Source organism: Roseinatronobacter thiooxidans (genome assembly GCF_001870675.1).
Classification (GTDB): Bacteria; Pseudomonadota; Alphaproteobacteria; order Rhodobacterales; family Rhodobacteraceae; genus Roseinatronobacter; species Roseinatronobacter thiooxidans.
The window spans coordinates 115,343-171,236 of record NZ_MEHT01000005.1; the positions used below are offsets into that span (position 1 = coordinate 115,343).

Here is a 55,894-nt window from a genome sequence, read left to right on the forward strand (position 1 = left end):
CCAACCAGCCGCTTGGGGAATAAACTCTGCCAGCTGCGCAAAGCGTGAATGGACAATCGCGCGGGTTTTGCTAGGCTGTCGCGCAAGTAACGAAGGAATACGCTTATGGCACTTCCCCTAGCCCCTCTCGCGGTGGCGGCTGCGAAATACGGCGCAGTTGCATTTGCCGGCTACGCGATCCTGCGCCAGATCCAGCCCGGTGGCATAAACCAGCGCACCGAAGATGCGTTGGACGAAATTGAAGAAGGGCTGACAACGCATCGCCCGCGCGACCGCGACCAACTGAATGGGGCCGCGCGCTTTCGCCGTGTCATCCGGCTGGGCGTGAACGGGCCGGGCATAGAGATTGACGCAACCGCCCTTGGCCGCCTGCGGATGCGCCGCGTATGAGCGGGCTGACGCTGTATTTCAGCCACAGTTCCCCCTATGTGCGCAAGGTCATGGTGCTGGCGCATGAGGCGAAACTGGTCGAGAAACTGGAAATCGTCACAGGCTCTGGCACCCCGCTGGATGCAGGCAGTGCCCCGATCGAGGCGAACCCCCTTGGCAAAGTGCCGACACTGACGCGCGTGGATGGCGCGGCGCTATATGACAGCCGTGTGATCTGCCAATATCTGGATGCGCGCGCCAATGCGGGGCTGTATCCGGACGGTGCGCGGCGCTGGGATGCGCTGACGCTGGAGGCGACCGCCGATGGCATTCTCGATGCCGCGCTGCTGATGGTCTATGAGGCCCGCTTGCGCCCCGAAGAGATACGTTTTGCGCCCTTTGTTGAAGGGCAGTGGGACAAGATCGACCGCGCACTGGATGTGATCGAGGCGCGCTGGATGGCCTATCTTGCGGGGCCATTATGCATCGGGCAGATCGCCCTTGGCTGCGCGCTTGGCTATCTGGACCTGCGCCACACTGCGCGCGGCTGGCGTGCGACACGGCCTGCGCTGGCGCAATGGGACGCCCGTTTTGCCGCGCGCGACAGCATGCGCGCCACGCAGCCGCCCCCCGCCTAGCAAAGTTTTGCGCTAACGCTGCCAGAATCACGGCTTTTGACATGGAACAAAAGCCGTGAATCCGCACAACTGCGACACCTTAACCCGCTTTCGCGGCTAGACGGGATGGGGTTTCCCCGCTAAATACCGGCACTGAGAGGCTGCGGCATTCCCGTGGCCATATCGTAATTTACAGCCCCGAACCCATTGAAAAGGGAGAATGCTCGTGTCCCACGCTGATGACAACGACAGCACCCGCAGGGATTTCATCTATTACGCCACAGCCGGTGCAGGCGTGGTCACAGTTGGCGCGGCCGTGTGGCCACTTGTCAACCAGATGAACCCTTCGGCAGATGTTCAGGCGCTTTCATCGATTTTCGTCGATGTTGGCGGGCTGGAACCTGGTGGTCAGGTGACAGTCAATTTCCTTGGCAAGCCGGTCTTCATCCGTCGCCGTACTGCTGAAGAAATCGCAGATGGTCGCGCTGTTGCGCTGGATGATCTGGGCATCGACCGCCAGTCGCGCAACCCCAACAAACCCGGGACCGACGCATCGGACGAAAACCGCACAATGGATGACGACGGCGAATGGCTGGTCATGACCGGCGTTTGCACCCATCTGGGCTGCGTGCCACTGGGCAACGCTGCGGGCGATTTCGGCGGCTGGTTCTGCCCGTGCCACGGGTCGCATTACGATACGGCAGGCCGCATCCGCCGCGGCCCCGCGCCAGAGAACATGCATATTCCGGTGGCATCATTCGTTGATGAAACCACCATTCAGCTCGGCTAAGGGAGACGCAGAATATGGGTGGAATTCCACACGACCACTACGAGCCGAAGTCGAACGCTGAAAAATACATTCATCGTCGGCTTCCGATTGTCGGTTTGATCTATGACACGCTCATGCTTCCGACACCAAAAAACCTGAACTGGATGTGGATCTGGGGCATTGTCCTGATGCTATGTCTGGTGTTGCAGATTGTGACAGGCATTGTTCTGGCAATGCATTACACACCACATGTCGATCATGCCTTTGCCAGCGTTGAGCATATCATGCGCAATGTGAATGGCGGTCACATGATCCGCTACCTGCACCAGAACGGGTCTATGCTGTTCTTCTTTGCCGTCTATCTGCACATGTTCCGCAGCATGTATTACGGCAGCTACAAAGCCCCGCGTGAGATTACATGGATCATCGGTATCCTGATCTATCTGGCGATGATGGCAACGGCATTCATGGGCTATGTGCTGCCATGGGGCCAGATGTCCTTCTGGGGTGCAACTGTGATTACAGGTCTGTTCGGTGCCATTCCCGGCGTCGGTGATCTGTTGCAAACATGGCTGCTGGGCGGGCCTGCAGTGGATAACGCGGCACTGAACCGCTTTTTCTCGCTGCACTATCTGCTGCCCTTCGTCATTCTGGGCCTGAGCATCGTGCATATCTGGGCCTTCCACACCACGGGCAACAACAACCCCACAGGTGTTGAAGTGCGCCGCACCTCCAAGGAAGAAGCGGCCAAAGATACGCTGCCCTTCTGGCCCTATTTCGTCATCAAAGACCTGTTTGCGCTGGTCGTGATTCTGGCGATCTTCTGGGCGCTTGTGGGCTTCATGCCAAACTTCCTGGGCCATACCGACAACTACATCGAGGCAAACCCGCTGGTCACACCGCCGGAAATCGTGCCCGAATGGTACTTCCTGCCCTTCTACGCGATCCTGCGCGCCTTCACATCTGACGTTTGGATCGTGATGGCCGTGAACTGGCTGAGCTTTGGCATCATCGACGCAACCTTCTTTGGCGTGCTGGCGATGTTCGGCTCGATCTTTGTCTGGGCGCTGCTGCCTTGGGTGGACACATCCTCGGTGCGCTCTGGCCGGTATCGTCCGATGTTCAAGTGGTGGTTCTGGTTGTTCATCATCAACTTCGTGGTGCTAACATGGGCCGGGGCAATGCCTGCCGAAGGCATCTACACCACCATCTCGCTGATCGGCACAACCTATTGGTTCGCATATTTCCTTGTCATCCTGCCGCTGCTGGGTGTGTTGGAAAAGCCGCTGCCAGAGCCTGCCACCATCGAGGAAGATTTCAAGGCAAGCCTGAAATCCAAGTCGGATAACGACCCCAAAGGGCCATCGGCCGAGCCGATCCCTGCTGAGTAACGGCAAACCGAAAGGATTATACACATGAAACTGAGGAACCTTGCCGTTGCTGCCCTGTCCGCCTTGGTGCTGGCCCTGCCAGCCACCATGGCAGACGCCAAAAAGGTGAAAGGCGAAGTCACAAACTTCGACTTCTCCTTTCAGGGGTTGACCGGCACTTACGACCGCAACCAGCTACAGCGCGGCTTGCAGGTCTATCACGAGGTCTGCTCATCGTGCCACGGGCTGCAATATGTAGCCTTCCGCACGCTCAGCGACCGCAACGGCCCTGAACTGCCTGACGACCAGATGCGTGCCTTCGCGGACCTGTATGAAGTCTGGGACGATACGCTGCGTGACTGGCGCCCTGCAACAGGCCCCGACCACTTCCCCGAATCACAGTTCGAGGGGGCGCCGGACCTTAGCCTGATGACCAAAGCACGCGCAGGCTTCAGCGGCCCCTACGGCCTTGGCATCAACCAGTTGATGAAAGGTATCGGCGGGCCGGAATACATCGCATCTTTCCTGCTGGGCTATACCGGCGAGGAAGACTTTCAGGCCGGCTCGATGTTCTATGAGAACAAAGCCTATGGCGGCTGGGTGTCGATGAACCCCGTGCTGTTCGATGACATGCTGTTCTACGAAGACGGCACACCCGCCACCGAAGAGCAGATGGCCCTAGATGTCGCGGCTTTCCTGACATGGACCGCAGAGCCCAAACTGGTCGAGCGGAAGCATGCAGGCTTTGTCGGCGTGATCTTCCTGTCGGTTCTGGCAGTGCTGCTGTATCTGACCAACAAGCAGCTTTGGGCACCTGTCAAAAGAGCCGCCAAAAAAGACTGATCTGGCGCATAAGCGCAAGGTTGAAGCGTGCCCTTCGGGGCACGCTTTTTTGCTTTCCAAGGTTCGGGTTTCGGGGTAGCTCTCGCGTCCTTAACCTGTGAAGGAACACCCCATGTCCGACAATCTGCGCGGTGCGGTCCTGATGGCGCTGGCCATGGCCGGTTTCGCCTTGGAGGATATGTTTATTAAGCTGCTGGCCGATGCGCTGCCTGTGGGGCAGGTGCTGCTGTTTCTGGGGCTTGGCGGCGCGGTCCTGTTCGGGCTGATCGCACACCGGAAAGGCCAGCAAGTGCTGTCCCCTGCCCTGCTGACACGCGCCATATTGCTGCGCAACCTTGCAGAATTGATCGGCACTGTAGGCTTTGTTCTGGGCTTTGTGCTGGCCAGCCTTGCGACGGCTTCGGCCATTTTGCAGGCAGCACCCCTGTTCGTCACGCTGGGCGCTGTGGTGTTTCTGGGCGAAAAGGTTGGCTGGCGGCGCTGGACGGCCATTGTCGTGGGGTTTCTGGGGGTCTTGCTGATCGTGCGCCCCGGTATGGCCGGGTTCGAGCCTGCCTCGCTCTTCGCGGTGATCGGGGTAATCGGTCTGGCGGGCCGCGACCTTGCCACCCGTGTTGTGCCGCGCACTGTGTCCAGCTACCAGATTTCCAGTTGGGCTTTTGCGATGCTGGTGCCTGCGGGGCTTTTCCTGATGGTGGTTATGCAACAACCTCCCGTCCTGCCCGATGCCGCCCAAACGCTGAAACTCAGCGCGGCACTGGGAATCGGTGTTCTGGCCTATTACGCAATCGTGGCCGCCATGCGCGTGGGCGAATTGTCCTTCGTCACACCCTTTCGCTACACGCGGATGCTGTTTGCCCTGATCGTGGCAGTTCTGGTGTTTGGAGAGCGGCCAGACGCGCTGACCCTTGTAGGGGCCGCGATTATTGTGGCCGCTGGTCTGTTCACCCTGTGGCGGGAAACGAAAGTCACCTAGAAACTGTCCTGAACAGCGGGTATAGACTGCGCAACACCATTTCAGGCAGCAGGGACACCGCATGAGCACGATTATAGATATTATTGGCCGCGAAATTCTGGACAGCCGGGGCAACCCGACGGTCGAGGTTGATGTCATCCTTGAAGACGGCACCTTGGGCCGCGCGGCGGTTCCGTCCGGTGCCTCGACCGGCGCGCATGAAGCGGTCGAGCGGCGCGATGGCGACAAGACCCGCTATATGGGCAAGGGCGTGCTGGATGCGGTTGCCGCAGTCAACGGAGAGTTGGCCGAAGCGCTGGTAGGGTTCGACGCCACAGAACAAGTGGCCATCGACGCCACCATGCTGGAACTGGACGGCACCCCCAACAAGGGCCGGATCGGCGCGAATGCGATTCTGGGCGTCTCTCTGGCGGTGGCGAAGGCAGCAGCGGATTACACCGGCCAACACCTGTTTCGCTATGTTGGCGGTACCTCGGCGCGCACATTGCCAGTGCCGATGATGAATATCATCAACGGGGGCGAGCATGCCGACAACCCGATTGATATTCAGGAATTCATGATCATGCCCGTGGCCGCAACCAGCATCCGCGAGGCAGTACGCATGGGGGCCGAAGTGTTCCACACGCTGAAGAAAGAACTCTCTGCCGCGGGCCTGTCTACAGGTATTGGTGATGAGGGCGGCTTTGCGCCCAACCTGTCCAGCACCCGCGACGCGCTGGATTTCATCCTGAGATCCATCGAGAAGGCAGGCTACAAGCCGGGCGAAGACATCTATCTTGCGCTGGATTGTGCCGCGACAGAGTATTTCAAGGGCGGTAAATACGAGATGGTGGGCGAAGGCAAATCGCTGACACCGGCGGAGAATGTCGATTATCTGGCAGCCCTTGTGGCCGATTACCCGATTATCAGCATTGAAGATGGCTGTTCGGAAGATGACTGGGACGGCTGGAAACTGCTGACCGACCGTCTGGGCGACAAGATCCAGCTGGTGGGCGATGATCTGTTCGTCACCAACCCTGCGCGTCTGGCCGAAGGCATTGCCAAGGGCTGCGGCAACTCGCTGCTGGTCAAGGTCAACCAGATTGGCACGCTGACCGAAACGCTGGCCGCAGTGGACATGGCGCACCGCGCCCGCATGACCTGCGTCATGTCGCACCGCTCGGGCGAGACTGAGGATGCAACGATTGCCGATCTGGCAGTCGCCACGAATTGCGGGCAGATCAAAACCGGCTCTCTGGCGCGCTCTGACCGGCTGGCAAAATATAACCAGTTGATCCGCATCGAAGAAGCCTTGGGGGAAACGGCAGTCTACGCCGGACGCTCGATTCTGCGCTAAAGGCGGATCAATCGACACACAGGCCCGCAGCATTCTGCGGGCCTTTTTCATGCACTATGCCAGATTGCGCCCCTTCAAGCTAAAATTTTGCCCCCATCGCGGCCCAAAACAGAAAAAGCCCCGCGCTGGCGGGGCTTTTTTCTTGTTAAGTCTTTGTTTTGTTTGGTGGAGCCAAGCGGGATCGAACCGCTGACCTCTTGAATGCCATTCAAGCGCTCTCCCAACTGAGCTATGGCCCCACTGTTGCAACATCTCATCGCTGCGCTGCTGCCTCTTACGAGAGCGCGCAGACCAGTGCAACCAAAAAAACACTAGTCTGCGGCTCTGAGTTATTTAATCATCATCATCCGATGCGACATCGGCCAGATCGTCCAGCGCGACAGTATCTTCATCATCATCTTCCAGCAGTTCGTCATCGACTTCCACTGCGTCATCGTCATCGACCAGCAGATCATCGTCTTCCTTGACGGGGGCTGCTTTGGTCTTTGTCGCGGCAGCCGTCAGTTCTTCACGACGATCCGTGCTATCTATCGGGACCACCTTGCCTGTGTACGGGCTGATGATCGGTGTCTTGTTCAGGTCATAAAACCGTTTGCCGGTTTCAGGGCAGACCCGCTTAACGCCCCATTCTGGATTGGACATCGACATTTCCTTTGTTCGCGTGCCTTCCTTCAAGTGTGGTGCCGTGCCATAACTCGCCCATGCTGTAAAGGCCTGTGAGGGCGGCTTTGCCGCAAGCGGGGTCGATTTCCCGCGCAAGACAGGTAATATGGACGTATCAAACCCGAAGAGAGGGCGCATGCGGGTCGAAAACGGAATTGCTACCTTGCACGGAACGCCCGAAATTTCAGTAGTGCTGCGCCGCTCCGGCCAGGCGCGCAGGCTAAGTTTGCGCGTCTCGGGGCTGGACGGGCGCGTGACGCTGACAATGCCCAACACCCTGCACCTGAGAGAGGCGCTGGAATTCTTGCAAGAACGCGAAAGCTGGCTGCGCGCGGCCATGACCCGCCTGCCGGAACCCTGCCCCGTTGCGATTGGCGCGGACATCCTGCTGCGGGGCGAGATTTTGCGAATCACTGAAGGCACGGGTGCGCGGATCGCGGTGAAGGGCGGGCAGCTTCTGGTTCCGCCAGACCCGAGCGGCACACGCACAGCCCTGCGTGTGGAAACCTATCTGAAAGCCAGCGCGCGCGCGGCGCTGGTGGATGCGTCTGAAAGATATGCCGCAGCCCTTGGCCGCCCCTTCAGCGCAATCACGCTGCGCGACACGCGTTCGCGCTGGGGGTCATGCACGGCGCAGGGGCGGTTGATGTTCTCTTGGCGGCTGATCATGGCCCCCCCGCTAGTGCTGGACTATGTCGCGGCGCATGAAGTGGCGCATCTCAAACATATGGACCATTCGCGCGTCTTCTGGAATTGCGTGGCGCGGTTGATGCCCGACTACCAGACCCACCGCGACTGGTTAAGCAATAACGGCGCGGTGCTGCACACCTACAGCTTCACATCGCGCCCCGAGGCTGACAGGGGGTAGCGCTCCAACACATCATATTCCGCGCCATCCGCCCGCAAATGCGAGCGGAACAGGGCAATCTCGGACACGGCAAAGGGTTCACTGCGAAAGGCCGCATCGCGCACCACCGCCGCTTCCAGTTCGCCCTGATCGAAACTTCCCGCGCGCAGGTAGGACAGGGTGACATGCGGGCTGTAGCGCCGCGCCTCGGGGGTGAAGCCCGCGACACGCGCCAGCCGCATCAGCTTTTGATGCAGCGCCATCAGTTCCGGCGCGGGCGAGACACAGGCATGCAGGTTATGGGGCTTTGACTTGCCATAAAGGCCCAAGCCCTCAAGCCGCAAGGTAAACTCTGGCACTTGCAACCGCGACAGCCCTTCATCCAACGCCTCTAGCTGTGTATTCTCTGCCTCACCCAAGAAAACCAATGTTATATGGAAATTCTCGGGCGGCAGCTTGCGTTTGACGGGCAGCAAGAATTGCTGCAACACCAGCTGGCTGCGAATATGCGCGGGCAATTCAAGGCCCAGAAAAACGCGCATCCTGCCGCCTTATTCCGCCATATAGGTCGCGGCGACCTCATACATCACCGGCTCGAATCGCGCGCATTGCGCGGCAATGGCGCGGTTACGCTCGCGCATCTCGGGCGTGCGCAGCATGGCCTGAAAATCTGCCCGATCGCGCCAGCGCGAATAGGTGGAAATGCGGGTCTGGGCGTCGTTGACATGGATCGCGGCACCGCGAAACCCCGGCTGGTGGCGGATGACCTTGTCATAGGCATCTTGCAAGGCTTCAAGCACATCGGTGCAGGTGCCCGGTGTCATTTCGAATGTGGAAATGACTGTCTGCTCGTCATTGGTTGCGCTGATCTGCATCTCGCGGCCCTCCCTGAGCTGGTGCCATCGTGCCGCAATCTGATGCCAAGATCAATCATTCAGCATGGCCATCAGGCGCGCTTTCTCGCCGCGGTCGTTTGGGTCGGAAATCGCTTCGGCCAATGCCTCGATAGAGGCAATCGAATGGGCGGCGCGAAACGCATCGACATGGGGCAGCATGGCGCGCACACCGCGCGCACGCGGCGCGAAACTGTCCCAGCGCAGCAGCGGGTTCAGCCAGATCAGGCGCTTGGAGGACAGGTGCAGCCGTTCCATTTCGCGCGCAAGAAGGGCGGGGTCGTCGCGGTCCAGCCCGTCCGAGATCAGCAGCACCACAGCCCCCTGCCCCAACACACGGCGCGACCAGTCCACATTGAAGGTGCGTAGGCACCCGCCGATGCGCGTGCCGCCCTGCCAGTCCTGCGCTTCGCGTCCGGCGGCATTCAGTGCTGCATCGACATCGCGGGTGCGCAGGTGGCGGGTGATATTGGTCAGCCTTGTGCCAAAGGTGAAGGCATGAACCTTGGCCCAGCCCTGCCCTTGCCGGTTGGCAACCGCATGGACGAAATGCAGCACCATGCGCGAATATTGCGACATCGAGCCGGAGATGTCGCACAACACCACCAGCGCGGGCCAGCGGGTGGCAGGGCGGCGGTGATGCAACTTTGCAATCTCGCCCCCCTGCCGCAGCGAGGCGCGCAGCGTGCGCCGCCAATCGGGCTGGCGGCCGCGCAGATCGGGCTTCAGGCGGCGGGTGGCAAGGGGTTTGACCGGCAGCGACAGCCGCGCCAGCATGCGGCGGGCCTGCGCGGCCTCTTGCGTGGACATCTGCTCGAAATCGAGGCTGCGCAGGCGTTCATCGCTGGAGGCGGTTTGCGAGGCGTCGATCTGGATTTCGGTATTATCGGGGTCGTCGCGGGGCTGTGGCAGATCGGGGGCTTCAGCCCCGTCCAGCAGCGCTTCGGCGGCGCGTTTGGCAGCGGCCTCGGCGGCTTTTTCCTCGGAGACATTGCGGATGGCGGGCAGCATCAGCGACATCATATGTTCCAGATAGCGCGGGTCGCGCCAGTAGAGGCGGAAAATCTGGTTGAAGACCTGCCGCTCTTCCGGGCGGTTTACGAACACCGCATGCAGCACCCAGTAGAAATCGGGCTTGCGGTCAAACCCTGCCGCCGCCACAGCCTCGATAGCCGCTTGCACGCGCCCCGGCCCGATGGGCAGACCCGCACGGCGCAAGGCGCGCGCGAAATGGGTGATGTTATCGACCAGCTTGCCGGTGTCGGGGATCGCCAATTCCGTATAGCGCGCCATGTGTCAAACCCCGTTGAGGGGCGTTGCCCCTCTTGGCTGCGCCAATTCACCCCAGGATATTTGAACAAGGATGAAATTCATACGGGTTCAAGGGATTGGCGCGCGTCGTCCAGAATTTTCTTGGCCTCCATCCCCTGAAGGCGGGCGATATCGTCCTGATATTTCAGGATTGCGCCCAGAGTGTCGGAGATTACCTCGGGCGAGAGTTCCAGCACATCCAGCGCCAGAAGGCATTTCGCCCAATCGATGGTTTCGGCCACGCCCGGTTTCTTGAACAGGTCTTCCTGACGCAGGCGCTGCACGAAAGCCACCACTTCGCGCGACAGCGTGGCGGATGCTTCGGGGGCGCGGGCGGTCAGGATTTCCAACTCGCGCGCGAAGCTGGGGTAATCGACCCAATGATACAGGCAACGGCGCTTGAGCGCGTCATGCACTTCGCGCGTGCGGTTTGATGTCAGAATGACAATCGGCGGCTCTGCGGCCTTCACAGGCCCGAGTTCGGGGATAGTGACCTGATAATCGGATAATGCTTCGAGCAGGAACGCCTCAAAAGGTTCATCAGTGCGGTCGATCTCGTCGATCAGCAGCACCGGCGCGCCGCCCTGTTGGGGGCGCATGGCTTGCAAAAGCGGCCGCTCGATCAGGAATTCGGGGCCGAACAGGGAGTGGCGCAGATCCCCCTTGTCGCCCGATGCCTCTGCCGCGCGAATGGCGATCATCTGGGCGGCGAAATTCCATTCATAGACAGCGGCGGAGGTGTCCAGCCCCTCATAGCATTGCAGCCGGATCAGTTGCCGCCCCAGCCCTGCGGCGATGGCCTTGGCGATCTCGGTCTTGCCGGTGCCCGGCTCGCCCTCAAGGAAGATCGGGCGTTTGAGGGCGAGGGCAAGGAACACCACCGTCGAGAGCGCGCGATCTGCGACATAAGATTGCGCGGACAGCACCGCCTGCACGTTTTCAATGCTTGAGCACTCCTGCGCCATATCCACCCCCCGTTTGCCTGACTGGGGTGAAGCTGGCCTGCCCGTGCAAGACCGTCAACCCCGCATCGCAGGGCGTGCGACCAAAGAACAAGACAAAACTGACTTATCTGTGACCGAAGGCCGCGCCCGCGATGTATCAAGGGTATTTGCCACCCGCGCGCTTTGGGCTAGAAGCAAAGACATGATTATAGAGCTTGGACACTTCGCCCTGATTCTGGCCTTTGCTGTGGCACTGGCGCAAACCGTAATTCCGCTGGTCGGCGCCCATAAAGGGTGGCGCGACTGGATGGTCGTGGCCAACCCGATGGCCACGGTCCAGTTTCTGCTGGTGGCGTTCAGCTATGCTGCGCTGACCTACTCCTTCCTTGTGTCGGATTTCTCGGTCAAGCTGGTGGTGGACAATTCCCACACGCTCAAGCCCTTCATCTACAAGATTTCCGGCGTATGGGGGAATCATGAAGGGTCATTGCTGCTATGGGTGCTGATTCTGGCGCTGTTCGGGGCCTCGGCTGCGTGGTTCGGGGGCAATTTGCCCGCATCCCTGCAAGCGCGGGTGCTGGCGGTGCAATCGGGCATCACAGCGGCATTCATGGCGTTTACCATCTTCACCTCTAACCCGTTCACGCGGCTGGCCTTTCCGCCCTTTGACGGAACCGACCTGAACCCGCTGCTGCAAGACCCCGGCCTGGCATTCCACCCGCCATTTCTGTATCTGGGCTATGTGGGCCTGTCGATGGCGTTCAGCTTTGCCGTGGCTGCCCTGATTGAAGGGCGCGTGGATGCGGCATGGGGGCGCTGGGTGCGGCCCTGGACGCTGGCGGCATGGGTCTTTCTGACCATCGGTATCGCAACAGGGTCGTGGTGGGCGTATTACGAACTTGGCTGGGGCGGGTTCTGGTTCTGGGACCCTGTCGAGAATGCCAGCCTGATGCCATGGTTGTTCGCTGCCGCCTTGCTGCATTCGGCCATTGTGGTGGAAAAGCGCGAAACGCTGAAAAGCTGGACAATCCTACTGGCGATCCTTGGGTTCGGGTTTTCGCTGATGGGCACGTTCATCGTGCGCTCTGGCCTGCTGACCTCGGTGCATGCCTTTGCGATGGACCCTGAACGCGGCGTGTTCATCCTGATGATCCTTGCAGGCTTCATGGGGGGCGCGCTGACCTTGTTTGCCATCCGCGCCCCTGTGCTGGAGGCGAAGGGCGTCTTTGCGACCGTCAGCCGCGAGTCGGCACTGGTGGTGAATAATGTGCTGCTGGCCGTGTCGTCCTTCGTGATCTTCATTGGCACGATGTGGCCCTTGGTGGCGGAAATGCTGTTTGACAGGGTTCTGTCGGTCGGCCCGCCGTTTTTCAACATGGCGTTCACCCCGTTCATGGTGGCGCTGGCGATGGTGCTGCCGATTGGCGCCATGCTGCCGTGGAAGCGCGGCAACCTGTCACGCACCATGCGCCCGCTTTGGGGCTTGGCCGCGTTTTCTGTGGCGATGGGGGCGCTGACATGGGCCTTGCAGACCGGCAATTCGCCACTGGTGCCGGTTGGTCTGGCGCTGGGGCTGTGGGTTGTGCTGGGGTCAATGGCCGATGTCTGGGCCAGAACCGGGCGCGGCGCGATTGGCAACAGGGTCAAGCGGCTGGGCCGCCTGCCCCGCGCCGATTGGGGCAAGTTCACCGCGCATACAGGCCTTGGTGTCTCTGTCTTTGCAGTGGCAGCACTCGTCGGGTGGGAATCCGAGGATATTCGCGTGGTCCAGATTGGCGAGAGTTTCGAGAAAGGCGGCTATACGCTGACGCTGACCTCGGTCGATCGTGTGCAAGGGCCGAATTATGTCTCGACCATGGGCACGCTGGAGGCGCACCGCGATGGCCGCTTGATCACAACCTTGCAGCCGGAAAAACGCTTCTACCCAATTGCGGGCATGCCCACGACGGAAGCGGCCATCGACTACAAAATCCACCGCGACCTGTATATCACCCTTGGTGACCCGCAGGATAACGGGGGCTGGGCTGTGCGCACCTATATCAAACCCTTTGCCAACTGGCTGTGGTTCGGGTGTTTCCTGATGGCAATGGGCGGCATTTTCAGCTTGTCTGACCGGCGCTACCGGATAGCAGCAGGCGCGGAACGCACCCGCCCGGATGCGGTGCCGGCGGAATGAGAATGTTTCGCCTGTTCCTTGCTGCGCTTGCGCTGGCGCTGGCCAGCCCGTCTTGGGCTGTCCAACCCGATGAGATACTGGATGATCCGGTGCTGGAATCGCGGGCGCGCGACATCTCGGCGGGGTTGCGCTGTCTGGTGTGCCGCAACGAATCCATCGACGAATCCAACGCGGAACTGGCACGCGACATGCGGCTTTTGGTGCGCGAAAGGCTGGTCGAGGGGGATAGCAACACCGAGGTGATGTCCTTTATCGTCGAACGCTATGGCGAATATGTCCTGCTTCGGCCCACCACGGACGGGGCGAATATTATTCTGTGGGTCGCCGCGCCGGTTCTGTTTCTTATCTCGATCCTGTCAGCGGGGCTGTATCTGCGCCGCCGCGAAAATGCGCCGGAACCCTCCAAGGGGGGGCTGAGCGCGGAAGAAGAGAAGCGCCTGAAAGAACTTCTTGACGACTGACGCACCGTTCGGGGTTTTCCCGGCAGCGCTGCACAGTATGATGATGTAGCATAATGCCGGAGATCACGCATGGATTACGAGACACTGCTTGCCCGCCTTGAGGGCGGCGTTGGGGTTATCACCCTGAACCGCCCCGAGGTTATGAACGCGCTGAACAAACAGATGCGTGCTGAACTGACCCACGCACTGAAAGATATAGGCGCGCGTGCGCGCGTGCTGGTGCTGACCGGCAGCGGGCGGGCGTTTTGTTCAGGCCAAGATCTGGGCGATGGCGGCAATGCCGCGCAAATCGATCTGGAACGGACCCTGCGCGAAGAATACGAGCCGATGCTGCGCGCCATCTATGACGCGCCGGTGCCTGTGATCGCAGCCGTCAACGGGTCTGCCGCTGGTGCAGGGGCCAATCTGGCGCTGGCCGCTGATGTGGTGATCGCGGCGCAATCGGCCAGCTTCATTCAGGCTTTCAGCCGGATCGGGCTGATTCCCGATGCGGGCGGCACATGGTTTCTGCCCCGCCAGATCGGCTTTGCCCGCGCGATGGGGGCAATGCTGTTTGCCGAAAAGATCAGCGCGCAACAGGCCGCCGATTGGGGCATGATCTGGGAAGTGGCCGCAGATGATGATTTCGAGAACGCATGGATGGCACGCGCCCGCACTTTGGCCGACGGGCCGACAGTGGCCTATCGCAACATCAGAAAGGCGCTACGTACCAGCCTTGCCAACACGCTGGACGCGCAACTGGCGCTAGAGGCTAATTTGCAAGCCCAAGCAGGCAAGACCCGCGATTTTCAGGAAGGGGTGCTGGCCTTTCTGGAAAAGCGCCCCGCTGTGTTTGAAGGGCGCTGAGAACGTCTTGCACCGCAGTGCGCCAAGGGTAAGCTATGTGGGACTTGTCAGCAGTTGGCGCGGAGTCAAGGCGCGTAGCGCCGCCGCGCATCGCCGGGCCGTACCCCGGCACGGCGATTTGGCTTGGCTACGCGCAAAGCCATGATCATACGCGGATTTTCCCAGCATAAAGTGCTGTAGCAGGGCGCGAGGATCGCCGCACCACGGCCCGACTCTGCGCGGCTAGTCTCATCGCTCCAATGTCTGAAAAGCCCTCTTCCAGCCCCCCGACATACTGAAAGCCTGCGCCCGCTTGTCTGCCGAAATTACATGGCATGCACATCCCCCAAGGGGGCAGGAATGTCAGATTACAGCATCGGACACATGGTGCTTAACTTTGCGGCTCTGGCAGGCTTTGGGGGTCTGGGCCGCGCCATTCGCCCTGTTCGCGCAGGGCTTCCATCACTTCGCGGGGCATATATGTCTCGTCATGCTTGGCCAGAATTTCGCTGGCCTGAAACACGCCGTCAATCAGCCGCCCCGTGCCGACCATGCCCTCATTCTCGGAAAACAGGTCTGGCAGAATGCCGCGATAATGCACTTCGACCGAGGCGGGGCCATCCGTCACATGAAACCGGACTGTGTCGGACTGGCCGCGCACGATGGACCCGGGCACGACCAACCCGCCGATGCGAAACACCTCGGTCGGGGCGGGCGGCTCGGCTACCACCTGAGAGGGCGAGCGGAAAAAGTTGATCCCGTCGCGCATCGCATACCCGATCAGCAAGGTGGACAGCACCAGCGCCACAGCCGCAACCGAGATAACCTGAATTCGGCGTGTTTTCTTTAGGCTTTTCATCACATCCTCGTTTCACGGAAAGAGCGGCGCGCCCATCAGACCTGCCACTTCTTCCAATCCCAGCATCAGATTCGCGTTCTGGATGGCCTGCCCGCTGGACCCTTTGCACAGGTTATCCAACGCAGCTACCACCAGCGCCCGTCCGGGCACGCGATCCCCTGCAACGCCAATATGCACGAAATTGGAGCCGCGCACATCATGTGTCGAGGGTGTTGTGCCAAAAGGTAGCACGCAAATCATTGATTCAGCGCAATACCGGGCCTGCAAAACTTCGTGAATGCGCGCGGCATCACCATCCAGCCATGCTGTGGCCAGAATCCCGCGGTTCATCGGCAGCAGATGGGGGGTGAATTGTATCTGCACAGGCCGCCCCGCCGCGCGGGTGAATTCCTGATCAAACTCGCCCAAGTGGCGATGCGTGCCGCCCACGGCATAGGCTTGCGTGCCCTCGGACAATTCCGCATGCAGCAGGTTTTCCTTCAGCGCGCGCCCTGCCCCGCTGACCCCGCATTTGAGGTCCAGAATGATGCGGTCCAAATCGATCACGCCCGCCTCAATCAGCGGACGCAGGATATACTGGCCGGTTGCCGCATTGCAGCCTGTGCCCGCCACCAGACGGGCGGCGCGTATCTCGTCACGGTAGAATTCGGTCAGACCATACACAGCCTCGCGCTGCAATTCGGGGGCGGCATGGGGCTTGCCATACCATTTTTCATAATCGGCAGGGTCGCGCAGGCGGAAATCGGCAGAGAGATCGACGATTTTCAGATCGCGCGGCAAATCCTTGATCACAGCCTGAGAGGTCGCATGCGGCAGCGCGCAAAAGGCCAGATCAATGGTTGCGAAATCGACATCCTCGATCCGGCACAGGTCCGGCAAATCCAGATGGCGCAGGAAAGGGAAGACCTGCGCCATGGGCTGGCCTGCCTTACGCTCGCCCGTCAGGGCAGTGATCTGCATATCGGGATGGGTGGAGATCAGCCGGACAAGTTCGGCGCCCGTATAGCCAGAGGCACCGAGGATTGCGATTTTCTTGGTCATATGGGGGCATCCTATGGCAGTCGTTGCGCGGGGTGGCTGGTGTCGCATGCGCTCCGCGCGGGGAGTATTTAGGGCAAGAAAATGGGGTCAGGCGGCCTGAAAGGCGATCTGTCGTCGCAGGAATTGCGTGGCCTTGCGCGAGACATTGACCGGATCGCCACTTGTCAGGAACAGACTGTTCTGGCCAGCGCCCAACATCTCGGGGCGGCGCTTGAGGTAGTCGTCAAGACTGGCGGCAACCAGATCGGGCTGGGAATAGACATCGACAGATGGCCCAAGCGCTTCGCGGAAGGCGTGTTCCACCAGCGGGTAATGCGTACAGCCCAGAACAGCCGCTTGCGGGCGGGGCATGCGGCGTAAAAGCGCCTCGACATGGGAATGGACCAGCGCTTCGGCCAGTTGCATATCGCCCTGCTCGATCGCATCGACCACGCCGCCACAGGGTTGCGCTTCGACATCGACGCCAATGGCGCGGAAGGCCAGTTCGCGCTGGAACGCGCGGGAAGAGACAGTGGCGGGCGTGGCAAACAGCGCCACATGCTTGACGGCCACTTCGCGGGGGGGAGAATTGTCGCCCCATTGGCGTTCGGTCAGCGCCTCGATCAGGGGGACGAAGACGCCCAGAACGCGCTTGTCAGATGGTATCCAGGTTTCCTGCATCCGCTTGAGGGCCGCGGCAGAGGCGGTGTTGCAGGCAAGGATCACCAGATCGCACCCTTCAGCCCAGAGCCGTTCAACCCCTGCGGTGGTCAGGGTATAAATGTCTTCGGCATCGCGCACGCCGTAGGGCGTGTGAGCATTGTCGCCCAGATAGACGAAGGGCACATCTGGCAGGCGCGCAGCAAGCGCGCCCAGAACCGTCAGGCCCCCCAGCCCCGAATCGAATACGCCAACTGCCATTGCGCCTGCCCCAGCCTAAGTTCTTTGGCCTTGCATAAGGCGGCGGGGGGCGAAAATCCAGCCTGTTTGCGCTTATTCGGCGGCCATGCGGGCGGGCGGGCTATGGAAGGCCGCCAGCAGTTCCGCGCGGCGGTTCTGCGCGGCGTCATAGTTGCGCTGCTTGACCGGCCCGAAGCCACGGATTTGCAAGGGCAGTTCGGCCAGTTCCACCGCAATCGCATGGGTGTCAGGGGTCACGCCTTGCAGCAGCTCGGCCATGAGGCGTTCATAATCGCGGATCATGCGCCGTTCCAGACGCCGTTCATGGCTATAGCCGAACAGGTCCAAAGGCGTGCCGCGCAGCGGCTTGAGGCGCGCCAAGAGCTTGAAGCCGCGCAGCATGGCAGGGCCGAAGGCGCGCTTGGCGGGGCGGCCATCCGGACCCGTCCGCGAAATCAGGGGCGGGGCAAGGTGGAAACGGGGCGTGAAATCGCCATCAAATTCGGCGCGGGCCCGATCGAGCGTGTCCAGATGCAGGCGCGCGACCTCGTATTCGTCCTTATAGGCGAGGAGTTTGTGATAGCCCTTGGCAATCGCTTCGCGCAGGCGGGCATCGGGGGCCTGATCGACCAGTTTGCGGTAGCGTTTGGCCAGCCGTCTGGACTGGTAGGCGGTCAGATGCGCTTCTCGAAAGGCGATCTGTTCGTCCAGCGACTTGGGCTTGGAGATGACCGTATCTTGCAGCATTTTGGCCGCCGCTTTGGGGTGGACGACCGCCCAGCGCCCCAGTGCGAAGGCGCGGGTGTTGCCCTCGACCGCGGCTTTGTTCAGGGTGATGGCGCGCAGGATCGCGTCTTCCGACACAGGCACCAGCCCCATTTGCCATGCCGCCCCCAATGCGATCATGTTGGAAAAGATGCTGTCGCCCAGCAACCGCTTGGCCAGTTCCGAATAATCGAACAGATGCAGGTTTTCCCCCAACCGCGCCTGCAGCGCGATTTGCAGGTCTGCACCGGGAATGCGGAATTCGGTGTTGCGGGTGAATTCGCCTGTGATGATTTCGTGGCTGTTGACCGCCGCGCCTGTCTGGCCCGTGCGCATCAGGCCCAAGGTTTTTGCGCCTGCGGTCACCACCAGATCGCCGCCGATGACGCAATGCGCCTCTCCCACCGCCACACGAATGGCGCTGATATCTTCGGGGCGGTTGGCGATGCGGCAATGGATATGGACCGCACCGCCCTTTTGCGCCAGCCCTGCCATCTCGATCATGGCCGCGCCCTTGCCATCCAGATGCGCGGCCATTGACAGGATCGCGCCGATGGTCACAACGCCTGTGCCACCCACGCCGGTGATGACGATGTTATGCGTGCCGTCAATTTCGGGCAGCGCAGGCGTAGCGAGTTTTGGCAACGCGACCGATTGGGTGGCCGCGCGTTTGGGCTTGGCCCCTTCCAGCGTCACGAAAGAGGGGCAAAACCCCTTGAGGCAGGAATAATCCTTGTTGCACGAGGATTGGTCAATCGCGCGTTTGCGGCCCAACTCGGTTTCAACCGGCACGATGGACACGCAGTTGGACTGCACCCCGCAATCGCCGCAGCCTTCGCAGATATCGGTATTGATGAAAACGCGGGTGTCAGGGTCGGGGAATTCGCCGCGCTTGCGGCGGCGGCGTTTTTCGGCGGCGCAGGTCTGCACATAGACAATGGCCGATACGCCCTGATGCGTGGCGCAGTCTTTTTGCACCTGTTCCAGATTGGCGCGCTTGTGCCAGCCTACGGATTTGGGGAAATCGGCGCGGTTGGGTTCTTCCTTTTCGTCAAAGACAACCTCCACCTTGGCCACACCCATTGCGGCCAGTTCATGCGCGATCTGGTCGGGCGACAAGCCGCCCTCGTTCTTTTGCCCGCCGGTCATGGCGACGGCATCATTATACAAAATTTTGTAGGTGATGTTGGTGCCTGCCGCGAGGGCGGCGCGAATGGCCTGCACACCGGAATGGTTATAAGTGCCATCGCCCAAGTTCTGGAACACATGGTTACGGGTGGAAAACGGCGCCTCGCCGATCCAGTTGGCCCCTTCGCCGCCCATCTGCGTGAAGCCCACAGTGTTGCGGTCCATCCATTGCACCATGTAGTGGCAACCGATGCCCGCATAGGCGCGGTGCCCCTCTGGCACTTTGGTGGAGGTGTTATGCGGGCAGCCAGAGCAGTAATAGGGCAGGCGCGCGGCTATATCCTTGGCGTTATCTGCGCGCCGTGCTTCGGCCAGCATGGCCAGACCGGCCTTGATGCGGTCAGTGCCGCGCCCTTCTTCGATCAGGATTTCGCCCAAGCGCTCGGCAATCATGATCGGGTCCAGCGCATAACGGGTGGGGAACAGTTCCAGCCGCCGCCCGTTTTCCCATGTGTCGCCCTTGTGCCAGCCATAAACGCGGCGGCCCCGGCGGTCGTCAAAGATGGCTTCCTTGACCTGCACCTCGATCAGCTTGCGCTTTTCTTCGACCACGACAATCAGCTCCACCCCCTCGGCCCAGTCATGGAAGCTTTCCATGTCCAGCGGAAAGGTTTGCCCGATTTTATAGGTGGTGATGCCAAGGCGCGTGGCCTCTTCCTCGGTTATTCCCAGAAGCGAGAGCGCATGGACAAGGTCCAGCCAGTTCTTGCCAGCGGCCACAAAGCCGATTTTCGCACCGGGTTTGCCCCAGACACGTTTGTCCATGCCATTGGCGCGGCTGAATGCCTCGGCGGCGAAGCGCTTGTGGTCGATCATGCGCGCTTCTTGCGCCACGGGGGTATCTATCAGCCGGATGTTCAGCCCGCCTTCGGGCAGGGGCATGTCAGGGGTGACGAATTGCATGCGGTGGGGGTTGCCATCGACCACGGCTGTCGCCTCGACCGTGTCTTTCATGGTCTTCAGGCCCACCCAGACGCCCGCAAAACGCGACAGCGCATAGCCGTAATGGCCGAAATCCAGCAATTCCTGCACACCTGCGGGGGACAGCACCGGCATATAAGCGTCCACCATCGCCCAATCGGACTGGTGCAGCGTGGTCGAAGATTCGCCGGTATGGTCATCGCCCATAGCCGCCAGAACACCGCCATATGGCGACGTGCCTGCCATATTGGCATGGCGGAACACATCGCCAGAGCGGTCCACCCCCGGCCCTTTGCCATACCACAGGCCAAAGACGCCATCAAAACGCCCCTCGCCGCGTAACTCGGCCTGCTGGCTGCCCCAAAGCGCGGTGGCGGCCAGGTCTTCGTTCAACCCTTCCTGAAAACGGATATGCGCCGCCTCCAGCAAGCCCTTGGCGCGGTTCATCTGCTGATCTACCGCGCCCAGCGGCGATCCGCGATAGCCGGTCACATAGCCCGCCGTATTCAGCCCCGCCGCGCGGTCGCGTGCGGCCTGTTGCAGCATCAGACGCACAAGCGCCTGCGTGCCATTCATCAAGACCGTTGATTTCGTAATATCGAAACGATCCTGTAGCGAAATATCCTGCCGCACCATCTGCACCTCCCACAGGTTGTTGCGTATGTAACAAGCATAGGTCAATATTTCTGACCTACAAAGCAGAAATTTGAACCAAAGCGCTTTTGTGATCGGTCAAAAAAACGTAGAACGAATCGTATATGTTTGCGGCAACGCGTTTTTGGATGTTTCGTCATGGACTGGGACAAGCTTAGAATCTTTCACGCGGTTGCCGATGCAGGCAGTCTGACCCATGCTGGCGATGTGTTGAAACTCTCTCAATCTGCGGTCAGCCGACAAATTCGAGCGCTGGAAGAGGGGCTTGATTCGATTCTGTTCCACCGCCACGCCCGCGGCCTGATTCTGACCGAACAGGGCGAATTGCTGTTTGAGGCGACAAAGACCATGACGCGCACGCTGGAGTCTGCCGCCGCGCGCATCCGCGATGCGGAAGATGAGGTTTTTGGCGAATTGCGCGTCACAACAACGACAGGCTTCGGCACCTTGTTTCTGGCCCCGCGCCTGCCGTCACTTTATGCGCAATACCCCGATCTGAAAATTGACCTGATGCTGGAAGAACGCGTGCTGGACCTGCCCATGCGCGAAGCGGATGTGGCAATCCGCATGAAAGAACCCAGTCAGGCCGATCTGATCCGCAAACGCCTGATGACAGTAAACATGCGCCTTTATGCAACAGCAGAATACCTGCGCGCCAATGGCACACCGACCAAACTGGATGATCTGGCCGATTTCAGGCTGATCTCGCAAAATATCACGTCCACACAGGTCAGTGTGGGTGCGCAGCTTATACGAGAGTTGAATGCCCGCCCGCTGCGGTCCAGCTTCACGGTGAACAACTATTTCGGGGTGTTGCAGGCCGTGCTGAACCATTTGGGAATCGGCCTGTTGCCCGATTACGTTTCCGAAGATTTCCCCGAACTGGTCCATGTCCTGCCCGATGTGGCAAGCGGTGACATTCCGGTGTATCTTGCCTACCCCGAAGAATTGCGCCACTCGCGCCGGATCGGCGCGTTTCGGGATTTCGTGGTGGAAGAGATCGTGGCCTACAGGCGCGCAAGGCAGTTGTAACCGCTATGCGGCGGCATTTTTTCGGTTGCGCAACCATGAGGCATGATTGCAACGCATACCGGCAATGTTGCAAGCGCAAGATAATTTAACTTGCGTAATGGATGAGCAGTAATTTAATCAGATCACAAGGCACCAGCGACTCTGTCGTGTGTCTTACCTCCCTGTTGGACTTTGGCCGAGCATTTGCTCGGCCTTTTTTTTCAGTCTCGCAAGATTGGGCGGAAAATGTGCAAAATGCAGGGCTTGCGCCCCGGAATCCAGCAGTTTGTGCATCGCCCAAATGGTTCAGCGCCCCATATTTATGCAGCACATGCCCGCCCGCCCACAGCTATCCGCCTGCGCGCCTTTCACCAGTTTGCGCGCGCACTGCGCCGCGGAGAGCAGCAGTTGTCCGCAGTGCGCGTGAAACAACGCGCCAGAATTTCCTGCACTGTCCCCGTCAGGCAGGACAAGGCATCTGGATCGGAAAAACAATTAAAGCCTTTCACCACTGCGTCAGTTTCATTATGACACGCGCAGACCAGCGGATTGAAAAATGACAGAACCTGACATCACCCCCGACCTGATCAAGGCCCATGGCCTTTCGCCTGATGAATATGCCCGTATCCTTGAAATACTGGGCCGTGCGCCCAATTTCACCGAGCTTGGCATCTTCTCTGCCATGTGGAACGAGCATTGTTCCTATAAATCCTCGAAAAAATGGCTGCGCACATTGCCCACCACCGGCCCGCAAGTCATTTGCGGCCCCGGCGAGAATGCGGGCGTGGTCGATATTGGCGATGGTCAGGCCGTGATTTTCAAAATGGAAAGCCACAACCACCCCAGCTATATCGAACCCTATCAGGGCGCGGCAACGGGTGTGGGCGGCATTCTGCGCGATGTCTTTACCATGGGCGCGCGCCCCATCGCTGCAATGAACGCGCTAAGCTTTGGCGCGCCAACCCACCCGAAAACCAAGCATCTGGTGCGCGGTGTGGTGGAAGGGATCGGCGGCTATGGCAACGCTTTCGGCGTGCCGACTGTGGGCGGCGAAGTGCGCTTTCACAAAGCCTATAACGGCAATTGTCTGGTCAACGCCTTTGCGGCGGGGCTGGCGGATGCAGACAAGATTTTCTACTCTGCCGCCAGTGGCGTGGGCATGCCCGTGGTTTATCTGGGTGCCAAGACAGGCCGCGATGGTGTGGGCGGGGCCACAATGGCCAGCGCCGAATTTGACGACACGATTGAAGAAAAGCGCCCCACAGTGCAGGTGGGCGACCCGTTCACCGAAAAGCGCCTGCTGGAAGCCTGTCTTGAACTGATGGCCTCGGGGGCCGTGATCTCGATTCAGGATATGGGTGCCGCTGGACTGACCTGTTCTGCGGTCGAGATGGGCGACAAGGGCGGTTTGGGGATCAAGCTGCAACTCGATCAGGTGCCGCAGCGCGAACAGGCCATGACCGCCTATGAGATGATGCTCTCGGAAAGTCAGGAACGCATGCTGATGGTGCTGAAACCCTCGATGGAGGGGGAAGCCCGCGCAATTTTCCAGAAATGGGATCTGGATTTTGCGATTGTCGGCGAAACAATCGCCGAAGATCGTTTCCTGATTCTGCAAGGCAATGACGTGAAAGCCGATCTGCCCTTGTCGAAACTGTCCTCGACCGCGCCGGAATACGACCGCCCCTGGGTGGAAACCCTGCCCGCCGCCGCATTGGGCGATGTGCCCGAGATTGGCCCGATTGACGCGCTGCGCGCCCTGATCGGCGCGCCGTCCTACGCGCATAAGGCATGGGTCTGGGAACAGTATGACACCCAAGTCATGGCCGACACGATCCGCACTCCGGGCCTTGGGGCGGGTGTGGTGCGTGTGCATGGCACGAACAAGGCACTGGCGTTTACCTCTGACGTGACGCCCCGCTATGTGCGCGCCAACCCCTATGAGGGCGGCAAACAGGCGGTGGCCGAAGCGTATCGCAACCTGTGCGCCGTGGGTGCGCGCCCTCTTGCCAGCACCGACAACCTGAATTTCGGAAACCCCGAAAAGCCTGAAATCATGGGCCAGCTGGTCGGTGCGATCAAGGGCATCGGGGCGGCCTGTGCGGCGCTGGATATGCCCATCGTGTCGGGCAATGTCAGCCTGTATAATGAAACCGATGGCCAACCCATTCTGCCCACCCCCACAATCGGGGCCGTGGGCCTGATCGAGTCGGTGGACCAGATGATCAGCGGCCTGCCAGAAGACGGTGATCTGGTGCTGGTGATCGGCACCTGCAACGGCCATCTGGGCCAATCTGCCCTGCTGGCCGAGGCGTTCGGCATCGAGGCAGGCGATGCGCCCGCAGTCGATCTGGACATGGAACGGCGCAATGGCGAATTCCTGCGCGAGAACCGCATTCTGGTCAAGGCGGCAACCGACCTGTCTGATGGCGGGCTTGCACTGGCCGCGTTCGAGATGGCCGAAGCAGCGGGGCTTGGCGTAACGCTGGAGGCAGACAAGATTGCAGAGTTGTTTGGCGAAGATCAGGCGCGCTATCTGATTGCATGCAGCTTCGATCAGGCCGAGGCGCTGATGGTCGCCGCCGGACAAGCCGGTGTCACCCTGTCCACCGCAGGGCGCTTTGGCGGCGATCAGGTGCAACTCGGGCCTGACAGCGCGCCTTTGGCCGAATTGTCCGCGCGCTATCGCGCGGCATTCGCACAAGCCATCGGTGACGCTTGATCTGCGCATACGGCAGGATTACGTTCGAGGCAGCTAGAATAGGAACCGCAAGATGGCCATAACTGTCGAAGACCTTGAAACCCTGTTGAAAGAGGGGTTTCCCAACGCAAAGATCACCATCACCGACCTTGCAGGCGACGGGAACCATTACGCCGCCGAAGTCATTGATGAAAGCTTCCGTGGCCTGAACCGTGTGCAGCAACAACGCGCGGTCTATGCCACCCTCAAGGGCAAGATGGATGGCAATCACGGCGAATTGCACGCCCTTGCCCTGACCACCAAAGCCCCGGAATAAGACTGAACATACGCCCGAAAGGACAAGCCATGAGCGCCGAAGACCAGATCAAGCAAACTGTCGAAGCCAATGATGTCGTGCTGTATATGAAAGGCACGAAAACCATGCCGCAATGTGGCTTTTCCAGCCGCGTTGCAGGCGTGCTGAACTTCATGGGTGTGGAATATACCGATGTGAACGTCCTGGCAGATGACAGCGTTCGTCAGGGCATCAAGGACTATTCCGACTGGCCCACCATTCCGCAGCTTTACGTCAAGGGCGAATTTGTAGGCGGCTGCGACATCATCACCGAAATGACCCTTTCGGGAGAGTTGGACCAGCTGTTTGAAGCCAAGGGCGTCACCTATGACAAGGACGCCGCAGAAAAAATCCGCGAGGCGAATGCCTGAACCCGATGCCCCGCGCGGCGCGACACCCCGGCCAATCTGGCCGGGTTTTTTTGTGCCTTGCCCTTGGGGCGCAAGCGGGGTGTTCACCCGTTGACGAAAGATAAACGAGAAGGGCGTTGAGAGCTTATTGACCGCCAGAATGTCGGTCCTATGCTAAGATCGAGCAAAACGGGGAGGTGAGGTTGACGCAAATTCAAGGTAGTAAGGATTGTGGGAATTCCCCAAAGAACCAGTTCGTTCAGGATGTCTCTGTCGCCATGGAATGTGGTGAAGCTATGCCGGAGGCATTCAGCGAGGATGTAACTTGGGAGCAACCTGCAACTCAGCTATTGTCGGGAAAGAATGCTCTTCTTGAGCATCTTGGGTCTCGACCCAAACCCACCTCCATTACAGTTCTGCACGCCATTTCGCACGGTAAGGTCGGTGCCGCGAACGGAGAAGTGAGGTTGGCGAACGGGCATACTCGGCGCTTCTGCCATGTCTTTGAGTTTACAAATACCAAGGCAAACTGCATTTCAGTTATCAAAAGCTACAGCTGATCAAGCCAATGGCAGCTTCGTCACGCGTTCCAGTCTTTCGCCCCTGATAGCGACCGGCGCCGGAAACACTACCGGCCCGTCCAGTGCCGCTGCCCGCTGGATTGCGCAACGCTGTTGGTCACCACGGCCCCCCGCCGGTAGGACAGTGCCAAAGCCCCGCTTTGGCGCAAATCGCGCGGGCTGATAATCTGGCACGGTCCCTGCCGCGCCTCCGGCTCTTGTGTGACAACCACGATCCGGCCTGACAGGCAGACATCGTTTAGCCGCGCCAAGGCGGCCTGCCCTGCCAGATGCACCACATCAAAGCCGCCCCCCCGCAACTGCACCACTGTGTCGCGCGGGTCATACCCGCTGCGCGCAAAGGCTTCGGCCTGCGTGGCGCTGTCACCATCTGATTGAAGCCAGCTTTCTGCAGTAAAACTGCCCGCCCGCGCGCGGCTGAGAACACGCCCGCCATTGCCCATCAGCCCCACCACCTCGCCCTCTCGCGCGATCAGCAGGGTCGGGCGCCGGGTTTCGGCCCAGACCAGCAGCGCAAGCACGATAACAGGCACCCCCGCCCAGCGCGCCGCCCCCTGCCAGACCACCAGCCACACAGCCCCAAGCGCCATAGTCACAATCACAAGCGGGGCAGGTTCCACAATGGGCATCACAGCCCCCTCCAACCCGCTGACAAAGGCTGAAACCAGCAAAATCCAGTCAATCGCAGGCCCCATCAGCCGCAACCCCACCCATTCCAGCCCGAATGGGGCCAGCAGGGCCGCCAGCACCGCCGCAGGCATCACCACCAGCCCCATCAACGGCACAGCCAGCAGATTGGCGATCAGCCCGTATTCGGCAATGCGGTTGAAACTGGCCGCCGCAATCGGTGCCGTCGCAATCCCCGCGACAAGCGAACAGATCACCACACTAACCACAGGCCAGACGCGGCGCGGAATGCGCGCGCGCCAGCCGCGTTCCTGTGTCAGCCATTGAAACACCGCAACCAGCGCGACCGTGGCGGCAAAACTCATCTGAAAGCCTGCCTGCACCAGCGCTTCGGGCCGCAAGATCAGGATCAGCGTGGCGGCCATTGCCACCGAGCGCAGCGAAATTGCCCGCCGGTCCAACAGCACGGCCACCAGCATGACCCCGACCATGATAAAGGCGCGCTCCGTGGCCACATTGCCGCCCGACAGCACCAGATAAAACGCCCCTGCCCCAAGCGCGCCAAGGGCGGCTATCTTGCGCGTGGGCGCGCGCAGCGCAAAGGGCGGCACCATTGCCATGACCAGCCGCAACAGGCCAAAGACAAACCCTGTCAGCAACCCCATATGCAGGCCCGAAATCGCCAGCAGATGCGCAAGGTTCGAGCGGCGCAATTCCTCCATCCGCGCGGCCGCGATGCCAGAGCGGTCGCCGGTTAGAATGGCGGCGGCAAACCCGCCCGCATCCCCTTGCAGATGTGCCTGCACCGCGCCCGAAATCCTCATGCGCAGCCGGTGCACCCGCAGCCCCACAGCGCCGCTGTCAGCAGCGGCCAGCGCCAGCACCGGCACGCGGGTATATCCTACCGCGCCCAAGCCTTCGAACCATGCAAGGCGACGGAAATCAAAACCGCCGGGTTCAGACGGGCCGGGCGGGGGGCCAAGATGGCCGGTTGTCATGACCCGCAAGCCCGGTTCTGGCACAATGAAACCCTGCTGGCCGTGCAGCGACACGCGCACGCGGTCAGGGGTGCGGGCACGCGCGACCCCTTCCAGCACAACCTGATCCAGCGTCAGCCGCAGTGCATCATTGGCAGAGCGGTCGATCTTGACAATCCGCCCTTCAATCGCGCCGAAATAGCGGTATTGCAGCACAGGTGCCGCCACCAGTGCTGCGCGCGCGCCCGCTACCAGACAGCCTGCCGTAATGAATGCGCCAACCAGCACCAGCGGCGCCACCTCCTCGGCCACGCGGCGCGAAAGCCAGACCAGCGCGCCCGCTGCCGCCGCCACTCCTGCCCATTCCAGCGCCACGGGTTCGCGCGGCAAGGCAAAATAAACCCCGATGCCGATTGCCAGCAGCACCGGCACGAACAAAAACAGCCGCCCGCGCTGACCTGCGATGGCTTGCGCCAGTGCCAAAGGCATATGCGCAGGGCGCGGCCGGAAAAAGGTCAGCACGCGCACCCTTGTTTCCCCCCCCATCCTTGCCTAGAACCCAAAGCCAGACCCTGCCGTGAAACTGGTTTCCAAAAGGTTAATCTCATGTCCTCCGCTGTCGTTACCCGCTTTGCCCCCTCGCCCACTGGTTTCCTGCATATCGGCGGGGCACGCACGGCGCTGTTCAACTGGCTGTATGCGCGCGGGCGCGGCGGCAAGTTCCTGCTGCGTATCGAAGATACCGACCGCGCGCGCTCTACCCCAGAGGCGACAGAGGCCATTCTGACTGGGCTGAAATGGCTGGGGCTGGATTGGGATGGCGACCCCATCAGCCAATTTGACCGCGCCGACCGCCATGCCGAAGTGGCGCATCAGATGCTGGCCTCTGGCCACGCCTATAAATGCTTCAGCACCCAAGACGAGATCGAGGCGTTCCGCGAATCGGCCCGCGCTGAGGGACGCTCGACCCTGTTCCATTCGCCGTGGCGCGATGCAGCGCCCGTAACCCACCCCGACGCGCCCTTTGCGATTCGCGTGAAAGCCCCGCAGACGGGCGAGACGCTGATCAGGGACGAAGTGCAGGGCGATGTGCGCATCCGCAATGACCAGCTGGACGATATGATCGTGCTGCGCTCGGACGGGACACCGACCTATATGCTGGCCGTGGTGGTCGATGACCATGATATGGGCGTCACCCATGTTATTCGCGGCGACGACCATCTGAACAACGCCGCGCGGCAAATGCTGGTTTACCATGCCATGGGCTGGGATGTGCCGGTCTGGGCGCATATTCCGCTAATTCACGGCCCCGATGGCAAGAAACTGTCCAAACGCCACGGCGCGCTGGGGGTCGAGGAATACCAGCGCATGGGCTATCCGGCAGCGGCCATGCGCAACTATCTGGCGCGGCTGGGCTGGAGCCATGGAAATGACGAGTTTTTCACCGATGCACAGGCGCGCGACTGGTTCGACATCAGCGGAATCGGCAAGGCCCCCGCGCGGCTGGATTTCAAGAAACTCGACCATCTGACAGCGCAACATACCAGCGTCGCAGACGATGCTGCACTGCTGCATGAATTGGAAGCCTATCTTGCGGCCACCGATGCGCCTGCCCTGACACAGACGCAGCGCGACGGGCTGTTGCGGGCCATGCCGGTGGTGAAAGAAAAAGCGAAGGGTTTTTCTCAAATTATTGAAAAAGCCCACTTTATATTGGCGCAACGCCCTATTGCACCAGATGAAAAGGCCGCGGCGGCACTTGATGATGTATCCCGTAGTATACTGAAGGAATTGACGCCGCGCCTGCAAACTGCTACGTGGAGCAGAGAAATTTTGGAAGGGGTCGTCACCGAAGTCGCGCAGGCACATGGTCTGGGTCTTGGCAAGCTGGCGCAACCTCTTCGTGCCTCTCTCGCCGGGCGCACCAGCAGCCCCAGCGTTTTTGACATGATGATGATTTTGGACCGCGACGAAACGCTGGGCCGGCTACAAGATGCAGTAAGTTGAACCGACACGGCACGCTGCCGCTTGGTTCAGCTCTAGACCGCCTGCGGGGTTTCCCCCCCTCTGGCTTTTGGGAAAGGATGAGGAATGGCGAACGGAAGCGAGACGGCAAAGCTGACCATAGGCGACAAGGTTATTGATCTACCGATCATGAAACCCTCGGTCGGCCCGGATGTGGTGGATATCCGCAAGCTGTATGCGCAGGGCGATGTTTTCACCTATGATCCCGGCTTCACCTCGACCGCATCATGTTCGTCCACCATCACCTATATCGATGGCGATGTGGGTGAATTGCTGTATCGCGGCTACGCGATTGAGGAATTGGCCGAAAAATCGCATTTTCTGGAATGCTGCTATCTGCTGCTATACGGCGAACTGCCCTCTGCTGCCGATCTGGAAGATTTTGAAAGCCGCGTGACACGGCACACCATGATCCACGAGCAGATGCACAACTTCTTCCGTGGTTTCCGCCGTGACAGCCACCCGATGGCGATCATGACAGGTGTTGTGGGCGCGATGTCGGCCTTCTACCACGATTCAACCGATGTGAACGACGCTTGGCAGCGCGAAGTGGCCGCCATTCGCATGATTGCGAAAATGCCAACCATCGCGGCGATGGCGTATAAGTATTCCGTGGGCCAACCCTTTGTTTACCCGAAGAACAGCCTCGATTATTCCGGCAACTTCCTGCACATGTGCTTCGCCGTTCCGGCCGAGGAATATGTCGTCGATCCGATCCTGAGCCGCGCGATGGACCGGATCATGATGTTGCATGCGGATCATGAACAAAACGCTTCCACCTCGACTGTGCGGCTTGCTGGGTCTTCCGGCGCGAATCCGTTTGCCTGCGTGGCCGCTGGTATTGCCTGCCTCTGGGGGCCTGCCCATGGCGGCGCAAATCAGGCCTGTCTGGAAATGCTTGGCGAAATCGGCACGGTAGACCGTATTCCGGAATTCATTGCCCGCGCCAAAGACAAAGACGATCCTTTCAAGCTGATGGGCTTTGGCCACCGCGTCTATAAAAACTTCGACCCGCGCGCCAAAGTGATGAAGCAATCCGCCGATGAAGTGCTGGGTCTGCTGGGGATTGAAGACAACGAAACCCTCAAAATCGCCAAAGAACTGGAACGGATCGCGCTGGAAGATGAATATTTCGTCTCCAAAAAGCTGTATCCGAATGTCGATTTCTATTCGGGCATCATCCTGGAAGCGATGGGCTTCCCCACCTCGATGTTCACGCCGATTTTTGCCATGTCGCGTACCGTGGGCTGGATTTCGCAGTGGAAAGAGATGATCTCGGACCCAGAGCAGAAAATTGGCCGTCCGCGCCAGCGCTACACAGGCGCACCGCGCCGTGAATATAGCGAGATCGAGAACCGCTAAGCGGCTTTCGCCTGACACAAGAATGCGCCGCCCCGTTCGGGGCGGCGTCTTTCTATCTGTCCCCCTTGGAACCATGCACGCCCAGGGCTATTTACCCTGTATGAAACACACCCTTCCCATTCTGACGCTTATCGCCACTGCGGCCTTTCTCGTCTCGCCCTTTCTGGCGGACCCGTTCACAGGTTTTGACCCCAACCGCTTTCCTGTCCCGCAACTGGACCCGCCGGTTCAGCCTGCGGGCTATGCCTTTGCCATCTGGGGGCTGATCTATGCGTGGTTGGCGGTGCTGGCGGTGGTGGGCGTCACGCTGCGGCGCACAGATGCCGCGTGGCAGCCTGTGCATCTGCCGCTGACACTTAGCCTTGGGCCGGGGGCGCTGTGGCTGTGGGTGGCGGGGTTTGCCCCAGTGGCCGCGACAGTGCTGATTTTCTGGATGCTGGGTTGCGCCATCTGGGCGCTGCTGCGCACGCCCGCGCAGGATCGCTGGCTGCTGCGCGTGCCGGTTGCCCTCTATGCCGGGTGGCTGACAGCGGCGGCGCATGTCTCGCTGGGCGTGGCGCTTGGCGGCTACGGGCTGGCCTCGGGCGAGGGGGCAGCGATTATTGCTGTGGCTGGGGCCACGCTTGTGGCGCTGGCTGTCGGCTGGCGGCGCCCTGACGCGCCCGAATACAGCGCGGCGGTGATCTGGGCCTTCATTGCGGTGATCATCGCCAATATGCCAGATGCGGTTGCGGTTGCAGGGGCCACATTGCTGGCGCTGGCGCTGGTGGGCGCGATGACCGCGCGCGGGCTTTGGGCTGGACAGGCGCGCGCCTGACTGCAAGACAAGGACAGACCAAATCGCGGAGCCTGAGCATGCCCCATGACCCCCTGATTTTTGCCCCCGATGGCAGCGTCACCCGCCTGCGCGCCATCATGGCCGCGCTGCGCGACCCAGACAGTGGTTGCCCGTGGGATATTGAGCAGGATTTCGCCTCTATCGCGCCCTATACGATTGAAGAAGCCTATGAAGTGGCCGATGCAATCGCGCGGCAGGACTGGCCCGCACTGCAAGGTGAATTGGGCGATTTGCTGTTGCAGGTCGTCTACCATGCCCAGATTGCCGAAGAAGCAGGGCATTTCACCTTTTCCGACATCGCGCGCAGCATTTCTGACAAGATGCTGGCGCGCCACCCGCATGTCTTTGGTGATGAGAGCCGTGACAAAAGTGCAGCACAGCAAGTGGCCGATTGGGAAAAGCTGAAAGCCGCCGAGCGCGCAGAGCGTGATCAGGGCGGCGTGCTGGATGATGTGGCCCTTGGCCTGCCTGCGCTGATGCGCGCGGTAAAGCTGCAAAAACGCGCGGCGCGCGTGGGGTTCGACTGGCCGCAAACCACGCAAGTGATCGACAAAATCCATGAGGAAGCACAAGAACTGGTCGAGGCGAAAGACACCCTGTCCCATGCCGAGGTCACCGAGGAAATGGGCGATCTTCTCTTCGTGATGGCCAATCTTGCGCGGCATCTGGGTGTCGACCCCGAAGAAGCCCTGCGCGCGGCCAATGCCAAATTCACCCGCCGCTTTCGCACTATAGAGGCCGCGTTGGCCACGGATGGGCGCACCCCTGCGGATAGCAATCTGGAAGAGATGGACGCCCTGTGGAACGCCGCCAAAACCCGAGAGAAAGCCCATGCTGCCCGATGACCGGACATTGACAGTGGACGGGCTGGCCCCCACTGGGCGCGGCTCGATCCTGCTTTTGGCCTGCGGGGCCTTGGCGCGGGAAATCTTGGCATTGAAGGCGGCGAATGGCTGGACGCATATGGACCTGCTATGCCTGCCCGCCAATCTGCACCTTTGGCCCGACCGGATACCCGATGCCGTTGAAAAAGCCGTGCTGGAGCATCGCGCGGAGTATGACAGGATTTTCGTGGTCTATGCCGATTGCGGCACCGGCGGGTTGTTGCAGGCGCGCTGCGCAAAATTGGGCGTCGAGATGGTGGAAGGCCCGCATTGCTATGCCTTCTTCGAAGGGGTCGAGGCCTTTGCCGCCAAGGCAGAAGATGAGATGACCGCCTTCTATCTGACCGATTTTCTGGTGCGCCAGTTCGATGCCTTTGTCTGGAAACCCATGGGCTTTGACCGCCACCCTGAATTGATCCAGATGATGTTCGGCAATTACACGAAACTGATCTATCAGGCCCAGACTGATGATGCCGCGCTGGATGCGAAAGCGCGTGAATGTGCCACGCGGCTGGGGCTGGAGTATGAGCGCCGCTTCACCGGCTACGGCGATCTGGGCCGCGCGCTGGCGGAACTGGGGTAAGGGGCGCTGCCCCTCTGTGCGGGCAAGCCCGCCCATTCACCCCGGAGTATTTGGCGCAAGAAAATGGTCACATATGCCGGATGAAATAGGCCGTCGCCCCCTCTCTCGGTTCGGTTGAGAGCAATTCATGCCCCGATTCCGCGCAGAAATGCGGAATATCGACCACGGCAGCGGGGTCGCTGGCCAGCACACACAAAACCTGACCTGTTGCCATAGATTTCAGCCGCTTGCGCGCTTTCAGCACGGGCAGCGGGCACAGCAGGCCGATGGCGTCGAGTTCGGCATCGGCACTCATGCGCGGCGGCGCCTGCCACGCGGGGGGGCGTCGGGGCGGTTTAGCCCTTCGTGCAGCAATGCTGTCATGGGGTGGGTGGGGGCTGTGGGCGCGTAGTGGTCATGCAGCGATTGCAAGGCGGCGCGCTGGTCTGTGTCCTGCGGCAGGCTGAGCGCCCAGTCGATCAGGATCGAGCGGCATTCGCCATCCGAGATCCCCTCGATCCGGTAGCTTTCGCGGATCAACCCTTTCGGGTCATTGGCGGGCGTCATGGTCGGTTTCGTCCTTTGAAGGGCCAGTTGCGGCCAAGGTTGACGTTATCAGATGTTGCGCGGCATCGCACCTGTCTTGCAGGCGGGTGGCAAGCTCTTCCACAGTTTCCAGGCCCGCAGAGGCCAAGATAAACTTCTGTCCGCCCGGGCCAAGCTGGTCGATGTCGGAAATCTTGTCTGCAAGCAAGCGCCCTGTCGCCTGCATCGTCCAGCACAGGCGGTACGCGCTTAATATCTGCCCCTCGGATTCGGCACTGATGACACCGGCCTTGACGCCCGCGCGCAACTGCGCCTCGACCCGGCGCGCGGGGTGGCCTGCGCGCAAAGCGCAGAATTGCGCGACCAGTTCAATATCCATCAACCGCCCCGGCCCCGATTTCGCATCCCACAGCCCATGCGCCGGTTTCGCCTCGGCCAGCCGCGCGCGCATATCGGTTGTATCCTTATAAATCGTGGGGCCGGTCGATTTTTCGGACAAGAGCTGACGGCGCAGCGCTTCCAACTTTTCGCCCAAAGCGACCGAACCTGCAACGCGGCGCGCGCGGGTCAGGGCCAGATGTTCCCATGTCCAAGCCTCATTGCGCTGGTAGGTCTCAAAGGCGGTGATGCTGGTGGCCACCGGCCCTTGCCGCCCCGAGGGGCGCAGGCGCATATCCACCTCATACAAGCGCCCTTCGGCAGTGGGGGCCGATAGTGCTGTCAGAAATGCCTTGGTCAGCCGCGCATAATAGCTGCGCGCATCCAGCGGGCGGCGGCCTTCAGACACCTCGGCAGGGTCAGATTCATAGATAACGATCAGGTCCAGATCGGAAACAGCATTCAACCGCCCCGCCCCCAGCGACCCCATGCCCAGCACCACAGCCCCCTGCCCCGGCGGCGGCCCGTGCTTGGCGCTGAAATCTGCGACCACGACAGGCCAAAGCGCTGTCAGCACCGCTTCGGCGAGAGAAGCATATTCCGCGCCCGCCTCGAACGCGTCGATCAGGCCGCGCAAATGATGCACACCTATGCGGAAATGCCATTCCCGCGCCCAGATGCGGGCGGCATCCAACTGGCGCTCATAGTCATCAAGCTGCGCCAGCCTATCGGCCAGTTCCTTGTGCAAGGCCGCCGTGCCCGGCCATTGCGCGAAGAACCCGCCCCCGATGACCGCATCGAACACCGCTGCATTGCGCGAGAGATAGGCGGCAAGTCGCGGCGCGGTTGCGCATATGTCAACAATCAGGTCGATCAGCTGTGGATTAGCCTCGAACAAGGAAAAAAGCTGCACCCCGGCTGGCAAGCCGCTGAGGAAGCGGTCGAATTGAACCAGCGCCGCGTCAGGGTCGGCGGCATCTTGCAATTTGGTCAGAATCGACGGGCGCACCCGCTTGAAGATTTCCTGCGCGCGGCTGGAGCGCAGCGCCGCATAGCTGCGCCAGCCTGCAATCATGTCTTGCGCGGCATCCGACAGGTCCGGTTCTGCCTCGGCGGTGCTGTCGGGGGCGAAGAACCCCTCGGTCAACTCTGCCACATGTTTCAGGCGCGATTCCAGCCGGGCGCGGAATGCCTGCGTCTGGCCCTCGCCCACGAAGCGGGCGATCCGGTCGATCCCCTCGGGGCTGGTGGGCAATTTCTGGGTCTGGGCATCCTGCACCATTTGCAAACGATGCTCGATCTCTCGATGCTCGATATAATGGGCGGTCAGTTTCTCGGCCACGTCCTTGGGAATCCACCCTTTTGCGGCCAGTGCGGCCAGCCCTTCAACCGTGCGTGGGCTGCGCAGGTCGGGGTCGCGCCCGCCTGCGATCAACTGGCGGGTCTGGGTGAAAAACTCGATCTCTCGAATGCCACCCTGCCCCAGCTTGATGTCATGCCCTTCCAGCACCAGCGCACCGCCCAAGCCCTTGTGGGCCTTGATCTTCAGGCGCATATCATGGGCGTCCTGAATGGCGGCAAAGTCCAGATGCTTGCGCCACACAAACGGGCGTAGCGTGTCCAGAAAGCGCGCGCCCGCGTCCAGATCGCCTGCGCAGGGGCGCGCCTTGATATAGGCGGCGCGTTCCCATGTGCGCCCCACACTTTCGTAATAGCGTTCTGCCGCATCCATCGACAGGCAGACGGGTGTCACCGACGGGTCAGGGCGCAGGCGCAGGTCGGTGCGAAAGACATAGCCTTCATCGGTATGGTCCGACAGCAGCCCGCACAATTTGCGCGTCACGCGGATGAAGCTGGCGCGGGCCTCGTGGTAATCATCGGCGCTGAAACGGGTTTCGTCAAACAGGCAGATCAGGTCGATATCGGACGAATAGTTCAACTCTCGCGCGCCCATTTTGCCCATGGCCAGAACAACCATGCCTGCCCCTGTTGCGGCATCTTCGGGCGCGGCACCGGGCAGTTTGCCCCGCCGGATTTCATCGGCGACAAGGGCTGTCAGGGCCACATGGGTGGCGCGGTCGGCCAGATCACTCAGCGCGCCGGTCACCTGATCCAGCGACCAGACGCCGCCCAGATCGGCCAGCGCCGCCAGCAAGGCAATCCGCCGCTTGGCGCGGCGCAGGCGTGCGGACAAGTCGGGCAAAGCGGTGCCATCCAGCCCGGCCAGTTCTTGTGCAAGGCTGTCCGCAGGGGCGCGGCCCATGGCCTGTGCGATCCAGTCGCGTTCGCGCGCCATAAGGGTGCGCAAATAGGGGCTGCATCCGGCCGCCCCCGCCACCAGATCGGCCAGCGCGCCGGACAATTCAGGGAAGCTGCCGCGCGCTTCCAAACCGGATTCGGCGTCATAAGGCAGCGGCAAACGCGTCAGGGTACCAAATGTCATGAAAAAAGAATGCACCGCGCGCGCAGCAAGGTCAATTCCTGCAACCACTTCAATTACCATGAAAAACTATGTCCAGACGCGGCAGTGCAGCACCTCGCAAGCGCACACGATAGCGGTATCATGAAATTTTCTCTTGCTAGAATTGGTTAGTTTATTTTACCACTTCACTGCAGGGAGGAGAGACTTGGCGAAATGAGCGCTGCCATGCGCAATTTTATTGCGCGGGGACGGTTCTTTTCTCTTGACGCATCACACCCGAACAGGGTGGATAACGGGACCAAAGTCCAACACTTGGAGGAAAAAAAATATGAATAAACTTCTTATCACCACAGCACTGACAGCCAGCGTTGCAGCCGGTGCAGTGCAGGCACAAGAGCGTATTCGCTGGCAGGTGCCGATGAGCTTTGCCTCGACTTTGACCGCATTGGGCGACACAATGCCATGGGTTGCCGACCAGTTGCGCGCAGTCTCGGGCGGAAATATCGACATGCGTGTGGCAGAGCCGGGCGCAGTTGTCCCTGCCCTGTCGATCTTTGAAAACGTGTCGGAAGGCAATATCGACGCGGGCTATAGCTGGATGGGCTATGAGTGGGGCACCGTTCCTGCTGCGGCCCTGTTTGGTGCAACGCCATTCGGTCTGGAATCGATGGAATTCCTTGCATGGATGACCCATCACGGCGGGCAGGAACTGCTGGAAGAGACTTTCCACCAGTATAACGTGCATCCGATCCTTTGCGGCACCATCAGCCCCGAAACTGCGGGCTGGTTCCGTCAGGAAATGAACTCGCCCGAAGATATGCAGGGCCTGCGTTTCCGCGCGGCGGGCGTGGGTGGCGAAATCTTTGCCGAATTCGGCATGTCGGTGACATTGCTGCCGGGTGGCGAACTTTACCAAGCGCTGGAAACCGGCAACCTTGACGGGACCGAATTCTCGTTGCCCACAGTCGATGAACAGCTGGGCTTCTTCCAGGTGGCCGATTACCTGTATCTGCCAGGGTGGCACCAGCCTTCGACAAACCAGTTCCTGTATGTCAATCTTGACGTCTGGAACGGGCTGGAAGACCAGACACGCGCAATGATCGAAACCACCTGCATGGCGGGCAATGCCTATGCCATCGCGCGCGCTGAAGCGCTGCAAGGTGCCGCAATCGCACGGTTTGAAGAGCGGGGCACAAATGTGCGCACCTATTCGGACGAGCAGATCGCAGCTTTCTATGACGCCACACAGACTGTTCTGGGCCGCTGGTCCGAACAGGATGAAATGTTCGGCAAGGTCTATTCCTCGATGATGGAATTTCAGGCTGAACTGCGCCCATGGAAAGAGCAGGGCTATCTGCCGCGTGATTGGCAGTCGCGGATCGAAGACTGATCTTATCTGACCTGTTACTGGGCCGCGCCTGTCATGGGCGCGGCCCTTTGTCAAAAGGTACAATGGGCTGATTGCCCTGATTTCAATCCTCTCAGAGGAGTCGATGCATGAGCCAGCCGAAAAGCCCATTCGAGATTGACCTTGAAAAGGTCGAAGACGCCGGAGCGCGCAGCCACGGGTTGAATTTCCCCCGCACATGGCTGTCTGACATGATAGAGGCTGCGCTTGGCTCGCTCTCTTTCGTGTTGAACACGATCTGGTTTGCGCTGGTCCTGATCATCGTTGTCAATGTGACAATGCGCTATGCGATCGGGGTCAATTATGTCTGGGTGGAAGAGGTGCAGTGGCATATCTACGCCGTGGGCTTCATGTTTGGCATTGGCTATGCGCTGATGCATGATGCCCATGTGCGCGTCGATGTGCTGGCCGCGAATTTCCGCCCCACCACCCGCGCTTGGATCGAAGCCTTTTCGATTGTGGCCATCATCCTGCCCATGTGCTGGCTGATCATCAGCTATGGCATTCCCTTTGTCGAGGCATCGTATAATCGTGGCGAGCGGTCTTCTGCGCCGGGCGGGCTGGGAAATCGCTGGATGATCAAAAGCGTCATCGTGCTGGCCTTTGCCTATATCGGGCTTGCGGCTTTCGCGCGGCTTTTGCGGGTTACCTGCTTTCTGTTCAACTTCCCGCGCGCTCGGGTCACCAAGTAATTTACTGATCGTCGGCCAAAGCGGCTGGCGCAAGGTTTCATCACAGGGAATACGGGATGGAAACGAACGAAATCCTCGTTGTCGCAATGCTGGTGTCTTTCATCGCCTTGATCTTCACGGGCATTCCCGTGGCATGGGCGCTGGCCGGTGTGTCGATCGCGTTCAGCTTCATTGCCATCTTCGGGTTTGAATGGTTCAACTGGGACACCTATTTTCTGACAGATTTCCGAATTTTCGGGATCTTTGTGCAGCGGATCTGGGGCCAGATGTCGAACTGGATTCTGGTGGCGCTGCCCATGTTCATTTTCATGGGGCTGATGCTGGAACGCTCTGGCGTGACCGAAAAACTGATGGAGAATTTCATCCAGCTGTTCGGGCGCTTTCGCGGCGGGCTGGCGCTGGGTGTGGTCTTGATCGGCATTTTGCTGGCAGCGTCCACCGGCATTGTCGGCGCATCCGTTGTGCTGCTGGCGCTTTTGTCCATGCCGATCATGCTCAAGCAAGGCTATAACAAAGGCTTTGCTTCTGGTGTGGTGTGTTCGGCGGGCACATTGGGAATTCTGATCCCGCCCTCGATCATGCTGATCATCATGGCCGACCAGATGTCAGTGTCAGTGGGCAACCTGTTCATGGGTGCGCTTATTCCGGGGCTGATGCTGGGGGTGTTTTATATCATCTATATCATGGTTGCGGCCACTTTCTTCAAAACTCTGGCCCCTGCCCCGACCGACCTGCCGCCTGTCACACTGAAGCTGGTGCTGAACACATTGCTGGCCGTGGTGCCGCCGCTGCTGCTGATCTTCGCGGTGCTCGGCTCGATCTTCTTCGGCATCGCCACCCCGACCGAGGCTGCGGGCGTCGGCGCATTCGGCGCTACCCTGCTGGCGGCCGCCAATGGGCGGCTGTCGCTGGCAGTGCTGAAAGATGTGGGCATGAAAACCACGCTGACCACCTCTTTCATCTTCGGCATCTTTCTGGGCGCGACCATGTTCGCGGTGGTCATGCGCCAGCTGGGCGGGGATGATTTCATCACCCAGTCACTGCGCTCGCTGCCCTTCGGGCCATCGGGCGTGGTGCTGACCATCCTGTTCATCGCCTTTCTGGCAGGGTTCTTCCTTGACTGGCTGGAAATCTCGCTGATCATGCTGCCGCTGGTTGCGCCTGTGGTGGTGATCCTGGGCTTTGACCAGATCTGGTTCATCGTGCTGTTTGCAGTGGTGCTGCAAACCTCGTTCCTGACGCCGCCTGTGGGCTTCTCGCTGTTCTACCTCAAGGGGGTGGCCCCGCCCGGTGTGACCATCATAGACATCTACAAGGGGGTCATCCCTTTTGTGCTGTTGCAAATGCTGGCGGTGATCATGGTGTTCATCTTTCCGCAACTGGTGCTGTGGCTGCCCGGAAAGCTGTTGTAAGCGCAACGCACCAGCTCTATCACCACCTGACCCCGGCCCCCGCGCCGGGGTCTCTCGTTCAGCACCGACAAAAGCAGCCTCATGCAGTTTGATCCGCTTCTCTACAGCTTCGTCTTTCTTGGCATGTTCTCGCCCGGGCCAAATGTCATCATGCTCACGGCCTCTGGGGCGCGGTTTGGGTTTCGGCGCACATTGCCGCATCTGGTTGGTGTGGTGCTGGGGGTGGGTGTTATTGCAGGTGTCACCGCCTTGGGGGTGGGCGCGCTGGTGCTGGCCAACCCGACATTCGGGCTGGTGCTGCAAGCCCTTGCGGCCCTGTGGATCTTGTGGATGGCATGGGGCTATTTCAACGCCACCCGACGCCCCACGACAGAGGCGCAGGATGTGGGCCAGCCCATGACGGCGTGGCAAGGTGCCCTCTTCCAATGGATCAACCCCAAAGTCTGGGCCGTTGCCTTCGCAGCCTCGGCGGGCTACGGCGCAGGCCGCGCCCCCCTATGGGAGGCCACGAACCTTGCGCTGGCTTTCAGCAGCGTCAATCTGGGCGTGTGCCTGTTCTGGGCCAGTGCCGGTGCTGTGCTGACAGGTTTGCTGCAATCGCCCGCGCGCTGGCGCATTTTCATGCGCCTTATGGCCGCCTTGCTGGCCCTTTCGGCGCTGATGGTCTTTCTCTAGGCCCCTTGCCTTGGGGCGCGAATATGGTAGCGTCATTTGATCAAATACAGCCGGAGAATGTGTCATGGCCCTAGACCGCCCCACCCCGAATGATCTGCGCGCCTTCTGGATGCCGTTTACGGCCAATCGCCAGTTCAAACAGGCCCCCCGTATGCTCGTCGGGGCAGATGGCATGTTCTACACCACATCCGACGGGCGGCAGGTGCTGGATGGCACAGCCGGTCTGTGGTGTTGCAATGCAGGCCATAAACGCCCGCGCATCGTGGAAGCGATCCAGAAACAGGCGTCCGAAATGGACTATGCGCCCGCTTTCCAGATGGGCCACCCCAAGGCGTTCGAATTGGCCAACAAGCTGGTCGATCTGGCACCCGAAGGCATAGACCATGCATTCTTCACCAATTCAGGGTCGGAATCGGTCGAAACCGCGCTGAAAATCGCCATTGCCTATCACCGTGCCAAGGGCAATGCCGGCCGCACCCGCCTGATCGGGCGCGAACGCGGCTATCACGGTGTCAATTTCGGCGGCATTTCGGTGGGCGGCATCGTCAACAACCGCCGCCATTTCGGCGCAATGCTGGCAGGTGTCGACCACCTGCCCCACACGCATCTGCCTGAAAACCAATGGTCAAAGGGCCAGCCCGAACATGGCGCGCATCTGGCCGATGATCTGGAACGCATGGTCGCGCTGCATGGGGCCGACACGATTGCCGCAGTGATTGTGGAACCTGTGGCAGGGTCCACCGGCGTGCTGATCCCGCCCAAAGGGTATTTGCAGCGCCTGCGCGAGATTGCGACGAAACACGACATTCTGCTGATCTTTGACGAAGTGATCACCGGCTTTGGCCGCCTCGGCAGCGCCTTTGGCGCGCAGCATTTCGATGTCATGCCCGACATGATCACCTGCGCCAAGGGCCTGACCAATGGTGTGATCCCGATGGGTGCGGTGCTGACCACGGCCGCCATTCACGATGCCTTCATGACCGGCCCCGAGAATCTGATCGAGCTGTTCCACGGCTACACCTATTCGGGCAACCCCATCGCATCGGCAGCGGCCCTTGCCACGCTGGAAACCTACCGCGAAGAGGCCCTGTTCGAGCGTTGCGCCGAGATTGCGCCCTATTGGCAAGAGGCCGTGCATTCGCTGAAAGACCACCGCCATGTCATCGACATTCGCAATATGGGCCTGATCGGCGCGGTCGAGTTGGCACCGATTGCAGGCGCGCCCACGCAGCGCGCTTTCGCAGCCTTCCTGAAAGCCTATGAAAAGGGTGTGCTGATCCGCACGACAGGCGATATCATCGCCATGTCGCCGCCGCTGATTATCGAGAAATCGCATATCGACCAGTTGATCGGCACCTTGGGCGAGGTTCTGGACAGTCTTGACTGAGGCATGAGCAAATCCCTCAAACGGGTGGCCCGCGCGCTGCAAGACGCGGGCCTGCCCGACACGATTACCGAAGCAGGCGAGGCGCGCACCGCCGAACAGGCCGCAGCGGCCTGCCTGTGCGAGATTGACCAGATCGTGAAATCCATCATCTTTTGCGGGCAGGATTCGGGCGCGATCCGGCTGTTCCTGACCGCAGGCGGAAACCGGATCTGCGCCAGCAAGGCCTCGGCGCTGGCGGGCGAGGATCTGGGCCGCGCCGATGCCAATCTTGTGCGCGCGACCACTGGCTTTGCCATCGGCGGCGTCTCGCCCATAGGCCACCTGACCCCATCGCCCTGCTGGATCGATCCGCGCTTGCTGGACTTCGCGCAAGTCTGGGCCGCAGCGGGAACGCCGCGTCACGTCTTTGCAATTGCACCGGCAATGCTTATCTCTCTGGCCAATGCCCAAATTGCGGATTTTGTCGAATGACCCTGCCAGACCCCGAATTGCAACCGGAATTCTACCGCGATGTGCCGGTCAAACGCGCGCTGGCTTGGGGCATTGATGTGGCTGTAACCCTTGCCCTGACCCTTGTCGGGCTGGTGCTAACCCTTTTTGTCAGCGTGTTTTTCCTGCCTGTTCTGTTTGCTGCCATCTCGATCGGGTACCGCACTGTGATGCTGGCGCGCTACGGGGCCACGCTGGGCATGATGCTGACCGCACTGAAATGGCGCGGCCTTGACGGGCGCGAACCTGACCCCATGACCGCCTTTATCTACAGCGCAATGCATGCAGGTCTATGGACAGTGTTCCCGCTGCAAGTTGTCTCTGTGGTGTTGATCTTGCTTAGCCCCCATCGACAGGGCCTGCATGACATGGTGCTGGGCACCACGATGCTGCACCGCATCGCCCCCGATTAAGAACTGTCACAAGGGGCGCGTCAGACCACTTGGCGAAACCCAAAACCCTTGCTAGTCTCAGTTTTGTATATTGATGGTTTGAGATCTGTTGAATGCGCCATAGCCTGCCCACCATACCGCAGTTCTATGTAACTGCCCCCCAGCCCTGCCCGTATCTTGACGGGCGGATGGAGCGTAAGTTGTTCACGGCCCTGCAAGGCGATCAGGCAGAGGCGATGAATGACAGCCTGTCCAAGCAGGGGTTTCGCCGGTCGCAAAACGTGTTGTATCGCCCGTCCTGTGCGGAATGTTGCGCCTGCCTGTCGGCGCGTATCCGCGTGGCAGATTTCAAGCCCTCGCGCTCTCAGCGGCGCGTCATCAACCGCAACAGCGCCGTGCAGCGCTATGTCACCAGCGCATGGGCCACCGAAGACCAGTATGACCTGTTCCGCCGCTATCTTGATTCGCGCCATGCCGATGGCGGCATGGCCGATATGGATGTGTTTGAATTCGCCGCAATGGTCGAGGAAACGCCCGTGCGCACGCGCGTGTTGGAATATATCGCACAAGACGCAAATGGCCGGCGGCAGTTGCGCGCGGTCTGCCTGAGCGATGTGCTGGATGACGGGCTAAGCCTTGTATATTCGTTTTTCGACCCGGACCATTCCGCCATGTCCCTTGGCAGCTACATGATTCTCGACCAGATCACTTTGGCGCGCAAAGTTGGGCTGCCCTATGTGTATCTGGGCTATTGGGTGCCCGGCAGCCCGAAGATGGATTACAAGGCAAAATTCTCGGCGCTGGAAATCTATCACGAAGGCGCGTGGCGCGATCTGGGCGACACAGACAGCTATTCCGGCACCACGCATCCCTTGTCTGTCAAACCGATTGCGGAACAGGTGGCAGGGCTGAACCTGCCCAAAACCCTTAGCGCCCCCATCACCCCGACGCGCATTATCCGCGACCTGTAGTCTTGCCCAAGGGCCGCAGGCCCGCCGCGCAAGGGGTGCAACGCTATCCCCGCAAACACCACAAGCCAGTACTGCTCTTGCCGCCCTAGTTTGATTTGCGCGAGGGAATAAACGGCAAGGGCACGACCGGCACGCCTTCCTCGATCAGGGCTTTGGCCTCTTGCGGTTTTGCTTCGCCATAGATCGGGCGGTCGGGAATGTCGCCCAGATACATGGCGCGCGCCTCGCTGGCGAAACGCTCGCCCACATATTCCGAGCTGGCCTCGATCTTGCTGCGCAGGGCTTTCAGCTTTTCCGTGGGATCAGGCGCTTGCGCCTCTGGCGGGGGGGCGGCTTGCGCAACTGGGGGGCGGACCGCGACCGCAGGCGCCATCAGCGCCTTTTCAACATCGCTGGACCCGCAGACAGGGCATAGCACCAACTGGCGCTGTTTGAGGTCATGAAAGGCCTGACCGGCCTTGAACCAGCTGTCAAAGGCATGGCCATCGCCACATTTGAGAGAAAACTTGATCATGTTCCACAGTCCGACCGGGGCGGTTCACATCTAACCACGTCGCGCAGCAGATCAAGAGCGAATGACTTGCTCTGCCCGTCCGGCCCGCTATCTGACACTGAATTAACGGAGGTTGCCATGCTTAGACTTGCCCTAACCCTTGGCCTTGCGCTGTGTGCCCTGCCTGCATGGGCCTTCAGCTTCACCGCGCTGGATGGCAGCCCTCTCAACCTTGCTGACTGGCGCGGGCAACCTGTGCTGGTGGTCAACACCGCATCACTGTGCGGGTTCACACGGCAATATGGCGATATGCAGCAATTATATGAAGACTACGGCCCGCGCGGGCTGGTGGTGCTGGCGGTTCCGTCAGATGACTTTCGTCAGGAACTGTCCAGCAACGAAGAGGTTGCGGATTTCTGCCGCGTCCAGACCGGCCTGACCTTTCCCATCACCCAGATTACACCTGTGCGCGGCGGGCAGGCGCATCCGTTTTACCAATGGCTTGCCGAGGCACACGGGCATGTGCAGAACTGGAATTTCAACAAGGCGCTGATCGGGCCGGATGGCGCGCTGCTTGGGTTCTGGGGGTCCGCCATGCGCCCCACCGCCCGCGCAATCACCCGCGAAATCCGCGCCGCCCTGCCATGACGCCTATTTTCATCGGCTCCGAGGTGTATCGCGGCTCCAGCTATGGGGATTGGCACCCGCTGCATATTCCGCGCGTCTCGACTGTCATGGACCTGACGCGCGCACTTGGCTGGATGCCGCCCGCGCAATACCGCACCAGCCCGCGCGCCAAGCCAAAGGCGCTGGCGCTGTTTCACACGCCAGACTATATCGCCGCCCTGCAACAGGCCGAAGCCACGCAACAGGTGGATGATGCAACCCGCATACGCCACGGGCTGGGCAGCACAGCAAACCCTGTCTTCCCCGAGATGTTTTGCCGCCCCGCCACTGGCGCAGGCGGGGTCATGCTGGCGGCGGAACTGGTGCGCGCAGGCGGCATTGTCCATGTTCCGGGCGGCGGCACCCATCATGCGATGGCAGATTATGCCAATGGGTTCTGCTACTTGAACGATCCGGTCCTGTGCCTGCTGTCACTGCGCAAGCTTGGCCTGCGGCGCATCGCCTATGTAGACATAGATGCGCATCATTGCGACGGGGTCGAGGCGGCACTGTCAGGGGCCAGCGACATGCTGATGATATCTGTGCATGAAGACCGGCGCTGGCCCTTCACCGGCGCGCTGGACGATGACGCGCGCGGGCGCGCGCTGAACCTGCCTGTGCCGCGCGGGCTGAACGATACCGAGATGCGCACCATTCTGCACCGGCTGATCCTGCCTGCGCTGGAGCGCTTCGATCCCGATGCAGTGGTGCTGCAATGCGGGTCCGATGCGATCGAGGAAGACCCGCTGTCGCGGCTGGCCCTGTCCAACAACGCCCATGCAGAGGTGGCCACAGCACTGGCACAGCTTGCACCACGCCTGATCGTGCTGGGCGGGGGCGGCTATAACCCGTGGTCGGTGGCGCGGTGCTGGACACGGGTTTGGGGCGCGCTGAACGGGTGGGACGCGCCAGGCCCCCTGCCCGACACCGCGCGCGACGTGCTGGAGGGGCTGCACTGGAACCGGCGCGCCGCAGGGCGCAACCCGCCATTGGCATGGCGCAGCACCCTGAACGACCCGCCCCGCGAAGGGCCGGTGCGCGCAGAGATCACAGACCGGATCGGGTATCTGCAAAAGCGGGTTGCGCTGGCGCGCGCCAGTTGAGGATTGAGTAGTGCGCTATGGAGGGCTTGGCGCAGACCAACGCGGATGTTCCCGCCCGGAATCGAGGCCGCAGTCTGCCGCGCATCGCAGGGCCGCACCGCGGCCCGGCGCTGCGCGGCTAAACACGCGCAAGCTCTACGTCTGAAAAATCCCGCATCACAGCCCCTTGCCCCCCACAGCTACACACACAAATTGCCCTTGCGTCACCGCCCGCGCAACATGCCCAGAGAAAAACCGCCCCAAGGCGCCCCAGACGCACGGCCCACCTTGCGTAACCCCCCGCCCGCGCATATGAAGTGGCGCGAAAAACGTGTGGGGAAAGGGTCGGCCCATGCCGCTACTGGTAATGAAATTTGGCGGCACTTCGGTCGCGGATCTGGGTCGCATCCGCAATGCGGCGGCCAAGGTCAAGGCCGAAGTCGAACGCGGCTACGATGTGATCGTGATCGTCTCGGCGATGTCGGGCAAAACGAATGAACTGGTGGGCTGGGTCAATGAAACCTCGCCCATGTATGACGCACGCGAATATGATGCCGTGGTCAGTTCGGGCGAGAATGTCACAGCCGGTCTGATGGCGCTGACACTTCAGGAAATGGATGTGCCCGCGCGCAGCTGGCAGGGCTGGCAAGTGCCCATCCAGACCACCAGCGCGCATGGCGCAGCGCGGTTTGTCGATATTCCCCGCACCAATCTGGATGCGAAATTCGCTGAGGGCTTCAAAGTGGCAGTCATCGCAGGCTTTCAGGGCGTCAGCCCTGAAGGGCGGATCACCACGCTGGGGCGTGGCGGGTCTGACACCACTGCCGTGGCCTTTGCCGCCGCGTTCGAGGCAGAGCGGTGTGATATCTACACCGATGTTGACGGTATCTACACTACCGACCCGCGCATCACCTCGAAAGCGCGCAAGCTGGACAAGATCAGCTTCGAGGAAATGTTGGAGCTGGCCTCGCTTGGGGCGAAAGTGCTGCAAACCCGCTCGGTCGAGTTGGCGATGCGTTACAAGGTGCGGTTGCGCGTTCTGTCATCATTCGATGATACCAATGAAACATCAGGAACCCTGGTCTGTGATGAGGATGAAATCATGGAATCGAAAGTCGTCTCGGGCGTGGCCTATAGCCGCGAAGAAGCGAAACTGACCCTTGTCACCGTCGAAGACCGCCCCGGCATTGCGGCGGCGATCTTTGGCCCCTTGTCCGAGGCCGGTGTGAATGTCGATATGATCGTGCAGAACATCTCGGAGAAGAACTATCAGGGCAACGAGAAACCTGTCACCGATATGACATTTTCCTGCCCCGTCGATCAGGTTGCCCGCGCGCGCAAAGCGCTGGAAGCGGCGCGCGATGCGGGCAATATCAGCTATGACAAGCTGGAAGTGGACGAAGACGCCGCCAAAGTGTCGGTTGTGGGAATCGGCATGCGCAGCCATGCCGGTGTTGCCGCGCGCATGTTCAGCGCACTTGCTGATGAAGGAGTCAACATAAAGGTCATTGCGACATCCGAGATCAAGATTTCTGTGCTGATCGACAGGAAATATATGGAACTGGCGGTTCAGGCCCTTCATGATGCGTTTGAACTGGACAAGGCGGGCTGAGGCAGGCCCGAGAGCAGGATCGGAGGGGCCATGCCCCATAGAACGGAAACTGACAGCCGCAAGCTGTTGCGCAGATTGCGCGATGAAATGGCCTTGGCCAATCCGGGGCAGGAACGCCTTGACCGGATCACCACGATCATCACCGAATCGATGGGGGTCGATGTCTGCTCGATCTATCTGTTCCGCGATGTGGACACGCTGGAACTGTGCGCAACCGAGGGGCTGAAGCCCGAATCCGTACACCAGACCCGCCTGCGGTTGGGCGAAGGGCTGGTGGGCAAGGTCGCGCGCTTTGCGCGCCCCGTCAACACGGCCAACGCCCCCGCCGAACGCGGCTTTCGCTATATGCCCGAGACGGGTGAGGAAGTGTTCACCTCTTTCCTTGGTGTCCCGATCCAGCGTCTGGGGGAACGGTTGGGTGTGCTGGTCGTGCAGGCCAAAGACCCGCGCTTGTATACCGATGATGAAATCTACGGGCTGGAAGTGGTGGCGATGGTCATCGCCGAAATGACCGAACTGGGCGCGTTCACCGGCGAAGGCACCAGTTTCGCAACCCCCCACCAAAACCCCGCCATGCTGCGCGGCGTCACCGCACAGGAAGGCGAGGCAGAGGGGCAGGTCTGGCTGCACCAGCCGCGTGTTGTCATTACCAATCTGGTCAATGATGACAGCCGCGCGGAACTGCTGCGCCTTGAAGCTGCAGTCGAGACGCTGCGCGTCTCGATTGACCAGTTGCTGGCAAGCGCCGGAACCCGCGACAAAGACCATATGGAAGTGCTGCAAACCTACCGCATGTTCGCCCATTCGCGGGGCTGGATGAAGCGGATGGAAGAAGATATCCGCCTTGGCCTATCCGCCGAGGCGGCGGTGGAAAAGGAACAATCGACAGCGCGCGCGCGGCTGGAACGGGTGCCCGATGCCTATATCCGCGACCGTCTGCATGATCTGGACGATCTGTCCAACCGCCTGCTGCGTATCCTGACCGGACAGGGCAACGAGACGGGCGCAGAAATGCCCGAGCGCCCGATTCTGGTCGCGCGCAATATCGGGCCGGGGGAATTGCTGGAATATGGCCGCAAACTGCGCGGTGTGGTGCTGGAAGAAGGCGCGGTCGGCAGCCACGCCACCATCGTGGCGCGCGCACTTGCGATTCCGCTGGTGATAAACGTGCCGCGCATCACCACCGAGGCGTTGAACGGTGACCATATTCTGGTTGATGGCACCGAAGGCGTCGTGCATCTGCGCCCCGATGACACCATCTCCAGCGCGTTCCGCGACAAGATGGCGATGCAGGCCAAGGCACAGGAACGCTATGCCAGCCTGCGCGACAAGCCTGCACAGGCGCGGTGCGGCACAACTGTATCGCTGAAAATGAACGCCGGTTTGCTGGCCGATCTGCCCTCGCTGCCCAATTCGGGGGCAGATGCCGTGGGGCTGTTCCGAACCGAATTGCAGTTTCTGGTACAGGACCGGATGCCAAAGCGGTCTGACCTTGTGGCGAATTACGCGCGTGTGCTGGATGCAGCGGCGCAGCGCAAAGTGTATTTCCGAACACTCGATATCGGGTCTGACAAGGTCATGCCCTATATGAACCGCCCCGACGAGCCGAACCCCGCAATGGGCTGGCGCGCGCTGCGGGTGGGCTTGGACAAACCGGGCGTGTTGCGCATGCAGTTGCAAGCGCTGATCCGCGCAGCCAATGGTCGCGCGCTGAGTGTCATGTTCCCGCTGGTCGCAACCGCCAGCGAATTCACGCAAGCGCGCGACACCCTGCTGCGCGAGATCGAGCGGGAACGCAGGATGGGCCATACATTGCCCGAAAAGCTTGAAATCGGCGCGATGCTGGAAACCCCGTCACTGGCCTATGCCCCGAAAAGCTTTTTTGAAGCGGTCGATTTCATCTCGATCGGGGGCAACGATCTGAAGCAGTTTTTCTTTGCCGCAGACCGCGAGAATGAATTGGTGCGCAAGCGTTATGACACGCTGAATGTCAGTTTCCTGACATTCCTTCAGGTCATCGTAGACCGCTGCCACGAGACGGGAACCGACCTGTCATTTTGCGGCGAAGATGCGGGGCGGCCTGTCGATGCGCTGGCGCTGGCCGGGATCGGCATTGCCTCGCTGTCGATGCGGCCTGCCTCAATCGGGCCGGTGAAGTCCTTGATCCGGCGCGCGAACCTGATCGAAGTCTCCGAACTGATTGCCCGCGTGCAGGCGCGCGGGCTGGAAAGCGCGCGCCCGGCCTTGCTGGACTATGTCGCGATGCTGGTGGATTAAGGCTGCCGCGGCTTACGGACGGGCTGGACTGTCACTTTTGCAATATTGCGTCACATCACCCTGCACCCCCTCCCATGCACCGGCCACCAGCTCCAGCCCCAGAACGCGGGCGGGGTTGGTGGGCGGCGGCATGGTTACCCCGTCCAGCCGCGCGAAGCCGAAACGGCTGTAATAGGGCGCATCCCCCACCAGCAGCACCCGCGCCCAGCCCAAAGCCTGCGCGCGCGCCAGGCTTTCGCGCATCAGCCAGCCGCCCAAGCCCTCGCCCTGATGGGTAGGGTGCACGGCAATCGGGCCAAGCAGCAGCACATCCGCGCCTTCAATCTGGACCGGCCAATAGCGGATGGCCGCAGCAATCCCGTTCGCGTCGCGCAGCAGCAGGCAAAGGGGGGCGACAGGGTCGACCTGATCGCGCAGCCGGTAGGATGACAGCGCTTCTCGCCCCGGTGCGAAGCACAGGTCGTAAAGCCCCTCTACCTCCCACCAGTCGGCGGGTGTTTCCTGAAAAAGCTGCATCTGCCGTCCCCGCCCAGATCAGTGCTGGCAGGGTCCGTAGCATGGCGTTAGGGTGCGCGCAAACAGATCGGAGAGACGCCCATGTTCTATGAACCCCGCAACGGCCACGGGTTGCCCCATAACCCCTTCAACGCCATCGTCACCCCCCGCCCGATTGGCTGGATTTCGACGCGCGGTGCCAACGGACAGGACAATCTGGCCCCCTATTCGTTTTTCAACGCCGTGGCCTATGTGCCGCCGCAGGTGATGTTTGCATCCACCAGCGCCAAACCCGACCGCGACGGCACCAAGGATTCGGTCGCCAATATCCGCGAAACGGGCGTGTTTTGCGTGAATGTCGTGGAATTTTCCGCGCGCGATGTGATGAACGCCACCTCTGGCCCCTGGCCGCGCGAGGTGGATGAGTTCGACCATGCCGCCATTCCCCGCGAGGAGTGCAAGACCATCGCCGCCGCGCGCGTGGCAGATGCCCCGGCCGCACTGGAATGCCGGATGACCCAGATCATCCCCTTGGCGGGCGAGGCGAATTTTCTGGTGATCGGCGAAGTGGTCGGCATTCACATGCGCGATGACTGTCTGGTGGACGGAATGTTCGACATCACCCGCTTCCGCCCCTTGGCGCGCTGTGGCTATCGGGATTATGCGGTGGTGAATGAGGTGTTCAGCCTGTCGCGCCCCGGCGAGTAGTATCCGGCGCATGATACTGTTTTCCGAGGCTCAACAACGGTGGCATCGGATATGGTAGCTATGCGAGACCTTTCTGCCGGTCGAGCCATCCACCCAAGACCCTTCGCGGTTGCAGCATGACCGACGTGGAGGGCGGAATGCCGCCTGTGACCTTGCGGCATTGCATCCGCGGCATTATACAAAAACAGTCAATGAACGAACTGTCGGCAAGTCGCGGATCGCGGAAGGTGCGCAGAGGCGCGCCTTGCGAAGATGCCACAAATGAAAAAATCTGGATTCGCCCGTATTATACGACACATGATGCTGAGAGATTGGCAGGAACGCAGCTTTGCGGCGTGGCCGCTACTGGCTTCATCGCCTGGAGTGCCTAAGACTTCAGTGCGAATACTGTGCCCCACGGGTCGGGGAGCACAAATGTATCGCCATGATGATTAACATTAATTCCAGCAGAGACGGCGCTGGCCAGGATGGCGCTGCGCAAGTCAGGATCGCGGACGCTGATCTCGATCAGATCCAAGCCTGCCGCACCTTCGGGGCGTGGCTCGGCCCGGCGACTGCTCCAGATGTTACCGGCCAAGTGGTGATGATATCCACCGCTGCCGAAGAAGCTTGCACCGGGATAGCGGCTGGCTATATCGAAGCCGAAAATATCACGGTAGAAATTTTCGGCGACACCAACATCGCCGACCTGCAGATGCACATGGCCGATAGTCCCGCCCACTGGAAAACCCGCCCAATCACCCTGGCGTGCGCGCATCAAGTCGGGGATATTCATCGGTTCGGTCGCCATTCGGATTTGTCCGTCAGTATCCCGCCAGTGTGAAACCGGACGGTCTGAATCGACCTCGATCCCGTTGCCCTCGGGGTCGGCGAGATAGATTGCTTCGCTGACGATGTGATCCGAAGCCCCCTGTAACCTGACGCCCAGAGTGTCGGCATATGCAAGCCAACAGGCGAGTTCAGCGCGCGTGGGCAGAAGGAACGCGGTGTGGAAAATTCCGGCGTCGCGTGGATTCCGTGGCGTGGCTGATGGATCACCTGAGAGTTCCAGCAACGGAACTGTTCCGGTGCCCAGTGTGATCGCATCAGCACTTTGGTCTATAACGGCCAGCCCGAGAACGCGCTGATAGAACTTCGAAACCCTGCTCAGATCGCGAACACGAAGCCGCGCCCGTCCGATTCGCAGGAGGGCCGTTGCATGGTTGAAAAACACGTCGGTCATTGTGGCCTCCAGTGGCACAGTGATGAGGATGGCCCGTGCCAGCAAAGGCACCGGCGGTGGGGCATTCAGCGGTCGCGGCCGAGAGCGAATGCACCGTTGCCCAGAAGTGCCTGCACGATCAGGGCGACGGACCAGAAAGCCGGAAACTCCCAGCCGCCGCCTGCATTGGAAAAGAAGAAACCAGCGCTCCAGTGCGGGTAGATCAAACCCAGCGGGATCGGCAGCAAGACCAGCGCCACCCAGCGCGACCACAGACCAAGGATCAGTCCGATCCCGCCCAGAAGTTCGGCGGCGATGACCACATAGGCCAGAAAGCCGGTAAACCCGAGGCTTTGGAAAAACTCGACCGTGCCTGCCCCGCCTTGGTCGGCGAAACAGCGCGCGTCGTCCGGTTCAGGAGCCGCACGCCCAAAGCACTCTCAAGCCGCGAGACGAGCTTTGATGCCTGCCCCGAAGTCATGCCCAGCTTGTCTGCGGCCGCGGTAAAACTCCCGGTTTCCATCACTGCGGCGTAAGCGTTCGCTGCGGGTCACTGGGTTTTCAGCTTGACGGCTTGAAGTTCCACGGCAGCAGATCGTCGATGCGGTTTTGAGGGTGACCATTGGCGATGGCCGTCAGGGTCGCCTTGAGGTAGGCGAAAGGTTCGACGCCATTGATCTTGCAGGTCTCGATCAGTGACGCGATGCGGCCCCAGGCGGCGCCTCCTTCATCATGACCTGCAAAAAGTGAATTCTTGCGGTTGAGAGCTATCGGGCGGATCAGATTTTCAACCCTGTTGGAGTCGATCTCGACGCGACCGTCGGTCAGGAAGGTTTGCAGCCCGTCCCAGTGATTGTGGATATAGGCGAGCTTTTCACCCAGCCGCGACTTTGCCGATATCTTGCGACGTTGCGCCTGAAGCCACTCCCCGAAGGCCGCGACCAGCGGTGCGCTGCGCGTCTGACGGGCGGACAGGCGCTGGCCGGGCGAGATACCGCGAATATCGGCCTCGATCGCATAGAACTCGGCGATGCGGCGAAGGCCTTCGGCAGCGATTTCTGACCCATCGCGGTCGAAGACTTCCTTCAGCTTGCGGCGCGCGTGCGCCCAGCAATGGGCAACCCGAATGGGATCACCGCCCTTGCGAGAGGGTTTGGTCAGCCGATTATAGCCCTGATAGCCATCTATTTGCAGGATGCCATCAAAGCCGGTCAGGAAGGTTTCGGCATTCTCGCCTGCGCGGCCTGGCGCATAGAAATAAACAACGCCCGGCGGGTCGTCTCCGCCCCAGGCACGGTCATCCCGCGCCAAGGCCCAGAGATAACCGGTCTTGGTCTTTCCCCGACCGGGATCGAGCACAGGGGCTGTCGTTTCATCCATGAACAGCTTGTCTGAGGCTTTCAGATGCTCGGCCAGCCGGTCAACGATGGGCCGCAAATGGAAGGCCGCCTTGCCAACCCAGCTCGCCAACACGGCGCGGTGCAGATCAATGCCTGCCCGTGCCAGGATCTGGCTTTGGCGATACAAGGGCAAATGGTCCGCGTCTACGGGGCTTACGCGGCCGCATCTGCGGCCACGGTCCCCTTCGACTTGCTGACCAGAACATGCGCGATGGCCCCTTCAGTGGGCAGTGCTGCATCAATCAGGAAAGCAGGAACAGGGGCCTGGCGCACACCGTCAGTGCAAGCACGACACGCATATTTCGGGCGCACCGTGACAATCACCCGCAGCTGCGCAGGCACGATGTCCAACCGCTCTGTGCGATCTTCGCCGATCTTGTGCAGTCGCTATTGTTGCGCCATTGGTCCGAGCGACAATGGCGACACCGCAGCCACAGGGGCAGACCAAACTGTCCGGCTCGATGACATTCTCGATGCGCGACAAAGATGCGGGCAGGTTCCCGATATTGCGCCGCGGAGCGGGTTTCTTGCGTGTTCCATCACCTTGGGACGCCGCGCGTTTTTCTTTCTCGGCCTCGACCTCTTTGAGCGCGATAGTCAGGTCTTCAAAGGCCAGCTGGCGTTCATCCTCGGTCAGCTTCTCTGATCGTTTCCCATGCAGGGCATGGTTCAACTCAGGGATCAGATGTTCCTGGCGTTTGGTAATTTCCTTGAGCGTGCTGACCTGCTGCATCAACGCTTCCACGGCTGCGCGCTGATCGGCAGGGAGCGTGGAAAGGTTGATTGCAGGGGTGTTCGACATGCCCAATTTTTACCGGAACCCATACCGAAATAAAAGCAAAAACAGTGCCTTAATCTACTCTGGCGAGCTCGGCGGACGAGGCTCAACCGGCTTGACCTTGCGCCAGTCCAGCCCGGAAAATAGTGCCTCAAACTGGGCATGGTTCAGCGCCATGATCCCATCCTTGATCGCAGGCCAGGTGAAGGTTGTGTCCTCCAGGCGCTTGTAAGCCATCACGAGACCTGAGCCATCCCAATACAAAAGCTTCAACCGGTCAGCGCGCCGCGCGCGAAACACAAACACCGTGCCAGTATAAGGGTCCTTGCGCAGCGTGGACGCCACCAGTGCGCATAGGCCATCGTGACCTTTACGGAAATCGACAGGCTGGGTCGATACCAGCACACGCACGCGGTTGGACGGAAAGATCATGCGCGCGTCTCCAAGCCACGCACGATCTCCACAAGCCGGTCCGTGCCTATATCCGCGTCCAGACGGATCGTGACAGCCGCCGTGATAATCTCGATCGGCTTTGGCGACACCGACTGGATGGGTGGGTCGTCCTGTGAACTTGGCACCCGCGGACCCGACACAATGACCGGAGCGAAGCACAGACTGTCATCTTCCAGCACCGCCGGGAGAACCAGTTCACCGCGCCGCGCGCGACCACGCCATTCCGAAAGGTGATTGGGCCGAATGCCATATCTCTGCGCAACTGCATTAACCGTAGCCCCTGGCTCCAACGTCTCCGCCACAATCCGCGCTTTTACCTCATCCGGCCAGCGCCGTTGACCATTCGTGCGGATATCTACCCCATAGTCACGGAGAAACTCATCCGTAGTCGCCATCGCGAAACTCCATCCCGATTTCAATCAGGCGGGAGATCGCAGCTCAAGGCAAAGCATGGAAGGTGGGTGCCAGAAAACGCTTACACTGCGGCGTACATCCGGTCACAAGCGAGGCGGTCCATAAATTTCTTCCAATTGCGATGCTATGAACTCAGTTTGTTTGTATTGCTTCAGTTTGGAATACAATGATAGCCATGGCGCGATCCCAGCCGATCGCTTTACGAATCCATAACTTTCAGAGACCTATTACCGCCTTCGCACCATTAGCCCTGAGCTGAACGTTTTGTCGGTACAGTCGCACCCGCCTTGATCTGTTCAGTTAACGATCGCCGCCTCAGTCGCGGCGCGAATTTCGTCTTCGGTGACACCTTCGGCGCATTCCACGATCTTCAAGCCGCCCTCGACCACATCCAGCACGCCCAGATTGGTGATGATGCGCTTCACCACGCCTTGGGCTGTCAGGGGCAGGGTGCAGGCTTGCAGCACCTTGGAGTCGCCCGCCTTGTTGGTGTGGTCCATCACCACGATCACGCGCGCCACGCCTGCGACAAGGTCCATCGCGCCGCCCATGCCCTTGACCAGCTTGCCCGGGATCATCCAGTT

General features: G+C 60.7%; 56 protein-coding genes, 1 tRNA gene and 1 pseudogene (2 of these 58 cut by a window edge). 35 read left to right on the forward strand and 23 right to left on the reverse strand.

What is annotated here, in order from left to right:
• From regB to eno, 8 genes are all read left to right on the forward strand, one after another.
• Positions 1–23, forward strand: partial view of a sensor histidine kinase RegB gene (regB, locus tag BG455_RS02700; RefSeq protein ID WP_071468425.1) — the 3' end only. 1,366 nt of this gene lie to the left of the window's left edge; the window shows 23 of its 1,389 coding nt (coding positions 1,367–1,389); its start codon lies beyond the left edge, outside the window; the stop codon is at positions 21–23.
• Positions 24–105: 82 nt separating this feature from the next.
• Complete coding sequence (locus BG455_RS02705; RefSeq protein ID WP_071468426.1) at positions 106–390, forward strand: hypothetical protein; 285 nt, start codon at positions 106–108, stop codon at positions 388–390.
• A 5-nt stretch (positions 391–395) separates the two neighbouring features.
• Positions 396–1,007 (forward strand): glutathione S-transferase, encoded by a 612-nt coding sequence (locus tag BG455_RS02710; protein ID WP_111361295.1) that lies wholly within the window; start codon positions 396–398, stop codon positions 1,005–1,007.
• 205 nt (positions 1,008–1,212) lie between these two features.
• The gene (petA, locus tag BG455_RS02715; protein ID WP_071468484.1) at positions 1,213–1,776 is read left to right on the forward strand and encodes a ubiquinol-cytochrome c reductase iron-sulfur subunit; all 564 of its coding nucleotides are present in this window, start codon (positions 1,213–1,215) and stop codon (positions 1,774–1,776) included.
• A 14-nt stretch (positions 1,777–1,790) separates the two neighbouring features.
• Positions 1,791–3,146, forward strand: coding sequence for a cytochrome b (locus BG455_RS02720; RefSeq protein WP_071468428.1), 1,356 nt, complete (start codon positions 1,791–1,793; stop codon positions 3,144–3,146).
• A 24-nt stretch (positions 3,147–3,170) separates the two neighbouring features.
• Complete coding sequence (locus BG455_RS02725; RefSeq protein ID WP_071468429.1) at positions 3,171–3,968, forward strand: cytochrome c1; 798 nt, start codon at positions 3,171–3,173, stop codon at positions 3,966–3,968.
• Between the two features lie 112 nt (positions 3,969–4,080).
• Positions 4,081–4,944 carry a DMT family transporter gene (locus tag BG455_RS02730; protein ID WP_071468430.1) on the forward strand — a complete coding sequence of 288 codons (864 nt, stop codon included), beginning with the start codon at positions 4,081–4,083 and terminating at the stop codon, positions 4,942–4,944.
• A gap of 61 nt (positions 4,945–5,005) precedes the next feature.
• Complete coding sequence (gene eno / locus BG455_RS02735) at positions 5,006–6,280, forward strand: phosphopyruvate hydratase (protein ID WP_071468431.1); 1,275 nt, start codon at positions 5,006–5,008, stop codon at positions 6,278–6,280.
• 163 nt (positions 6,281–6,443) lie between these two features.
• Here eno and BG455_RS02740 read toward each other — a convergent pair.
• Together BG455_RS02740 and BG455_RS02745 are read right to left on the reverse strand one after the other, a co-directional pair.
• Positions 6,444–6,519: transfer RNA gene (locus tag BG455_RS02740), tRNA-Ala, on the reverse strand.
• Between the two features lie 94 nt (positions 6,520–6,613).
• Positions 6,614–6,922, reverse strand: a complete 309-nt coding sequence (locus BG455_RS02745) for a TIGR02300 family protein (protein WP_071468432.1) — start codon at positions 6,920–6,922, stop codon at positions 6,614–6,616.
• A 157-nt stretch (positions 6,923–7,079) separates the two neighbouring features.
• Here BG455_RS02745 and BG455_RS02750 point away from each other — a divergent pair, with 157 nt between their 5' ends.
• Complete coding sequence (locus BG455_RS02750; RefSeq protein ID WP_071468433.1) at positions 7,080–7,811, forward strand: M48 family metallopeptidase; 732 nt, start codon at positions 7,080–7,082, stop codon at positions 7,809–7,811.
• Here BG455_RS02750 and thpR read toward each other — a convergent pair.
• From thpR to BG455_RS02770, 4 genes are all read right to left on the reverse strand, one after another.
• A complete protein-coding gene (gene thpR, locus BG455_RS02755) occupies positions 7,772–8,332 on the reverse strand; it encodes an RNA 2',3'-cyclic phosphodiesterase (RefSeq protein WP_071468434.1) in 561 nt (186 codons plus the stop codon). The genes BG455_RS02750 and thpR overlap by 40 nt on opposite strands.
• Positions 8,333–8,341: 9 nt before the next feature.
• Positions 8,342–8,665, reverse strand: coding sequence for an antibiotic biosynthesis monooxygenase family protein (locus BG455_RS02760; RefSeq protein ID WP_071468435.1), 324 nt, complete (start codon positions 8,663–8,665; stop codon positions 8,342–8,344).
• Positions 8,666–8,716: 51 nt separating this feature from the next.
• Positions 8,717–9,976: a vWA domain-containing protein gene (locus BG455_RS02765; RefSeq protein ID WP_071468436.1), complete on the reverse strand. Its 1,260-nt coding sequence runs from the start codon at positions 9,974–9,976 to the stop codon at positions 8,717–8,719.
• 77 nt (positions 9,977–10,053) lie between these two features.
• Positions 10,054–10,959, reverse strand: a complete 906-nt coding sequence (locus BG455_RS02770; protein WP_071468437.1) for an AAA family ATPase — start codon at positions 10,957–10,959, stop codon at positions 10,054–10,056.
• A gap of 181 nt (positions 10,960–11,140) precedes the next feature.
• Here BG455_RS02770 and BG455_RS02775 point away from each other — a divergent pair, with 181 nt between their 5' ends.
• From BG455_RS02775 to BG455_RS02785, 3 genes are all read left to right on the forward strand, one after another.
• The gene (locus tag BG455_RS02775) at positions 11,141–13,114 is read left to right on the forward strand and encodes a heme lyase CcmF/NrfE family subunit (RefSeq protein ID WP_071468485.1); all 1,974 of its coding nucleotides are present in this window, start codon (positions 11,141–11,143) and stop codon (positions 13,112–13,114) included.
• Positions 13,111–13,575 carry a cytochrome c-type biogenesis protein gene (locus BG455_RS02780; protein WP_071468438.1) on the forward strand — a complete coding sequence of 155 codons (465 nt, stop codon included), beginning with the start codon at positions 13,111–13,113 and terminating at the stop codon, positions 13,573–13,575. The genes BG455_RS02775 and BG455_RS02780 overlap by 4 nt, the downstream gene beginning before the upstream one ends.
• A 69-nt stretch (positions 13,576–13,644) precedes the next feature.
• Positions 13,645–14,421 carry an enoyl-CoA hydratase-related protein gene (locus BG455_RS02785; RefSeq protein ID WP_071468439.1) on the forward strand — a complete coding sequence of 259 codons (777 nt, stop codon included), beginning with the start codon at positions 13,645–13,647 and terminating at the stop codon, positions 14,419–14,421.
• A gap of 370 nt (positions 14,422–14,791) precedes the next feature.
• On the opposite strand, the gene ccmE is transcribed toward BG455_RS02785, so the two are convergent.
• The 4 genes from ccmE to BG455_RS02805 all read right to left on the reverse strand — a co-directional run bounded on the left by ccmE (position 14,792) and on the right by BG455_RS02805 (position 20,689).
• A complete protein-coding gene (ccmE, locus tag BG455_RS02790) occupies positions 14,792–15,259 on the reverse strand; it encodes a cytochrome c maturation protein CcmE (protein WP_071468440.1) in 468 nt (155 codons plus the stop codon).
• Positions 15,260–15,271: 12 nt separating this feature from the next.
• Entirely contained in the window at positions 15,272–16,300 is a 1,029-nt protein-coding gene (argC, locus tag BG455_RS02795) for an N-acetyl-gamma-glutamyl-phosphate reductase (RefSeq protein WP_071468441.1), read from the reverse strand.
• Between the two features lie 87 nt (positions 16,301–16,387).
• Complete coding sequence (locus tag BG455_RS02800) at positions 16,388–17,200, reverse strand: glutamate racemase (RefSeq protein WP_071468442.1); 813 nt, start codon at positions 17,198–17,200, stop codon at positions 16,388–16,390.
• 72 nt (positions 17,201–17,272) lie between these two features.
• Entirely contained in the window at positions 17,273–20,689 is a 3,417-nt protein-coding gene (locus tag BG455_RS02805; protein WP_071468443.1) for an indolepyruvate ferredoxin oxidoreductase family protein, read from the reverse strand.
• 156 nt (positions 20,690–20,845) lie between these two features.
• Here BG455_RS02805 and BG455_RS02810 point away from each other — a divergent pair, with 156 nt between their 5' ends.
• The 5 genes from BG455_RS02810 to BG455_RS17500 all read left to right on the forward strand — a co-directional run bounded on the left by BG455_RS02810 (position 20,846) and on the right by BG455_RS17500 (position 25,663).
• Positions 20,846–21,739: a LysR family transcriptional regulator gene (locus BG455_RS02810; RefSeq protein ID WP_071468444.1), complete on the forward strand. Its 894-nt coding sequence runs from the start codon at positions 20,846–20,848 to the stop codon at positions 21,737–21,739.
• Positions 21,740–22,274: 535 nt separating this feature from the next.
• Positions 22,275–24,440 (forward strand): phosphoribosylformylglycinamidine synthase subunit PurL, encoded by a 2,166-nt coding sequence (gene purL, locus BG455_RS02820; protein ID WP_071468446.1) that lies wholly within the window; start codon positions 22,275–22,277, stop codon positions 24,438–24,440.
• Positions 24,441–24,492: 52 nt separating this feature from the next.
• The gene (locus tag BG455_RS02825) at positions 24,493–24,735 is read left to right on the forward strand and encodes a BolA/IbaG family iron-sulfur metabolism protein (protein ID WP_071468447.1); all 243 of its coding nucleotides are present in this window, start codon (positions 24,493–24,495) and stop codon (positions 24,733–24,735) included.
• Positions 24,736–24,764: 29 nt separating this feature from the next.
• The gene (gene grxD / locus BG455_RS02830) at positions 24,765–25,124 is read left to right on the forward strand and encodes a Grx4 family monothiol glutaredoxin (protein ID WP_071468448.1); all 360 of its coding nucleotides are present in this window, start codon (positions 24,765–24,767) and stop codon (positions 25,122–25,124) included.
• Between the two features lie 275 nt (positions 25,125–25,399).
• Positions 25,400–25,663, forward strand: a complete 264-nt coding sequence (locus tag BG455_RS17500; protein ID WP_245735453.1) for a nuclear transport factor 2 family protein — start codon at positions 25,400–25,402, stop codon at positions 25,661–25,663.
• Between the two features lie 68 nt (positions 25,664–25,731).
• Here the strand turns inward: BG455_RS17500 and BG455_RS02840 are convergent, their stop codons facing one another.
• Entirely contained in the window at positions 25,732–27,810 is a 2,079-nt protein-coding gene (locus tag BG455_RS02840; RefSeq protein WP_245735451.1) for a ComEC/Rec2 family competence protein, read from the reverse strand.
• Positions 27,811–27,894: 84 nt separating this feature from the next.
• On the opposite strand from BG455_RS02840, the gene gltX reads away from it, so the two are divergent.
• From gltX to BG455_RS02865, 5 genes are all read left to right on the forward strand, one after another.
• Complete coding sequence (gene gltX / locus BG455_RS02845; protein WP_071468449.1) at positions 27,895–29,295, forward strand: glutamate--tRNA ligase; 1,401 nt, start codon at positions 27,895–27,897, stop codon at positions 29,293–29,295.
• A gap of 84 nt (positions 29,296–29,379) precedes the next feature.
• A complete protein-coding gene (locus BG455_RS02850) occupies positions 29,380–30,675 on the forward strand; it encodes a citrate synthase (protein WP_071468450.1) in 1,296 nt (431 codons plus the stop codon).
• 100 nt (positions 30,676–30,775) lie between these two features.
• Positions 30,776–31,492, forward strand: a complete 717-nt coding sequence (locus BG455_RS02855; RefSeq protein ID WP_071468488.1) for a hypothetical protein — start codon at positions 30,776–30,778, stop codon at positions 31,490–31,492.
• A 38-nt stretch (positions 31,493–31,530) separates the two neighbouring features.
• Positions 31,531–32,358: a nucleoside triphosphate pyrophosphohydrolase gene (gene mazG, locus BG455_RS02860; RefSeq protein WP_071468451.1), complete on the forward strand. Its 828-nt coding sequence runs from the start codon at positions 31,531–31,533 to the stop codon at positions 32,356–32,358.
• A complete protein-coding gene (locus BG455_RS02865) occupies positions 32,345–32,980 on the forward strand; it encodes a DUF1638 domain-containing protein (protein ID WP_071468452.1) in 636 nt (211 codons plus the stop codon). Before mazG ends, BG455_RS02865 begins: the two co-directional genes overlap by 14 nt.
• A gap of 67 nt (positions 32,981–33,047) precedes the next feature.
• Here the strand turns inward: BG455_RS02865 and BG455_RS02870 are convergent, their stop codons facing one another.
• The 3 genes from BG455_RS02870 to BG455_RS02880 are packed head-to-tail and all read right to left on the reverse strand — an operon-like array spanning position 33,048 to position 36,326.
• Complete coding sequence (locus tag BG455_RS02870; RefSeq protein ID WP_071468453.1) at positions 33,048–33,275, reverse strand: sulfurtransferase TusA family protein; 228 nt, start codon at positions 33,273–33,275, stop codon at positions 33,048–33,050.
• Entirely contained in the window at positions 33,272–33,526 is a 255-nt protein-coding gene (locus BG455_RS02875) for a hypothetical protein (protein ID WP_071468454.1), read from the reverse strand. Before BG455_RS02875 ends, BG455_RS02870 begins: the two co-directional genes overlap by 4 nt.
• On the reverse strand, positions 33,510–36,326 hold the full coding sequence (locus tag BG455_RS02880) for a bifunctional [glutamate--ammonia ligase]-adenylyl-L-tyrosine phosphorylase/[glutamate--ammonia-ligase] adenylyltransferase (RefSeq protein ID WP_071468489.1): 2,817 nt from the start codon (positions 36,324–36,326) through the stop codon (positions 33,510–33,512). The genes BG455_RS02875 and BG455_RS02880 overlap by 17 nt, the downstream gene beginning before the upstream one ends.
• 307 nt (positions 36,327–36,633) lie before the next feature.
• On the opposite strand from BG455_RS02880, the gene BG455_RS02885 reads away from it, so the two are divergent.
• From BG455_RS02885 to BG455_RS02920, 8 genes are all read left to right on the forward strand, one after another.
• Positions 36,634–37,695 carry a TRAP transporter substrate-binding protein gene (locus tag BG455_RS02885; RefSeq protein WP_071468455.1) on the forward strand — a complete coding sequence of 354 codons (1,062 nt, stop codon included), beginning with the start codon at positions 36,634–36,636 and terminating at the stop codon, positions 37,693–37,695.
• A 107-nt stretch (positions 37,696–37,802) separates the two neighbouring features.
• Positions 37,803–38,405: a TRAP transporter small permease subunit gene (locus BG455_RS02890; RefSeq protein ID WP_071468456.1), complete on the forward strand. Its 603-nt coding sequence runs from the start codon at positions 37,803–37,805 to the stop codon at positions 38,403–38,405.
• 56 nt (positions 38,406–38,461) lie between these two features.
• Complete coding sequence (locus BG455_RS02895; RefSeq protein ID WP_071468457.1) at positions 38,462–39,817, forward strand: TRAP transporter large permease; 1,356 nt, start codon at positions 38,462–38,464, stop codon at positions 39,815–39,817.
• A gap of 81 nt (positions 39,818–39,898) precedes the next feature.
• Positions 39,899–40,492 (forward strand): LysE family translocator, encoded by a 594-nt coding sequence (locus tag BG455_RS02900; RefSeq protein WP_071468458.1) that lies wholly within the window; start codon positions 39,899–39,901, stop codon positions 40,490–40,492.
• 64 nt (positions 40,493–40,556) lie between these two features.
• Positions 40,557–41,879, forward strand: coding sequence for an omega-aminotransferase AptA (gene aptA / locus BG455_RS02905; RefSeq protein WP_071468459.1), 1,323 nt, complete (start codon positions 40,557–40,559; stop codon positions 41,877–41,879).
• A 3-nt stretch (positions 41,880–41,882) separates the two neighbouring features.
• Positions 41,883–42,350, forward strand: a complete 468-nt coding sequence (locus BG455_RS02910) for a YbaK/EbsC family protein (protein WP_071468460.1) — start codon at positions 41,883–41,885, stop codon at positions 42,348–42,350.
• Complete coding sequence (locus tag BG455_RS02915; RefSeq protein ID WP_071468461.1) at positions 42,347–42,781, forward strand: RDD family protein; 435 nt, start codon at positions 42,347–42,349, stop codon at positions 42,779–42,781. Before BG455_RS02910 ends, BG455_RS02915 begins: the two co-directional genes overlap by 4 nt.
• Before the next feature lie 92 nt (positions 42,782–42,873).
• Positions 42,874–43,731, forward strand: a complete 858-nt coding sequence (locus BG455_RS02920) for an arginyltransferase (RefSeq protein WP_071468462.1) — start codon at positions 42,874–42,876, stop codon at positions 43,729–43,731.
• Positions 43,732–43,816: 85 nt separating this feature from the next.
• Here the strand turns inward: BG455_RS02920 and BG455_RS02925 are convergent, their stop codons facing one another.
• Positions 43,817–44,245 (reverse strand): DUF1178 family protein, encoded by a 429-nt coding sequence (locus BG455_RS02925; RefSeq protein WP_071468463.1) that lies wholly within the window; start codon positions 44,243–44,245, stop codon positions 43,817–43,819.
• 117 nt (positions 44,246–44,362) lie between these two features.
• Here BG455_RS02925 and BG455_RS02930 point away from each other — a divergent pair, with 117 nt between their 5' ends.
• From BG455_RS02930 to ptsP, 4 genes are all read left to right on the forward strand, one after another.
• On the forward strand, positions 44,363–44,872 hold the full coding sequence (locus BG455_RS02930; RefSeq protein WP_071468464.1) for a glutathione peroxidase: 510 nt from the start codon (positions 44,363–44,365) through the stop codon (positions 44,870–44,872).
• Positions 44,869–45,993 carry an acetoin utilization protein AcuC gene (locus BG455_RS02935; protein WP_071468465.1) on the forward strand — a complete coding sequence of 375 codons (1,125 nt, stop codon included), beginning with the start codon at positions 44,869–44,871 and terminating at the stop codon, positions 45,991–45,993. The genes BG455_RS02930 and BG455_RS02935 overlap by 4 nt, the downstream gene beginning before the upstream one ends.
• A 331-nt stretch (positions 45,994–46,324) precedes the next feature.
• A complete protein-coding gene (locus BG455_RS02940; protein WP_071468466.1) occupies positions 46,325–47,584 on the forward strand; it encodes an aspartate kinase in 1,260 nt (419 codons plus the stop codon).
• A 30-nt stretch (positions 47,585–47,614) separates the two neighbouring features.
• The gene (ptsP, locus tag BG455_RS02945) at positions 47,615–49,861 is read left to right on the forward strand and encodes a phosphoenolpyruvate--protein phosphotransferase (protein ID WP_071468467.1); all 2,247 of its coding nucleotides are present in this window, start codon (positions 47,615–47,617) and stop codon (positions 49,859–49,861) included.
• Positions 49,862–49,873: 12 nt separating this feature from the next.
• Here the strand turns inward: ptsP and BG455_RS02950 are convergent, their stop codons facing one another.
• Positions 49,874–50,377, reverse strand: coding sequence for a GNAT family N-acetyltransferase (locus tag BG455_RS02950; protein ID WP_071468468.1), 504 nt, complete (start codon positions 50,375–50,377; stop codon positions 49,874–49,876).
• A gap of 81 nt (positions 50,378–50,458) precedes the next feature.
• Here BG455_RS02950 and BG455_RS02955 point away from each other — a divergent pair, with 81 nt between their 5' ends.
• Positions 50,459–51,064 (forward strand): flavin reductase family protein, encoded by a 606-nt coding sequence (locus tag BG455_RS02955; protein WP_071468469.1) that lies wholly within the window; start codon positions 50,459–50,461, stop codon positions 51,062–51,064.
• A gap of 367 nt (positions 51,065–51,431) precedes the next feature.
• On the opposite strand, the gene BG455_RS02965 is transcribed toward BG455_RS02955, so the two are convergent.
• The 7 genes and pseudogenes from BG455_RS02965 to BG455_RS02990 all read right to left on the reverse strand — a co-directional run.
• Complete coding sequence (locus BG455_RS02965) at positions 51,432–52,286, reverse strand: VOC family protein (protein WP_071468490.1); 855 nt, start codon at positions 52,284–52,286, stop codon at positions 51,432–51,434.
• Positions 52,287–52,351: 65 nt separating this feature from the next.
• Entirely contained in the window at positions 52,352–52,588 is a 237-nt protein-coding gene (locus BG455_RS16810) for a DoxX family membrane protein (RefSeq protein ID WP_211307057.1), read from the reverse strand.
• Complete coding sequence (locus BG455_RS17420) at positions 52,549–52,791, reverse strand: helix-turn-helix domain-containing protein (RefSeq protein ID WP_425438711.1); 243 nt, start codon at positions 52,789–52,791, stop codon at positions 52,549–52,551. The genes BG455_RS16810 and BG455_RS17420 overlap by 40 nt, the downstream gene beginning before the upstream one ends.
• Positions 52,792–52,826: 35 nt before the next feature.
• Positions 52,827–54,398, reverse strand: a pseudogene (tnpC, locus tag BG455_RS02975) (IS66 family transposase).
• Between the two features lie 123 nt (positions 54,399–54,521).
• Positions 54,522–54,875, reverse strand: coding sequence for an IS66 family insertion sequence element accessory protein TnpB (gene tnpB / locus BG455_RS02980; RefSeq protein WP_071468471.1), 354 nt, complete (start codon positions 54,873–54,875; stop codon positions 54,522–54,524).
• Positions 54,872–55,291, reverse strand: a complete 420-nt coding sequence (tnpA, locus tag BG455_RS02985) for an IS66-like element accessory protein TnpA (RefSeq protein WP_071468472.1) — start codon at positions 55,289–55,291, stop codon at positions 54,872–54,874. Before tnpA ends, tnpB begins: the two co-directional genes overlap by 4 nt.
• Positions 55,292–55,606: 315 nt before the next feature.
• Positions 55,607–55,894, reverse strand: partial view of a 3-oxoacid CoA-transferase subunit B gene (locus tag BG455_RS02990; protein ID WP_071468473.1) — the final stretch only. Its footprint extends 342 nt past the window's final position; the window shows 288 of its 630 coding nt (coding positions 343–630); its start codon lies beyond the right edge, outside the window; the stop codon is at positions 55,607–55,609.

What these genes read in the sequence shown, in the direction of transcription:
- BG455_RS02705 (WP_071468426.1), top strand. Translation starts at nt 106, where the DNA reads ATGGCACTTCCCCTAGCCCCTCTCGCGGTGGCGGCTGCGAAATACGGC.
- BG455_RS02720 (WP_071468428.1), top strand. Translation starts at nt 1,791, where the DNA reads ATGGGTGGAATTCCACACGACCACTACGAGCCGAAGTCGAACGCTGAA.
- BG455_RS02725 (WP_071468429.1), top strand. Translation starts at nt 3,171, where the DNA reads ATGAAACTGAGGAACCTTGCCGTTGCTGCCCTGTCCGCCTTGGTGCTG.
- BG455_RS02730 (WP_071468430.1), top strand. Translation starts at nt 4,081, where the DNA reads ATGTCCGACAATCTGCGCGGTGCGGTCCTGATGGCGCTGGCCATGGCC.
- eno (WP_071468431.1), top strand. Translation starts at nt 5,006, where the DNA reads ATGAGCACGATTATAGATATTATTGGCCGCGAAATTCTGGACAGCCGG.
- BG455_RS02745 (WP_071468432.1), bottom strand. Translation starts at nt 6,922, where the DNA reads ATGTCCAATCCAGAATGGGGCGTTAAGCGGGTCTGCCCTGAAACCGGC.
- BG455_RS02750 (WP_071468433.1), top strand. Translation starts at nt 7,080, where the DNA reads ATGCGGGTCGAAAACGGAATTGCTACCTTGCACGGAACGCCCGAAATT.
- thpR (WP_071468434.1), bottom strand. Translation starts at nt 8,332, where the DNA reads ATGCGCGTTTTTCTGGGCCTTGAATTGCCCGCGCATATTCGCAGCCAG.
- BG455_RS02760 (WP_071468435.1), bottom strand. Translation starts at nt 8,665, where the DNA reads ATGCAGATCAGCGCAACCAATGACGAGCAGACAGTCATTTCCACATTC.
- BG455_RS02765 (WP_071468436.1), bottom strand. Translation starts at nt 9,976, where the DNA reads ATGGCGCGCTATACGGAATTGGCGATCCCCGACACCGGCAAGCTGGTC.
- BG455_RS02770 (WP_071468437.1), bottom strand. Translation starts at nt 10,959, where the DNA reads ATGGCGCAGGAGTGCTCAAGCATTGAAAACGTGCAGGCGGTGCTGTCC.
- BG455_RS02775 (WP_071468485.1), top strand. Translation starts at nt 11,141, where the DNA reads ATGATTATAGAGCTTGGACACTTCGCCCTGATTCTGGCCTTTGCTGTG.
- BG455_RS02780 (WP_071468438.1), top strand. Translation starts at nt 13,111, where the DNA reads ATGAGAATGTTTCGCCTGTTCCTTGCTGCGCTTGCGCTGGCGCTGGCC.
- BG455_RS02785 (WP_071468439.1), top strand. Translation starts at nt 13,645, where the DNA reads ATGGATTACGAGACACTGCTTGCCCGCCTTGAGGGCGGCGTTGGGGTT.
- ccmE (WP_071468440.1), bottom strand. Translation starts at nt 15,259, where the DNA reads ATGAAAAGCCTAAAGAAAACACGCCGAATTCAGGTTATCTCGGTTGCG.
- argC (WP_071468441.1), bottom strand. Translation starts at nt 16,300, where the DNA reads ATGACCAAGAAAATCGCAATCCTCGGTGCCTCTGGCTATACGGGCGCC.
- BG455_RS02800 (WP_071468442.1), bottom strand. Translation starts at nt 17,200, where the DNA reads ATGGCAGTTGGCGTATTCGATTCGGGGCTGGGGGGCCTGACGGTTCTG.
- BG455_RS02805 (WP_071468443.1), bottom strand. Translation starts at nt 20,689, where the DNA reads ATGGTGCGGCAGGATATTTCGCTACAGGATCGTTTCGATATTACGAAA.
- BG455_RS02810 (WP_071468444.1), top strand. Translation starts at nt 20,846, where the DNA reads ATGGACTGGGACAAGCTTAGAATCTTTCACGCGGTTGCCGATGCAGGC.
- purL (WP_071468446.1), top strand. Translation starts at nt 22,275, where the DNA reads ATGACAGAACCTGACATCACCCCCGACCTGATCAAGGCCCATGGCCTT.
- BG455_RS02825 (WP_071468447.1), top strand. Translation starts at nt 24,493, where the DNA reads ATGGCCATAACTGTCGAAGACCTTGAAACCCTGTTGAAAGAGGGGTTT.
- grxD (WP_071468448.1), top strand. Translation starts at nt 24,765, where the DNA reads ATGAGCGCCGAAGACCAGATCAAGCAAACTGTCGAAGCCAATGATGTC.
- BG455_RS17500 (WP_245735453.1), top strand. Translation starts at nt 25,400, where the DNA reads ATGCCGGAGGCATTCAGCGAGGATGTAACTTGGGAGCAACCTGCAACT.
- gltX (WP_071468449.1), top strand. Translation starts at nt 27,895, where the DNA reads ATGTCCTCCGCTGTCGTTACCCGCTTTGCCCCCTCGCCCACTGGTTTC.
- BG455_RS02850 (WP_071468450.1), top strand. Translation starts at nt 29,380, where the DNA reads ATGGCGAACGGAAGCGAGACGGCAAAGCTGACCATAGGCGACAAGGTT.
- BG455_RS02855 (WP_071468488.1), top strand. Translation starts at nt 30,776, where the DNA reads ATGAAACACACCCTTCCCATTCTGACGCTTATCGCCACTGCGGCCTTT.
- mazG (WP_071468451.1), top strand. Translation starts at nt 31,531, where the DNA reads ATGCCCCATGACCCCCTGATTTTTGCCCCCGATGGCAGCGTCACCCGC.
- BG455_RS02865 (WP_071468452.1), top strand. Translation starts at nt 32,345, where the DNA reads ATGCTGCCCGATGACCGGACATTGACAGTGGACGGGCTGGCCCCCACT.
- BG455_RS02870 (WP_071468453.1), bottom strand. Translation starts at nt 33,275, where the DNA reads ATGAGTGCCGATGCCGAACTCGACGCCATCGGCCTGCTGTGCCCGCTG.
- BG455_RS02875 (WP_071468454.1), bottom strand. Translation starts at nt 33,526, where the DNA reads ATGACGCCCGCCAATGACCCGAAAGGGTTGATCCGCGAAAGCTACCGG.
- BG455_RS02880 (WP_071468489.1), bottom strand. Translation starts at nt 36,326, where the DNA reads ATGACATTTGGTACCCTGACGCGTTTGCCGCTGCCTTATGACGCCGAA.
- BG455_RS02885 (WP_071468455.1), top strand. Translation starts at nt 36,634, where the DNA reads ATGAATAAACTTCTTATCACCACAGCACTGACAGCCAGCGTTGCAGCC.
- BG455_RS02890 (WP_071468456.1), top strand. Translation starts at nt 37,803, where the DNA reads ATGAGCCAGCCGAAAAGCCCATTCGAGATTGACCTTGAAAAGGTCGAA.
- BG455_RS02895 (WP_071468457.1), top strand. Translation starts at nt 38,462, where the DNA reads ATGGAAACGAACGAAATCCTCGTTGTCGCAATGCTGGTGTCTTTCATC.
- BG455_RS02900 (WP_071468458.1), top strand. Translation starts at nt 39,899, where the DNA reads ATGCAGTTTGATCCGCTTCTCTACAGCTTCGTCTTTCTTGGCATGTTC.
- aptA (WP_071468459.1), top strand. Translation starts at nt 40,557, where the DNA reads ATGGCCCTAGACCGCCCCACCCCGAATGATCTGCGCGCCTTCTGGATG.
- BG455_RS02910 (WP_071468460.1), top strand. Translation starts at nt 41,883, where the DNA reads ATGAGCAAATCCCTCAAACGGGTGGCCCGCGCGCTGCAAGACGCGGGC.
- BG455_RS02915 (WP_071468461.1), top strand. Translation starts at nt 42,347, where the DNA reads ATGACCCTGCCAGACCCCGAATTGCAACCGGAATTCTACCGCGATGTG.
- BG455_RS02920 (WP_071468462.1), top strand. Translation starts at nt 42,874, where the DNA reads ATGCGCCATAGCCTGCCCACCATACCGCAGTTCTATGTAACTGCCCCC.
- BG455_RS02925 (WP_071468463.1), bottom strand. Translation starts at nt 44,245, where the DNA reads ATGATCAAGTTTTCTCTCAAATGTGGCGATGGCCATGCCTTTGACAGC.
- BG455_RS02930 (WP_071468464.1), top strand. Translation starts at nt 44,363, where the DNA reads ATGCTTAGACTTGCCCTAACCCTTGGCCTTGCGCTGTGTGCCCTGCCT.
- BG455_RS02935 (WP_071468465.1), top strand. Translation starts at nt 44,869, where the DNA reads ATGACGCCTATTTTCATCGGCTCCGAGGTGTATCGCGGCTCCAGCTAT.
- BG455_RS02940 (WP_071468466.1), top strand. Translation starts at nt 46,325, where the DNA reads ATGCCGCTACTGGTAATGAAATTTGGCGGCACTTCGGTCGCGGATCTG.
- ptsP (WP_071468467.1), top strand. Translation starts at nt 47,615, where the DNA reads ATGCCCCATAGAACGGAAACTGACAGCCGCAAGCTGTTGCGCAGATTG.
- BG455_RS02950 (WP_071468468.1), bottom strand. Translation starts at nt 50,377, where the DNA reads ATGCAGCTTTTTCAGGAAACACCCGCCGACTGGTGGGAGGTAGAGGGG.
- BG455_RS02955 (WP_071468469.1), top strand. Translation starts at nt 50,459, where the DNA reads ATGTTCTATGAACCCCGCAACGGCCACGGGTTGCCCCATAACCCCTTC.
- BG455_RS02965 (WP_071468490.1), bottom strand. Translation starts at nt 52,286, where the DNA reads ATGACCGACGTGTTTTTCAACCATGCAACGGCCCTCCTGCGAATCGGA.
- tnpB (WP_071468471.1), bottom strand. Translation starts at nt 54,875, where the DNA reads ATGATCTTTCCGTCCAACCGCGTGCGTGTGCTGGTATCGACCCAGCCT.
- tnpA (WP_071468472.1), bottom strand. Translation starts at nt 55,291, where the DNA reads ATGGCGACTACGGATGAGTTTCTCCGTGACTATGGGGTAGATATCCGC.